Source organism: Burkholderia sp. BC1, assembly GCF_052683555.1.
In genome coordinates, this window is sequence record NZ_JBQYLP010000048.1 from 1 (window position 1) to 46,640 (window position 46,640).

Here is a 46,640-nt window from a genome sequence, read left to right on the forward strand (position 1 = left end):
CTCGCCTGCAACTTCGGAAGTTGGTCCATTGATCAGCGTTTCCCTAGGCTTCGTATGGGGACTTCTCGTGACGGGCGCATCGTTCTATGTTTTCAACCGCCTGGACTGGGCCAAGCCGTCACGCCCTGCAGTCGGTTGCGGCGAGTCCTGCGCATCTCACGCTGGCTTGGTCGCGACGATGCTCTTCATTCTTCTATGGCCATCGATCGCGTGTGTAGTGCTCAATGCTATTGCCTACAGACGTTGGTCATTACGCAAATGGTGCATCGCGTTCGTCGTCGTGACCCTGTTGGCGATTCTGTTTCATCTCGCCACCCACGTGACCTGACCGATCAGTCCCACCGATAACGGATGAAATACCCCCGCGATCGTTATGCCAGGTTTCGCATGAATCACCGCACCGCCAACACCGGCGCCGTCTTCACCTCGACAGGCAGATCGTTGTCCGCCGCGAACTGCATCGCGAACTCGAATGCATCCGCGCACACGGCGCGCAGCTCGCCCGACACGAACAGGCATTTGACACCACCGTCGACGACCGGCATCGCCAGCCGCGTCAGCGCGCATGGATAACCGGGCCGCCGCTCGCCGACGAACAACGTGATCACGCCGGCGAGGCGCTCGGGCCAGTCGCTGGGCCGGAAGGTTTTCTGCGCGTGCGTGATGCCGCGGATCAGGAAGCCGTCGAGGCGGCCGTGTTCGGTGATGTCGATGCGATCCATGCCGGTGCGTGTCCTCGTTCGCGTCATTCGCCGCCGTCAGGCGCCGTGTCTCCGCGCGCGGGAATCCGCAGGTGGCGCAGCTTGTGGTACAGCGTTTTCTTCGGCATCCCGAGCGCGATGCTCGCGTCCGCGACGTTGCCGTGGTGACGCCGCAGCATGTCCTCGATCAGCATCCGCTCGAAATACGCGAGCTGTTCGGCGAGCGTGCCGCTCGTCGGGCGCGGGCCGTCGCCCGACAGCAGGCTGTCGCCGGTCAGCCCGAGCACGAAGCGGTCTGCCACGTTCTGCAGTTCGCGTACGTTCCCGGGCCACGCATGTGTCATCAGTTCGGACACCTGAGCCGCCGATACGACAGGCGCCGGCTGTCCGAAGCGCCGCGCGGCGGCGAGTACGAAATGCTCGAACAGCAGCGGCACGTCCTCGCGCCGCTCGCGCAGCGGCGGCAGCTCGATCTGCGCGACGTTCAGCCGGTACAGCAGATCGGCGCGGAACCGTCCGTCCGCGGCGAGTTCGGCGAGATCGGCCTTCGACGCGGCGATCACGCGGCAGTCGACCGGAATCAGCTCGTTCGCACCGAGCCGCTCGACGACGCGCTCCTGCAGCACGCGCAGCATCTTGATCTGCAACGCAATCGGCATCGTCTCGATCTCGTCGAGAAACAGCGTGCCGCCCTGCGCCCATTCGATCTTGCCGATGCGCTTCTTGATTGCGCCCGTGAACGCGCCGGCCTCGTGGCCGAACAGTTCGCTCTCGAAGATCTGTTCGGGCAGCCCGCCGCAGTTCAGCGCGACGAAATGCGCATCGCGCCGGCCGCCGAAGTCGTGCAGGCTGCGCGCGATCAGCTCCTTGCCGGTGCCGGTCTCGCCGGTGATCAGCACCGACACCGACGTATCGGCGAGGCGCAGGATTTTCTTGCGCACGTCGGCCATCGCGGGCGACTTGCCGAGCACGAGCGCTTCGATTCCCTGCCAGTTGTGCAGCGCCGCGCGCAGCCCTTGCACTTCGAGCGTGAGCCGGCGCTTCTCGACCGCGCGCGCGACGCGGCCCGCGATCAGGTCCGACGAAAACGGCTTCTCGATGAAGTCGTACGCGCCGTCGTGCATCGCGCCGACGGCCGTCGAGATGTCGGCGTGACCGCTGATCAGCACGACCGGAATCTGCGAATCGACGGCCATCACGCGTTCGAGCAGCTGCAGCCCGTCGATGCCGGGCATCCGCACGTCGGACACGATGACGACCGGCGCGCCGGGCGCGACGTGCGCGAGCGCGTCGGCTGCCGACGCGAACGCCTGCACCGGAAACCCGGCGAGCGCAACAGCCTGCTCGACGCCGATCCGGACGTTTTCATCGTCCTCGACGACCAGCACGCGAATCTCATCTTCCATGCTCTGTCCTTTGCGGCGTGGCCGCCGCGAATTCGATGGTGAACTGCGCACCGCCGCCGTCACGATTCGTCGCGGCGATCTTCGCGCCGAATCCCTCGACGATCCGCGACGTGATCGCAAGCCCGAGCCCGAGGCCCTGGCCGCGCGGCTTCGTCGTGACGAACGGCTCGAACAAATGCGGCAGCACGTCGGGTGCGATGCCGGCGCCGGAATCCGTCACGGTGAAGCGCACGCGCCCGTGCGCATCGGGCGCGTCGGCGGCGATCGCGATGCGGCGCACCGGCGCGTCGTGAACGGCATCGAGCGCGTTGCCGAGCAGGTTCACGATCACCTGCTGCAACTGGCTCGATTCGGCCGACACGGTCGTGCCGGGCGCGATGTTCACGTCGAGCTGCACACCTTCGTCGCGCAGCCGCGCATCGTAGATCAGCCGTGCATGCGCGACGGCTTCGTTCAGCGACACCGCGACGCGTTCCACGTCGGGCTTGCGCGCGAACGTCTTCAGTTCGCCGGTGAGCACGGCCATCCCGTCGACGAGCTTGCCGATCCGTTCGAGATTCGCAAACGCCTGCGCCGGCTGATCGCGCTCGAAGAACGTGCGCGCGTTGTCGCACAGCGTGCGGATCGCGACGAGCGGCTGGTTCAGCTCGTGCGTGAGGCCGGCCGCCATCTGTCCGAGCACGGCGAGCTTGCCGGCGTGCACGACTTCCTGCTGCGAATCGCGCAGCCGCTGTTCGGTGCGCTCGCGCTCGACGATTTCGCGCTGCATCCTTTCGTTCGCCTCGGTGAGCGCCGCGGTGCGCTGCGCGACGGTCAGCTCGAGCCGATCGTTCGCGCGGCGCAGCGCGTCCTGTGCGCTCAGCCGCGCGGCGATCGCCCGGCGCCGCTGGATCGCATAGCCGACCAGCAGCGCGACGATCAGGAACGCGCCCGTCACGAACACGAATGCCGTCTGCTGCTGGCGGCGCGCGCCGGCGGTGTCGAGCAGCACCATCAGCGAATCGCCGGCCTGCGGCGCGGGACGCGACATCACGAGATAGCGCATGGTGCGGCCCGCGCGATGCGGATCGGGAAACGTGCCGAACCACGCGGCCGCGCTGTGCTCGCCGATGCGGCGGTACGGCAGCGCGTCGACGGTGCGGCCCGCGTACTGGCGCGACGCCTGGATGTCGCGCTGCTGCTGCGCGGTGATCGGGCGCAGCGCGGTGAATTTCCATGCGGGTTCGGTCGAGATCACGACGACGCCGTTGCCGTCCACGACCATCGCCGCGACACCGGGCGCGCGCCACGCGGATTCGAGCGGATCGACGCTGATCTTCGCGGCCGCGACGCCGATCGGCGTGCCGTCGTCGCGTACCGCGCTCGCGAAATAGACGCCCGGCACGCCGGTGTTCGTGCCGATCCCGAAGAAGCGGCCGCTGCCGCGCGCGAGCGCGTCCTTGAAATACGGCCGGTACGACACGTTCGTGCCGACGAAGCTGACCGGCTCGTTCCAGTTGCTCGCGGCGATCACGTCGCCGTGCAGATCGATTACGTCGACCGCGCCGCTGCCTGCGTCGCGGTTCACGGCTTCGAGATAGACGTCGACCGGATGCAGCAGGTCCCGCGCCTGTTGCGGCGACGCCTTCAGCAACGCACGCACGCTGTCCTGCCGCGCGACCAGTGCGGGCAGGATCTCGAAGCGGCCGAGCTCGCTCTTCAGGCTCGATGCGTACAGGTCGAGCCGATGCGCGCCGGCTTCCTCGAGCGCGTCGATCGCGCGTTCCCACGCGAAATCGACGACCGCGCCCGCGACGCCGACATACAGCACGGCCGCCGACGCCCAGCCCCACCACGGGATTCCCTTGAAGCTCTTCTGCACGTTCGCCCTCATCGAAGCCCGCAATCGGTTGCCGCGTCGGCCGTCCAACTGGCCGTCCAACTGGCCGTCCTCAACGACACGCGCCGCGCGCCGGTCGACCCGGCGGCGGCGCGTGCGACGCGGCGTGCGCGACGATGCGCGCGGCCGTGCGTCATCCGAAGTGCGCGAGCAGGATCAGCGTGACCGTGACGACGATCGCGCCGCCGATGCGCGTCGCGATCTGCGCGAACGGCATCAGCTGCATCCGGTTCGCGGCGGTCAGGATCGCGACGTCGCCGGTGCCGCCTTGCCCGCTGTGGCAGGCGTTCACGATTGCGGTGTCGATAGGGTACATCTTCAACAGGCGGCCGACCACGAAACCGGTGCCCATCAGCGTCGCGACGGTCGCGACGATCGTCACGACGTTGACGAGCGTGAACGCGGCGGTCAGCTTGTCCCACGGCGTCATCGCGACGCCGATCGCGAACAGCAGCGGATACGTGACGGCGGTCGAGAAGAACTTGTAGACGACGAACGCGCCTTCCTGCAGCGGCGGCGACACGGCACGCGCGAGCTTCACGAGCACCGCGAGGAACAGCATCGCGACCGGCGCCGGCAGCCCGAACAGCTTGTGCGCCATCAGCCCGACGAGGTACAGCGTGATCGCGGTGATGCCGGCGCCCGCGATATGCGTCACGTCGACCAGGCCGCGCTTTTCCTCGTGTTCCGGCGTCATGTCGCCGGTTTCGCCGACCTGCAGGCGGCCGTTGCCGGTCAGATGCGGCAGGCGCTTGCCAAGCATGTCGAGCGCGCCCGACAGGATGATCGCGGTCAGGCTGCCGAGCATCACCGACGGCAGCACCATCGCGAACATCTCGCCTTGCGGCAGATGCAGGATTTCCGAATAGCCGATCGACAGCGGGATCGCGCCTTCGCCGACGCCGCCGGCCATGATCGGCACGACGATGTACAGCAGCGTGTGGCGCGCGCCGAGGCCGAGCGCGGTGCCGACGGCCGTGCCGACGATCGCCGCGGCGACCGAGCCGAGCGCGAGCGGCACGAAGATCTTCAGGAAGCCCTGGATCAGCACGCGGCGATCCATGCTCAGGATGCTGCCGACGATGATCGATGCGATGAACAGGTACAGGAAGTTCGTCGACTTCGTGAATTCGACGGTCAGGTTCAGCACCGGCTTCGGCAGCACGTGATAGTAGGTGAGCGCCGACGGCACGAAGGTCGCGAAGATCGCGGCCGCGCCGATATTGCGCAGCAGCGGCAGACGCTTGCCGAGTTCCGCGCAGGTGAAGCCGAAGAACGCGAGCACCGCGATCGCCATCGAGATTTCGCCGGGCACCTTGCCCGTCACCGCGAAGCCGACGATCAGCGCGAACAGGATGAGGTAGACCGGCAGCGGAATGATGCCGATGCGGATTTCCATCAGCTTCCACCAGCCTTCGGGCCAGAAGCGCGTGCGCGCGGTCGAACCGGCTTCGACGACCGATTCCGGATGGGACGGGGTAGGGATTGAGGTCTGCAAGACGTGTCTCCTGATGTTGGCAGGCCGGCGCTGGTGCGCGGCATCGTGTGCGCTCTATTACGCAACGGCCGTGCCAGGATTGCGTCGCTTGAGGCGCGCGTAACGCATTGATTTAAAAGGCGTTAGTTTCGTCTGCGGAAAGCCGCCTCGAAGGGCCGTTCCGAGATTTCGGAAAAGGCGCCGGCGGCAGGCCGAGATTTCGGCCAGGTGCGCCGCCGCTCGCGCCGCGCGCCGGTTCGCGCGCCATATCGCCGGATGCGATTTTCTTCGCACAATCGCTTCGTAGACCGTCCCCGTGCCGCTCTCTATCATCGGCTGATCCTTTTCCGATACCGCGACTGTCCGGAGAACGCCTGCGCGTTCGCCGCGGCGGCGCGCATTCGTCGATTCCTCGTTGCACAGGAGAGTGGTTCCCATGCCGCATGCCGTTTTGTCCGTCCGCTTCGTCGCGGCGCGCCTCGCGCGCACCGCCCGGCTGTTCGCGACTGCGCTGTTCGCCGCGTCGCTCGGCATCGCGCTGTCGAACGGCGCGCACGCCGAGTCCGCGCCGCTGAAGGTCGGCATCGCGACGAGTCCGCAGATCGATGCGCTGAAGGTCGCCGCGAAGGAGGCGAAGGCGCAGGGCCTCGACGTGAAGATCATCGAATTCACCGACTGGAATACGCCGAACGCGGCACTCGCGAACAAGGACATCGACGTCAACTACTTCCAGCACATCCCGTTTCTCGAGAACGCGAAGAAGCAGGGCGGCTACGACTTCGTCGCGATCGCGCCCGGCACGATCATGAAGATCGGCCTCTATTCGAAGAAGGTGAAAAGCTTCGGCGAGCTCAAGGACGGCGCGAAGGTCGCGATCGCGAACGATCCGGTCAACGGCGGCCGCGGCTTGCTGCTGCTGCAGCGCGCGGGGCTCATCACGCTGAAGCCGGGCGTCGACTATCGCGCGACCACGCGCGACATCGTCGCGAACCCGAAACATCTGAAGATCGTGCAGCTGGAGGCGTCGCAGCTCGCGCGGTCGCTCGACGACGTCGATCTCGCACAGGGCTATCCGAGCTTCATCAAGCTCGCCGGCACGACCGACCCGAACAGCGCGCTGCTGTTCGACGGCACCGAGAACAAGAACTTCGCGATCCAGTGGGTCGTGCGCCCCGACAGCGTGAACGATCCGCGCATCCGCAAGTTCATCGCGATCTACCAGCATTCGCCGGCGGTGCGCAAGGCGCTCGACAACGCGTTCGGCTCGCTGTACGCGGTCGCATGGTGACGGAGGCGCGTATGGCCAATCGCAAGAAGATCCTGCTTAATGCGTTCAACATGAACTGCGTCGGGCACATCAATCACGGGCTGTGGACGCATCCGCGCGACCGCTCCGCGCATTACACCGATCTCGACTACTGGACCGATCTCGCGAAGACGCTCGAGCGCGGCAAGTTCGACGGCATCTTTCTCGCGGACATCGTCGGCGTGTACGACGTGTTCGGCGGCGGCCCCGAGGTCGCGCTGCGCGAATCGGTGCAGGTGCCGGTCAACGATCCGCTGCTGCTCGTGCCGGCGATGGCGCAGGTCACGCGGCATCTCGGCTTCGGCGTGACCGCGAATCTCACGTACGAGCCGCCTTATCTGTTCGCGCGCCGGATGTCGACGCTCGATCATCTGACCAAAGGCCGCATCGGCTGGAACATCGTGACCGGTTATCTCGACAGCGCCGCGCGCGGGATGGGGCTTGCGCGACAGATCGGCCACGACGATCGCTACGAGCGTGCAGACGATTATATGGACGTCGTCTACAAGCTGTGGGAGCAGAGCTGGGACGACGATGCGGTGATCCGCGACGCGCGCGCACGCGTGTTCGCGCGGCCCGACAAGGTGCGGCGCGTGAAGCACGACGGGCCGTTCTATTCGATCGACGCGATCCATCTGAGCGAGCCGTCGCCGCAGCGCACGCCGGTGCTGTATCAGGCCGGATCGTCCGCGCGCGGCGTCGAGTTCGCAGGCCGTCATGCGGAGTGCGTGTTCGTGAACGGCCAGAGCAAGGCCGCGGCGCGCGCAGCGGCGCTCGACATTCGTGCGGCGGCTGCGCGGCAGGGCCGCGATCCGGCATCGATCCGCATCTTCGCGGGCGTGAGCGTCGTCACGGCCGAGACCGAACGGCTCGCGCGCGAGAAGTTCGACGAGTACCGGCGCTATGCGAGCCCGGAAGCGGGGCTCGCGCATTTCGCGAGCTCGACCGGCATCGACTTCGCAAAGTACGGCCTCGACGAACCGATCTCGTATGTGAAGACCGACTCGATCCAGTCGGCCGTCGACGCGATCTCGCGCAAGAGCACGAGCGGCGCGTGGACCGTGCGCCGCATGCTCGAACAGATGTCGCTCGGCGGCCGCTATGCGCCGATCGTCGGTTCGCCGTCGCAGGTCGCCGACGAGCTGCAGTCGTGGATCGACGAGACCGGTATCGACGGCTTCAACCTGACGCGCACGGTGATGCCCGAATCGTTCGAGGATTTCGTCGACTGGGTCGTGCCCGAGCTGCAGAACCGCGGCGTCTACAAGGAAGACTACGATCCCGCGCCGACGCTGCGCGAAAAGCTGTTCGGCGCGGGCGCGCGGCTGCCGGCCTGGCATACGGGTGCGCAGCACCGGCCGAGCGCCGCGCGCGAATCCGCGCATGCATGACGATCACGGGAGCAAGCGATGACGCATTGGTTCGATACGCTGGGATTCATCGATGCAGCGGCCGCGCAGGCCGGCCCGCACGCCCGGCCGCACGTGCAGCCGGCCGTGGAGACGGGCGGCGCGGCCGTCTCGCTCGAGCACGTCGGCAAGGTGTTTGCGTCGCCGCGCGGGCAGGCCGCCGCGCTGCGCGACGTGACGCTCGACGTGCGGCGCGGCGAGGTGTTCGGCATCATCGGCCGGAGCGGTGCCGGCAAATCGACGCTGCTGCGGCTGATGAACGGGCTCGAACGGCCGAGCTCGGGCCGCGTGCGCGTGCAGGGCGTCGACGTCGGCACGCTCGACGAGGACGGGCTCGTCGCGCTGCGCCGCCGGACCGGGATGGTGTTTCAGCACTTCAACCTGCTGTCGGCGAAGACGGTATTCGAGAACGTCGCGCTGCCGCTGAAGATCGCCGGCGTGCCGAAGGCCGAGCGCACGCGCAAGGCCGAAGCGCTGCTCGAACTGGTCGGGCTTGCCGCGAAGCGCGACGCCTATCCGGCGAGCCTGTCGGGCGGCCAGAAGCAGCGCGTCGGCATTGCGCGCGCGCTGGTGCACGACCCCGAGGTGCTGCTGTGCGACGAAGCGACGTCGGCCCTCGATCCGGAAACCACGCAGTCGATTCTCGCGCTGCTGGCGGACATCAACCGCCGCCTCGGGCTGACGATCGTGCTGATCACGCATGAAATGGAAGTGATCCGCGCGGTGTGCGACACGGTCGCGGTGATCGAGCAGGGCGAAGTCGTCGAGACGGGCCCCGTGTGGCGCGTATTCGGCGATCCGCGGCACGGCGCGACACGCGCGCTGCTCAGCACGCTCGTGCACGACCTGCCGGCCGAGCTCGCGGCGCGCGTGCAGCCGCTGCACGACGAGGCCGCGCTGCCCGACGGCGCGCAGATCGTGCTCGACGTCCGCTATACGGGCGAGAGCGGCGGCGAGCCGGACGTCGGCGCGCTCGCGGCGGCGCTCGGCGGTTCCGTGCGGTTCCTGCACGGCGGAATCGAACGCATCCAGGGCCATGCGCAGGGGCGTCTCGTGATCGCGGCCGCGCCGCACGCGGACGAAGCGGGCGGCACGCGCGGCCACCGTGCGGTTGCGGCGCTGCTCGAACGCGCGCGCCGGCATGCGAATCACGCGGAGGTGCTCGGCTATGTTTGAACTGTGGTGGCCCGAGCTGCTCGACGCGATCCGCGACACGCTGTCGATGGTCGCCGCGTCGGCCGCGATCGCCGCGCTGCTCGGCATTCCGCTCGCGGTGGTCCTCGTGACGACCGCGCCCGGCGGCATCTACGAACGGCGCGCCGTCAACGCCGTACTCGGCGCGCTCGTGAACGTGTTCCGCTCGACGCCGTTCATCATCCTGCTCGTCGCGTTGCTGCCGTTTACGCGCGTGCTGATCGGCACGACGATCGGCGTGTGGGCGGCCGTCGTGCCGCTGTCGATCGCCGCGATTCCGTTCTTCGCGCGGATCGCCGAAGTGAGCCTGCGCGAAGTCGATCGCGGGCTCATCGAAGCCGCGCTCGCGATGGGCGCGAAGCGGCGTCACATCGTGTGGCACGTGCTGTTGCCCGAAGCGCTGCCCGGCATGCTCGGCGGCTTCACGATCACCGTCGTCGCGCTGATCGGTTCGACCGCGATGGCCGGCGCCGTCGGCGCGGGCGGGCTCGGCGATCTCGCGATCCGCTATGGCTACCAGCGTTTCGACACCGCCGTGATGGCGACCGTGATCGTGATCCTGATCGCGCTCGTCTCGGCCGTGCAATTCACGGGCGACCGCCTGGTCCGACGCGTGACCCGGCGCGCTTGAACGGCGCCGCGCGCGCCTGCCCGCTTCATCAACGATCCTGAGAGACCGAATCATCATGACTTTGCCCATCGGCGCACCGCGCGAATGGAACGGACAATTCGAGGAAGCGCTATTCGTCGACGTCGCGCGACGTCATCGTCCCGACTTCCCGGACAAGCTCGCGGCGCCGCCGCGCGAACCGCGCACCGCGGACGAGTTGGCCGCCGTCGCCGACTACTACACGAAGATGGCGTCGCACGACCTGTTCATCGTGCAGGTCGTCGCGAAGGCGATCGATACGCTGTTTCGCGACGATCCGCACTTTCAGCTGATCCTGTCGCGTCAGCTCGGCGACGACGGCGCGCATGCAGCGATCGGCCGCGAACGCGTGACGGAGCTGACCGGCCGCGATCCGCTGCCCGACGTCGACCGGCTCGTCGCCGCGCACTGGGCGCGCATCGGCGATCTCGCGGTGCGCGACCTCGCCGGCTTTCTCGCCTTCGAATGGCATTACGAGCTGCACATCCTCGCGAAGCTGTGGATTCAGCGCAAGACCGGCCGCATCGCGGACGGCGCGATGCGCGAGCATGGCGAGAACCGGATCCGGCCGGACGAGGAATGGCATCGCGTACAGATCGTCAACTGGTGGTTCGCGACGCTGGCCGCGCTGCCTGCGGCGGAGCGCGATGCGCTGATCGATCGCGTGATCGCGGCGGACGAGGAAATGCAGGCGCGCCTCGACGGCTATCTGCACGACGAATATGCGCACACCGCGCACGTGTTCGGCGCGGACATCGCCGACTATCGCGCGATCTACGACGACTGGCGGCGCGAAATGCTGTCGCGGCTGACGGGCCGTCGTCTCGACACGCTCGTGCCGTTGTCGCGCGATAGCGTCGGTCGGGAACACGATCGGGAAGTCGTCGCATGAACGATCCACGCGGCCCGGCGACGCTTGCGCGCGACGACGATTCGCCGGCGATCGACCGCGATGCGCTCGCGCGGACGATCGACGCGCTGCGCGACACGGCGGCCGTACGCGACCGCGCGGGCGGGCATGCGGCGCGCGAGAAGCAATGGCTCGCCGACGCAGGCTTGCTGACGCTCGCGGTGCCGCGCGCATTCGGCGGGCGCGGCGCCGAGTGGCCGGCGATCTACGAGGCGATTCGGCAGATCGCGCGTGTCGACAGCGCGCTCGCGCATCTGGTCGGGTTCCAGTGCCTGCAGGTCGTCAGCATCGACGTGTGGGGCAACGCCGCGCAGCGCGAACGCTATCTGCGCGGCACGGTCGAGCATCGCTGGTGGTGGGGCAATGCGGTCAATCCGCTCGACACGCGGCTCGTCGCGACCGCGACGGCCGACGGCGGCTACCGGCTCGACGGCGTGAAGGGGTTTTGCTCGGGCACGCGCGGCTCGCAGCGGATGACGGTGTCCGCGCACGATCGCGATACCGGGCGCACCGTGTTCGGCGTCGTGCCGACCGATCGCGACGGCATCACCGTCAACGACGATTGGGATCCGATCGGGCAGCGTCAGACCGACAGCGGCAGCGTGCGCTTCGACGCGGTGACGCTCGCGCCCGACGAAGTGCTGCACCGCTCGGAGTCGCCGCCGACGCCGCGTGCGACGCTGCGCACGCTGGTGTCGCAACTCGTGCTGACGAACCTGTTCGTCGGGCTCGCCGAAGGCGCGCTCGAGGCCGCACGCGATTACGTGCTGCAGCATGGGCGGCCGTGGATTCACGCGGACGTCGCGAACGCGAGCGACGATCCGTATACGCTGCAGCGTTTCGGCGACATGCGTGTGCAGGCGGTGGCTGCAGCATCGCTTGCCGACCGCGCGGCACACGCCCTTCAACATGCATGGGTGCAGCACGACGCGCTGAGTGCCGATGCGCGTGCGGAAGTCGCGCTCGCCGTATCGGAAGCGAAGATCGTCGCGCAGCGCGCGGCGCTCGCGAACGGCGAAGCGCTATTCGACGCATGCGGCGCACGCGCGACGGGCGCGTCGCTCGCGCTCGACCGCTTCTGGCGCAACGCGCGCACGCATACGCTGCACGATCCGCTCGACTATCGGCTGCGGGACGTCGGCCGGTTCGCGCTGACGGGCGCGTTGCCGCAGGCGTCGCTCTATACGTGACGACGCGAGCGGCGCCGTCGCGCGCGCGTCAGGCCGCGGGCAAGGCCTCGGCCAGCGCGCGCATCGCGTCGGCCGTCTGCGCATTTGCCGGAAAGAACGCCTCGATTGCGAGTTCCGACAGCGTCACGTCGACCGGCGTACCGAACACGGTCGTCGTGCTGAAGAACGTCAGCTCGCCGGCCGCGGTGCGCAGGCGCAGCGGCACCGCGATATCGGCATAGTCGGTGCGCGTGTGCGTCTCGTCGGGCTGGCCGGGCGGCGCCGGATACGCGGCGAGTTCGTCGCGCAGCGTATGCAGCGTGCGGTCGCCGCTCGCGTCGATCTGCCGTTGCAGACGATGCAGGATGTGCGCGCGCCATTCCTGCCAATTGACGATCTGCGACGCGAGACCATCCGGATGAAGACTCAGCCGCAGGACATTGACGGGCGGCTGCAGCAATGCCGGATCGGCCTGCGCGACCAGCGCGCCGAGCATGCGATTCGCGGCCAGCAGCGTCCAGTGACGATCGACTGCGAGCGCCGGATACGGCTCGTGACCGCGCAGCACCGCTTCGACCGCATGGCGTGCGGCGTCGAGCTGCGGATCGGAGAACGGCCGCTCGCGAAAGAGCGGCGCGTAGCCGGCCGCGACGAGCAGCGCATTGCGTTCGCGCAGCGGCACGTCGAGACGCTCGGCCAGATGCAGCACCATTTCTCGGCTCGGCTGCGCGCGGCCCGATTCGACGAAGCTCAGATGGCGCGCGGACACGTCGGCTTCGAGCGCGAGCGCCATCTGGCTCAGGCGTCGCCGTTGACGCCACGTGCGCAGCAGCGGGCCGACGCCGGACGCACGGCCGGCGGACGGGGGGATCGAGTGGAGGGCGGCGGTCGGGTTCATGCACCGGATGATAAGCAATCCGGTGCGCGGCGGGCATTACCTGCGAGGTAAGCGTCGCGGTGCAGGGCAGGCGGTGCGGTGGCGTACGGGCGACGGCCGAGTGATGGTTTAGCGCCGGCCGGCCCGCCGCCTGGCGCGACGCGCGCTCAGGCCGCCCGATGGCGCAGTTCGACGCGCCGGATGTCCTTCACGATCACGAGATAGCTGAACACGGTGACGAGCGCGTTCAGGCCGACGAACACGAGCGCGCCGTTGAACGAGCCGCTCGCGCCGACGAGGTAGCCGATCGCGATCGGCGCGACGATGCCGGCCGTGTTGCCGAACATGTTGAACAGGCTGCCCGACAGCCCGATCGCCTCTTTCGGCGCGGTGTCCGCGACGACCGCCCAGCCGAGCGAGCCGATCCCCTTGCCGAAGAACGACACGGCCATCAGCACGATCACGAGCGCTTCGCTGTCGACGTAGTTGCAGCCGATGATCACCATCGACAGCAGCATCCCGCCGACGATCGGAATCTTGCGCGCGAGCGTCAGCGACACGCCGCGGCGAATCAGCGCGTCCGACAGCATCCCGCCGAGCACGCCGCCGAGGAAGCCGCAGACGGCCGGCAGCGACGTCATGAAGCCGGCCTTCAGCAGCGACATCCCGCGCGCCTGCACGAGGTAGATCGGAAACCACGTGAGGAAGAAGTAGGTCAGCACGTTCACGCAGTACTGACCGATATAGACGCCGATCAGCATCCGGTTCGACAGCAGCTGGCGCACGTAGTACCAGCCGGCGACGCGCGAGCCTTCGGTGCGCGTGCCGTCGCGGCGCGCGGCCGCGCGTACGACGCCGCCGCCCTGCTCGATATGCTCGAGCTCCGCGCGGTTCACGGCCGGATGGTCGGCCGGGTCCTTCACGACGCGCAGCCACAGCAGCGCGAGCGCGATGCCGGCGAGGCCGAGCCACAGATAGACGTGATGCCAGCCGTACGCGTGCGTGAGCCACGCCATCAGCGGCGAGAACACGACGGCCGCGAAATACTGCGCGGCGTTGAAGATCGCCGACGCGGTGCCGCGCTCGGCGGTCGGGAACCAGCTCGCGACGACCTTCGCGTTCGCCGGAAACGCGGGCGCCTCCGCGATGCCGACCGCGAAGCGCATCGCGAACAGCGCGGCGACGGCGAACGCCGCGCTGCCGCCGAGGCCGATCGTGCTCTGCAGCAGCGTGAACGCCGACCACAGGAAGATGCTGGCCGCATATACGCGCCGTGCGCCGAAGCGGTCGAGCAGCCAGCCGCTCGGCAATTGCGCGAGCACGTACGCCCAGCTGAACGCGGAGAAGATGTAGCCCATCGTCACCGGATCGATGCCGAACGCCTGACGGATCGGCGTGCCGGTGATCGACAGCGTCGCGCGGTCCGCATAGTTCAGCGTCGTGACGACGAACAGCATCGCCAGGATCCAGTAGCGCACCGCGGTTCGGCGTTCGGTGCGCGCGAGGTCGATCGGGAGGTCGCGAGAGGGAGTCTGATTCGTCACTTTGAATGTACGTCATCGTATGACATGGCGACCAGTGTAGGGGCCGCATGCTGGCGTGCAAAGTTCGGGTTTCCCCTTGGTTATCCGGCTGCTAGTCATCGTATCTCCTTGGTGCGCGCCATGCGAACGCGTGCAGCGCGCCTGTCGCAGGCCGGCTTCGGACGACAAGGAAAGCGCGCCGGCGTCGGCAGACATCGTATCTGTTGCGCTACAATGTTCGATCCCACCCGAACCCACGGAGCACACCCATGCAACTGACAGGAGAGATGCTGATCGGCGCCGACGCGGTGGTCGGCTCGGCCGGCACCTTGTACGCATTCGACCCGTCGAAGGGCGCGCCGATCGACGTGCCGGCCTTCGGCATCGCGACGCAGGCCGACGTCGATCGCGCGTGCGAACTCGCGCGCGGCGCGTTCGACGCCTATCGCGCGCAGCCGCTCGCGGCGCGCGCGGCGTTTCTCGAGGCGATCGCCGACGAGATCGTCGCGCTCGGCGACGCGCTGATCGAGCGCGCGCACGCGGAAACGGGCCTGCCCGCCGCGCGGCTGCAGGGCGAACGCGCGCGCACCGTCGGCCAGCTTCGTCTGTTTGCGCGCGTCGTGCGCGACGGCCGCTTTCTGGCTGCGTCGATCGATCCCGCGCAGCCGACGCGCACGCCGCTGCCGCGCTCGGACCTGCGGCTGCAGAAGATTCCGCTCGGCCCCGTCGCGGTGTTCGGCGCGAGCAATTTCCCGCTCGCGTTTTCGGTCGCGGGCGGCGACACCGCCTCGGCGCTGGCCGCCGGCTGCCCGGTGATCGTGAAGGGGCACGAGGCGCACCTCGGCACGTCGGAGCTCGTCGGGCGCGCGATCCGCGCGGCGGTCGAGAAGTGCGCGATGCCGGCCGGCGTGTTTTCGCTGCTGGTCGGGCCGGGCCGCGTGGTCGGCACGGCGCTCGTCAACCATCCGGCGATTCAGGCGGTCGGCTTCACCGGCTCGCGGCAGGGCGGCATGGCGCTCGTGCAGCTCGCGAACGCGCGGCCGCAGCCGATCCCCGTCTACGCGGAAATGAGCAGCATCAACCCGGTCGTGCTGTTCCCGGCCGCGCTCGCCGCACGCGGCGACGCGATCGCGACCGGCTTCGTCGAATCGCTGACGCTCGGCGTCGGCCAGTTCTGTACGAACCCGGGCCTCGTGCTCGCGATCGACGGCCCCGAGCTCGACCGCTTCGAGGCGGCCGCCGCGCAGGCGCTCGCGAAGAAGCCGGCCGGCGTGATGCTGACGCGCGGCATCGCCGACGCGTATCGCAACGGCCGCGGCACGCTCGCCGAACTGCCGGGCGTGCGCGAGATCGGCGCGGGCGAACCGGCGCAGACCGAATGCCAGGCCGGCGGCGCGCTGTACGACGTCGCCGCGCAGGCATTCCTGTCCGAGCCGGCGTTCGGTCACGAGGTGTTCGGGCCGTCGTCGCTGATCGTGCGCTGCCGCGACTTCGACGAGGTCGCGCGCGTGCTCGACGCGCTCGAAGGCCAGCTCACGGCGACGTTGCAGATGGACGCCGACGACAAGCCGCTCGCGCGCCGGCTGCTGCCGATCCTCGAACGCAAGGCCGGTCGTCTGCTCGTGAACGGTTTCCCGACCGGCGTCGAGGTGTGCGACGCGATGGTGCACGGCGGCCCGTTCCCGGCGACGTCGAACGCGGCGTTCACGTCGGTCGGCGCGACCGCGATCGACCGCTTCCTGCGGCCGGTGTGCTACCAGGACTTCCCGGACGATCTGTTGCCCGAAGCGCTGCAGCAGGACAATCCGCTTTCGATTCCGCGGCTGCGGGACGGGAAGGCGGAGTGATGGGCTGAACGCGTCGTTTCGGCGGGCGGTCGGCCGCCGGGATGACGACGGGAAATGACGAGGCGGAATCGGCCCGGTGGTCGGTTCCGCTTTTTTATCGTCGAGAGCGGCGCGTTGCGCGAGTTCGGCGGGGTGGCCGGCGTTGGCCGTGCGGCGATTGACGGCCAGCCGATTTCCGAGCGAAACGGCACGTTCGCAAAATGTACGATGCGTCGCCGATCATCCGATTCCGCGAACCGCTTCAGCCGATCACGGCTCGGCGAACCTTGTGCAAAGCATCGCCGAGCGCATCGAGCGACAGCGAACCGAGCGCCAGGCGAAGGGCATGACGCGTATTCGGCGTGGTCGAGAACGGCTCGGCCGTGGTCACGAGTACGCCGTCACGTTCGAGATCGGCCGCGACACGATCGGCGCGCAGGTCGTCGGGCAATTCAAGCCACACGTAGTACGAGCTTGGGTGCGCGACGATCGCGCCGCCGCGCAGGATGCGGCGCGCGAGCGACTGTCTGCGCCGCGCGTCCTTGCGCTTTTGGTCCTCGAGCGTATCGACGATTCCGCTTTCGATCCACTGACACGCCAACGCGACCGTGAGCGACGGCGTGTTCCATGTCGATACGCGGATCGCACGCTCGAGCGCCGGTATCAGATGTTCGGGCGCCGCGACGAAGCCCACCCTCAATCCCGATGCGACGCTTTTCGACAGCCCCGATACGTAGACCGTCCGCGCGGGCGCGTACGTGAAGACGGGCTTCGGCGCGGGCTCGGCGAGGAACGCGTAGGCGCCGTCCTCGATGATGAGAAAGTCGTGACGTTCGGCGAGTTCGGCGAGGCGAATCCGGTCCGGCTCGCTCATCACCCAGCCGAGCGGATTGTGCAGCGTGGGCATCGTATAGAGCGCGCGCACGGGGCGTCGCCGGCAGAGTGCGTCGAGCCGATCCAGATCCGGGCCGCCTCCCGCGCATGACGGCAGCGGCGCGAGGTCGAGCCGGTGCAGTTGCGCCAGTGCTTTCATGCCGGGGTAGGTCAGCGCGTCGATGGCCAGAATGTCGCCGGGCTGCAGTAGCGCCATGACCGTCACGGCGAGCCCCTGCTGCGCGCCGTTGACGATCAGCACCTGTTCGCCGGGCACGCGGATGTCGCGATTGCGCAGATGTTTCGCGACGGTTTGCCGTTCATGCCTGCGCCCGCCTTGCGGCGCGGAATGCAGCAGCGCATCGAGATCGCCCGACGCGGCGAGCGTGCGCAACCCCGTGCGCAGCAACTCGACCTGCCCGGGCAGCGACGGATAGTTGAAGGTCAGATCGATCGCGCCGGAGCGCGCGGGATTTTGCTCGAGCCCGAGTCCGCGCGGCAACGACGTATCGCGCACGAAGGTGCCTCTTCCCACTTCGCCGACTACGAGCCCCATCGCTTCGAGTTCGCCGTACACACGCGACGCGGTCGCCAGCGCGACGCCGTGCTGCTTCATCAGTGCGCGGATCGTGGGGAGCTGCGTGCCGGGCGGCAGCGTGCCGGCACGTATGTGGCCGACCAGATCGTCGACGATGGATTTGTAGCGAGGTTCGGCCATCGATGTATCTAGAACAATTTTTTGTTTGTATCGCCTGCAGAGATTACGCTGGGATCTTCACTCACGCAAACGGCCGCCGGCATGATCGACACCTCGACCTTATTGATCTTCTCCGGCGCGGTGATGGCGCTGCTTTTGTCTCCGGGGCCGAACATGGCGTTCGTGATGGCGCACGGCATGGCCTACGGGCTCGGCGGCGGCGCGGCCGCGGCGCTCGGCATCGGCCTGGCCGATCTGATCCTCACGCTGCTGACGGCGACCGGCGTGACGGCGATGGTCGCCGCCTGGCCGCCGTCGTTCGACGTGATCCGCTATGCCGGTGCGGCTTATCTGCTGTGGATGGCGTACAAGGCGATGCGTCGGCCGGGCGAACTGGGTCGTGTCGCCGCGTCGCAGGCGACGCTGCGTTCGGTGTTCGTGCGCGCCGCGCTGAATAGCTTGCTGAATCCGAAGGCGCTGCTGTTCTTCATGGTTTTTCTGCCGCAGTTCGCGGATCCCGGCAAAGGCGCGGTGGGGCACCAGTTGATCGTGCTCGGCTGTGTGCTGACGGCGATCAGTACGGTGTTTCACACGCTGCTCGGCAGTGTCGGCGGCTCGGTGCGCCGCTTCCTCGGCCGCCATGCGCGCGCGGCGAAGCTGCAGTCTCGCGGATTGGCGGCCTTGCTCGTGCTGCTCGCCGTGCGGCTGGCGGTGATGTCTCGTCCCGTCTGAGCGGCAGACGGCGTGTCGTACTCGCAACGTATGGAGAATCCTCGATGTACATCGCAGCGTTCATCTACAAGCCCGGTGAAGTCGACGAGGAGTTCCACCGGCTGAGCGCCATCATCGATGGCATCGCGGCGGGTTTGCCGGGCTTCGTCGGCGCGGAATCCTGGCGATCGGCCGACGGGCGGCTCGTGAATGCCAGCTACTACTGGCGTGACGAAGCGTCGCTGAAGGCATTTGCGTCCGCGCCGCAGCATCTCGATGCGAAACGACAATTCCGCAAGTGGTACGGCGGGTATCACGTCGTCATATCGAAAGTCGAGCGGGCGTATGGAGACGGGACGGTCGAGCACTTTGTGCCGGACTCGCGGAGGTCGGGAGGGCGGTGATGGGTGGGGCGGCGCCATCGTTGAGGCGCCGCGTTTATCCTCGGGGTGCGCACTTTGGAAGAGGGGCGGCTGCGTGATGCGGGGGCAAATGGGCAGATTGAAAAAGCGATGTTTGCGCGCGATCTGGCGAGCGGCCGGGGAAAGCCGGCGCAGCTAGCGTTTCGGGAGTTGACGCTGGCGGCCTTCGGCGAAAAGTGAACGTTCGCAATCTGTGCCGGCGCGTTAGTGATTGCGCATCAGTTCCACCACGAAGTCCAGAAAAGCGCGCGTCTTTGCCGGCACGTGGTGCCGGGATGCGTAGTAGACGTATAACGGATACCGTTCGTCTACCCATTCGGGAAAGAGATTGATCAACCGCCCGTCGGCAATCAGGGGCTCGGCGCCGAGCAGCAACATCTGCGCAATCCCGGAACCGGCGAGACATGCGTTAAGCAGAGCGCCCGGGTCGTTGACCGTAAGTCGTCCCTGAGTGTTCACCACAATGCGTTTTCGTTTGCGATGGAATTCCCACTGGAACGGCTTGCCAGTCTCCGGGTTTCGAAATTCGAGGCATCTGTGGCGTCGACCTTCCAGGTCCTCGGGTTTTGCCGGCCGTCCCCAACGTGCAACGTACGACGGTGCTGCAACTGTCACGATGCGGGAGTCGAGCAGCTTTCTCGCGATCAGGGTAGAGGCTTTCGGTTCGCCGAATCTGACGGCGAGGTCGAAGCCGTCCATGACGAGGTCGCCAAGACTGTCCCGCGCGATGAACTCGATTTCGAGTTCCGGGTGTGTGTCCATGAACGCATCGAGTTCCTGCCCGAGAACGGTTCGGTAGACGACAGGATCCAGATTGATTCTCAGCTTTCCACGCACGGCGGACGCGCCACCCGCCGCAGCGGCGGCCGCTTCCTCGAGCCCGGCCAGATGGGGCATGACCTGCTCGTAAAAGCGGCGGCCCTCTTCAGTCAGGGAGACAGAGCGCGTTGTCCGGTTGAAAAGCCGGATGTTCAACCTCTTTTCCAGCCGCGCAATCGCGCGACTGACGCCCGGCGGCGTCATTCCTATCACCTCCGCAGCGCCCACAAAGGTCCCCGCATCCACTACGGCGGCGAACACGCTAATGCTGCCGGAAAGTTTCTCGCTACTGGATCTCATGGTCGCTCAAGTTAATACGGTTGGCGGAGCGCGATCGAGCGCGTGAAGGCGAACGCTGCGCCGCGCAGCAGTGCTGGCGGGGTCCGTCGATCATGCCAAATTGATGATCCATTGTCACTTATCTGATGACATCCATGTCATTTTGTTTCGTATGGTGCTTGCCCAGAATACGTCTCGCCGACGCATTCGTTGGACATCGACGCAAACCGGTCGCGGCCCGGCTTTTCGCGATCGCCAAGCACTGCAATGCCGCGATTCATTCATTCGGGAAGAAACCAGAATGGCAGTTCAAACAGATCGATTGACCGTCGGCACGCCAACACTGGATCAACCGATATCACCACACACGGAGAACGAGCAATGTATGCAATCACAGGAATCACCGGCAAGGTGGGCGGTGCACTGGCCCGCGAGCTGCTGGCTGCCGGTCAGCCGGTGCGCGCCGTCGTGCGCGATGCGGCACGGGCAGAGGCGTGGGCAGAGCGAGGGTGCGAAATCGCGACGGCTTTCATGGAAGACTCTTCGTCGCTCGCCGCCGCGTTCGAAGGCGCGACCGGCGTTTTCATCCTGCCGCCTTCGGAGTTCGATCCGGAGCCCGGGTTTCCCGAAGCGCGCACAGTGATTGACGCTGTGTCCGCCGCACTCCTGAAGGCGCGACCCGGTAAGGTCGTCTGCCTCTCGACGATCGGCGCGCAGGCCGACGAGGTCAACCTGCTCACTCAACGCACGCTGATGGAGCAGGCGCTGCGCGAGATGCCGATGCCCGTGACGTTCCTGCGCCCAGGCTGGTTCATGGAGAACGCCGCATGGGATGTTGCGTCTGCAAGCGACGATGGCGTGATTGCCAGTTACCTGCAGCCGCTCGACAAGCCGGTGCCGATGGTCGCCACTGCGGACGTAGGCCGGGTTGCTGCCGACCTGCTTCGGCAAACTTGGTACGGCGTGCGCGTCGTCGAGCTTGAAGGTCCACGCCGGGTAAGTCCTAACGATCTCGCAGCGGCTTTCGCCAATGTGTTGCATCGTCAGGTACGCGCGGAAGTCGTCGAACGGCACACGTGGGAAGCGCTGTTCCGCACGCAGGGCATGAAGCATCCTCTACCTCGCATGCGCATGCTGGACGGCTTCAACGAAGGCTGGATCTGTTTCGAAAGTAATTCTGACGAAATCTTGCGCGGGCACGTCGAACTGGAGACCGTTGTCGGCGAGCTTGTGTCGCGTCGAATCTGACCGGAGCCGGTAGCGACGCGTGGACTCAGAGTCTCACTCTACCGAAGCACCAGGTTCTCGTTGATACAAGGAGTACACGATGGAATACGGCACGCTGGGCAGAACTGGTCTACGCGTTTCACGGTTGAGCCTCGGCGCAATGACGTTCGGTGCTGGCTCAGGCATCTGGGGCGATATTGCAGGCTTGGACCGCGATCAGGGCACCCGGCTTGTCGCGATGGCCGTGGAACGTGACGTCAACCTGATCGACACGGCGGACGTCTATACGACCAACGCGATCGAGTCGCTGCACATGCAGCTTCGGAAGATCATCAAGGCGCGCGGCCACTTTTGGAAGCGCGCCATGACTCAGTTCGCGCTGCTTTACCCGGAACGATTCAACATTGGAATCTGAATCTCAACCCGCCTCACACACGGAATTCCGGATACCTCCGAGGGCGGCAGCTTTCGGCCGCGATCGGTCGTTGGACAGTCACTGACGAATCGCTGACAATCTAGCCACCCTGCAATGACTGCCCGCGGCTACCGGAAGCGTATATGCGCTCAAACTCTCTGGTCTCCAATCGTACCGCCCAGTATCAAACGATCGCGCTGATCCTCATATCGATGTTCTGTTTCGCGATCGTCGACGCACTCGGCAAAGCCGTGGCGCTCGATTATCCGGCAAACGAAGTAACGTTCTTCCGCATGCTGTTCGGCATCGTGCCGGCCGTTCTCGTCAGTCTTCGTGGCGGGCCGTTGATCGCTCGCGTCAAGAATATCGACCTTCGCGGACAGACCACGCGCGCGCTGACGCTACTCGGCGCTTCCGGACTATTCTTCGCCGGCTTGCCTTACCTGCCGTTGAGCGAGGCCGTCGCAATCGTTTATTCGGAGGCGATCTTTGTCGTTATCCTTGCCCCGTTGCTCCTCGGGGAGCGCTTGATCGCGCGGAACGCAGTCGCAGCGTGCGTCGGCTTTATCGGCGTCGTTCTGGTTGTCCGTCCACACGGTAGCTTGTCGACTTTCATCGGCCCGTGTCTGCTGCTGTTGAGCGCTGTGTGCGGCGCGCTTTCGATGATTCAGATTCGCAGGCTCAAGGTGAGCGACGACTCGAGCCTCACCGTGCTTTTCTTTACCACTTTCGGGACCGTCGTGACCGGTATTTCCCTATTGTTTGCGTGGCGGACACCGACACTCAGGGACCTGTTCATCATGGCGCTGCTCGCGATATTCGCCACTGCGGGCCAGCTTCTCTTTACGGTCGCAGTGAGGCGCGAAAACGCGGCGACACTCGCCCCTTACACCTACACAAGCATCATCTGGGCAACGCTTTTCGGCTTCGTCGTATGGGGCGAGACGTTAGACCTCGTGCCGGTCCTCGGGATAATCGCAATCGTCGGAAGCTCGATCGCTGTTGCGATTCGGGAAGAGCCGCCTGAGGGGCCTGCGGTTTAGCCGATCGCCCAACTCACCTTCCCCCCACCCCCACTTTCCTCTACATTACCGAAGCCTCCCGGCCCCAAACCGCAAAGGCGAACCTGAGAGCTCACCCAACAACAACGAGGGACCCGAACGCATGAACATCAGCAAACGCGGCGACCACCTGTTCGCAACCGGCCTGCCGAAAACGATCGGCGACGTCGCCAAACTCGTCCGCGCGCAGATCGGCGAATACAGCGAAGGGCGCGTACTGGCCGACGAACTGTTCGCGATGCAGCGCGAACTCGGCGGCAACGAATTCGACCTGACGATCAATCGCGGCCGGCCCTTCTCGGGCCACGATACCCACTCGCTGATCTTCGGCACGATCGTCGACGGCTTCCGGCGCGACATGCAGGCCGTCGTGTTCGCGGTGAAGCATCGCCGCAGTATCGACGCACGCGACGGCGCACAGCGCAGCGAAGCGCTCACGCAGGCGAACGCGCATCTCGCGACCGCGAAGCAGTATGCGGCGTTCACGGTCGGGCGACTGTTCGATGCGGTCGTCGACCGCGACGTGCTGAAACAGATTCTGGACGCGATGTCGACCACGCGCGGGCGCGCGCCGGCCGAACAAAAGGGAATCGAGGAGGCGAAGCGCAAGCTGAGCGACGCGCGTTACCGGATCCTCGGTGCCATCGCGCGGATGTGACGGCTGCGTCGCGCTTCGAGCCGCGCGGCCGTGTCGATGCGAGCGGGCCGGCCGCTGCGCCGCGATGGCGCCGCCGCCGGCCGCGTCGTTTTTACTGCGGGCCCATCTTCTTGATCAGCACATCGAGCTGCGCGACTTCTTCTTCGGTCAGATCGACGAGCGGCGCGCGCACCGGGCCCGCATCGTGGCCGACCAGCTTCGCGCCGGCCTTCACGATGCTGACCGCATAGCCCGCGCGGCGGTTGCGGATCTTCAGATACGGCAGGAAGAACTCGTCGATCAGGCGGCCGACGGTCGCGTGATCGTCCTTCGCGATCGCTTCGTAGAACGTCATCGCCGTCTTCGGGATGAAGTTGAACACGGCCGACGAATACACCGGCACGCCGAGCGCCTTGTACGCGGCCGCATAGACTTCGGCCGTCGGCAGGCCGCCGAGATACGCGAAGCGCTCGCCGAGGCGGCGCCGGATCGTGACCATGCTTTCGATGTCGCCGACGCCGTCCTTGAAGCCGATCAGGTTCGGGCAGCGATCGGCGAGGCGCTCGAGCATGTCCGCATTGAGCTTCGAATTCGCGCGGTTGTACACGACGACGCCGATCTTCAGCGCGCGGCACACCTGCTCGACGTGCTCGGCAATCCCTTCCTGGCTCGCTTCGGTCAGATAGTGCGGCATCAGCAGCACGCCGCTCGCGCCGAGGCGCTCGGCTTCCTGCGCATATTCGATCGCGACGCGCGTCGCGCCGCCCGCACCGGCGAGGATCGGCACCTTGCCCTTGCAGGTTTCGGTCGCGACGCGGATCACGTCCGAATATTCGCGCTGCGTGAGCGAGAAGAATTCGCCGGTGCCGCCGGCGGCGAACAGCGCGCTCGCGCCATACGGCGCAAGCCATTCCAGACGCTCGGCGTACGTGGTCGGGCGGAAGCTGCCGTCGGCGTCGAAGTCCGTCAGCGGAAACGACAGCAGGCCGTGGGAAATGATCTGTTTGAGTTCTTGAGGTGAAGTCATGGTTGGGTCGTCCGTCTAGCGCGAGTGCTGGGTTCGTCGGGAACGGCATACGAGCCATAGTGGCGATGTCGTTGTATGTCATCGTACAACGCAAGAACAGGCCGCGCAAGCGGTTTGCTCGCCGGGGAATAGTAGGGTCTTTCCGGATAAGGGTTTACGAACTATGCGCGATCGGTGTTCAATGTCGTATGATGACTAACGATATGACTTGCCGCTTTCAGGAATTCCGATGACTGCATCCCCGCTCTACATCCGTGTGCATCCGGACGACAACGTCGCGATCGTCGTCAACGACGGCGGTCTGCCGGAGGGCGCGACGTTCGCCGACGGGCTGACGCTGCGCGAAGGCGTCCCGCAGGGCCACAAGGTCGCGCTGACCGATCTCGCGGCCGGCGATCCGATCGTGCGCTACAACGTCGTGATCGGCTACGCGCTGACCGACCTGCGGCGCGGCAGCTGGGTCAACGAGCGCACGATGCGCATGCCGGAGCCGCCGGGCCTCGACAACCTGCCGCTCGCGACGCGCCGCGCGCCGCCGCTGGCGCCGCTCGAGGGCTATACGTTCGAGGGCTTCCGCAATCCGGACGGCTCGGTCGGCACGCGCAACATCCTCGCGATCACGACGACGGTGCAGTGCGTGGCAGGCGTCGTCGAGCATGCGGTGAAGCGGATCAAGGCCGAACTGCTGCCGCGCTATCCGAACGTCGACGACGTTGTCGGGCTCGAGCACACGTACGGCTGCGGCGTCGCGATCGACGCACCCGATGCCGACATCCCGATCCGCACGCTGCGCAACATCAGCCTGAATCCGAACTTCGGCGGCGAAGTGATGACGGTCAGCCTCGGTTGCGAGAAGCTGCAGCCGGACCGCCTGCTGCCGCCGGGCGCGATTCCGGTCGTCGCGGCAGAAGGCGAGCCCGACAACGGCGGCGTCGTGTGTCTGCAGGATGCCGCGCATGTCGGCTTCCAGTCGATGATCGATTCGATCATGACGATGGCCGAATCGCATCTCGAGCGGCTCAACCGCCGGCGTCGCGAGACGTGTCCGGCGTCGGATCTCGTCGTCGGCGTGCAGTGCGGCGGCAGCGATGCGTTCTCGGGGCTGACGGCCAATCCGGCGGTCGGCTTCGCGGCTGACCTGCTCGTGCGCGCCGGTGCGACGATCATGTTCTCCGAAGTGACCGAAGTGCGCGACGGCGTCGCGCAGCTGACGTCGCGCGCGGCGAACGAGGACGTCGCGCGCGAGATCATCCGCGAGATGGACTGGTACGACCGCTATCTGCAGCGCGGCCGCGTCGACCGCAGCGCGAACACGACGCCGGGCAACAAGAAGGGCGGCCTGTCGAACATCGTCGAGAAGGCGATGGGCTCGATCGTGAAATCGGGCAGCGCGCCGATCGCAGGCGTCGTGCGACCGGGCGAGCGTGCCCGGCAAAAGGGGCTGCTCTACACGGCGACGCCCGCGAGCGACTTCATTTGCGGCACGCTGCAGCTCGCGGCCGGCATGAACCTGCACGTGTTCACGACGGGCCGCGGCACGCCGTACGGGCTCGCGCAGGTGCCGGTGATCAAGGTCGCGACGCGCAGCGATCTCGCGCGCCGCTGGCACGACCTGATGGATCTCGACGCGGGGCGCATCGCGACCGGCGCGGCGACGATCGAGGACGTCGGCTGGGAGCTGTTCCACATGATGCTCGACGTCGCGAGCGGCAAGCGCCGCACGTGGGCCGAGCAATGGAAGCTCGCGAATGCGCTCGTGCTGTTCAATCCGGCGCCGGTGACCTGACGCGCGGCTATCTCGGTCGAACGATGCGGGCGCCTTCGGGCGCCCGTTGTCGTTTTGGGCGCCGCGTCGTTCGTCGCGCGCCGCGTGCGCGCATCGCGAATCGCTTACCTCGCACGTAATCGACGGCCCGCGTGGCGCCGGCGACGATAGCGACACGCGGACACGAAACGTTCGCGACATCGTCTCCCATCCATCCGACCAGGAGTCTCGCATGAACACCACTGCCCAATCCGTCCATACCGACCTGATCGACCGCTACTTCGACGCGTGGAACGAGCCCGACGTCGCGCGCCGCCGCGCGCTGATCGACGCGACGTACGCGAGCGATGCCGCCTATCGCGATCCGCTGATGGCCGGCGACGGTCACGCGGGCATCGACACGATGATCGCGGCCGTGCAGGAGCGCTTTCCGGCATACCGCTTTCGCCGCACCACCGACGTCGACGGTTTCGGCCAGCACCTGCGCTTCTCGTGGGCGCTCGAGGCGCCGGACGGTACCGCGATCGTGAAGGGTTCCGATTTCGGCACGGTCGACGCATCGGGCCGCCTGAAGTCGGTCACCGGGTTCATCGACGAAATGCCGGCTGCGGCGGCGTAACGCGCATCGCGGCATGCGCAGCGGGCGCCGGGATCGGGTAACGTTATGCGGTTCGTTCCCGCTCCCGGAGCTCCCGACATGCTGAAGAACCTCGATCCGCTGTTGCACGCCGACATCCTCCACACGCTGCGGGCGATGGGCCACGGCGACGAAGTGGCGATCTGCGATGCGAATTTTCCGGCCGAATCGGTCGCACAGCATACGGTCGTCGGCCGCGCGCTGCGGATCGACGGCGCCGATTCCGCGCGTGTCGTGCGCGCGGTGCTGTCCGTGTTGCCGCTCGACACGTTCGTCGAGACGGCCGCGTGGCGCATGGAAGTCGTCGGCGATCCGGCCGCGCTGCCGCCCGTGCAGCGCGAGGTGCAGGCCGAGATCGATCGCGCGGAAAGACGCGCGGTGCCGCTCGCCGGCATCGACCGCTTCGCGTTCTACGAACGTGCGCAGCATGCGTACGCGGTGATCGTCACCGGCGAACTGCGCGGCTACGGCTGCTTCCTGTTCAAGAAAGGCGTGTTGTTGAGCGACGCCGGCTAAACACGCGGCGGGCCGCATCGCGCGCCGCCATGTAAAGTTTTGCTACAACTCTTGGACGACGCGCACGGACGCTCTATGCTGGCCCATTTGCCGCGCGCGCCGCAGCGCGCGGTGCCGAGCGGCCCGGCCGCGCTCGCGCGACCGGACGTACTGCATACGAGGAGAGAGGCATGACGCGTTCCGTCGATTCCGGCGTCATTTTTTTCGCACGCCTGGCGCTGGCGGCGTTGTTTCTGTGGGGCGGCGTGATGAAGCTGCTCGGTTACGGCGATTTCGTCGGCTATCTGCGCGGACTGAACGTGCCGTATCCGCAATTCGTCGCGCCGATCGTCGTCGCGATCGAAGCGCTCGGCGGCCTGCTGCTGATCGTCGGCTACCGCGTGAAGCCGCTCGCGCTGCTGATGGCGATCTACACCGTCGCGACCGCAATGGTCGGCCACAACTTCTGGGACGCGACCGATGCGGCGGTTCAGCACGACATGGTGATCCACTTCTGGAAAAACATCGCGATCGCGGGCGGCTTCCTGCTGCTGTTCGTGACGGGTGCGGGCGGCGCAAGCATCGACGGTTTGCGACGGCCGAGCTCGTCGTACGGCGGGCTGCGCTGATCCGCTCGCGCGGCGCGCCGGGTGCGGCGCGCTGCGTGCTGCATGCAGTACCACCGTGCCACCGCACCATCGCGCCGCTGCGCCGGCGCAAAAACGAAAGGGCCGAATTCCGCCGCGTGCGGAATTCGGCCCTTCGTTCGTCGGGCGCCCGGGCGCGCGCTCAGCGCGCGGCCGTCACGTCCTTTGCATCCTTCGCGAACTGCACGGCGATTGCGCCGAGCACGCAGATCGCCGCGACATAGACGACCGGCGCCATCGGGTTCCACTTCATCATCAGCGACACGATCACCGGCGTCAGGCCGCCGAAGATCGCATACGCGACGTTGTACGAGAACGAGATGCCCGAGAAGCGCACGACCGGCGGGAAGCTCTTCACCATCACGAACGGCACGGCGCCGATCGTGCCGACCGTGAAGCCCGCGATCCCGTAGTACAGCGGCAGCGTCGACGCGTCGGCGGCGACCTGCGCGAACAGCAGGTAGTAGCACGCGGCGAGCACGAGGCCGCCGATGCCGAGCACGCGCTTCGCGCCGAACCAGCCGGCGAGCGAGCCGGCGCTGATGCAGCCGGCCGTCAGGCACAGCGTCGCGACGCTGTTCGCGAACAGCGTGGTCGCGGGCGTCAGGTGGAACTGCTTCTGCAGCAGCGCGGGCGTCATCAGGATCACGACGACGATCGCCGCGGACAGCATCCACGTGAGCAGCATCGACACGATCACCGCGCGGCCGTGATCGCGCAGCACGGCCTTCAGCGGAATCTCGGCGGCAAGCGCCTTCTTCGCCTTCATCTCGGCGAACACCGGCGTTTCGTGCAGCCAGCGGCGCAGATACACGGAGAACAGCCCGAACACACCGCCGAGCAGGAACGGAATGCGCCACGCGAACGCGGCGACTTCGGCGGTCGAATAGCGGCTGTTCACGCCGGCGGCGACGAGCGAGCCGAGCAGGATGCCGGCCGTCAGCCCGGCAGTCAGCGTGCCGCACGCATAGCCGATGTGCCGCGACGGCACATGCTCGGACACGAACACCCACGCGCCCGGCACTTCGCCGCCGACGGCGGCGCCCTGCAGGATGCGGAACAGCAGCAGGAGCACCGGCGCGAGGATGCCGATCATGTCGTAGGTCGGCAGCAGGCCCATCAGCAGCGTCGGCACCGACATCAGCAGCACACTGAGCGTAAACATCCGCTTGCGGCCGACGAGGTCGCCGAAGTGCGCCATGATCACGCCGCCGAGCGGGCGCGCGAGATAGCCGGCCGCGAAGATGCCGAACGTCTGCAACTGGCGCAGCCAGTCGGGAATGTCGTGCGGGAAGAACAGCTGGCCGATCGCGGGCGCGAAGAACACGAAGATGATGAAGTCGTAGAACTCGAGCGCGCCGCCGAGCGCGGCGAGGCCAAGGGTTTTGTAGTCGCTGCGCGTGAGCGCGCGTTCGGCGGCGCGAGGCACGCCGCTCAGTTCGGAAGCTTGCATGGTCAGGACGATCGGTTTTCGAATGTAGTTGTCGGTGCTGCGTCTCCAGGGCCCGCTGTTGGCGTGAACAGGCGCACGGCCGCGGCCCGCGTCGTCGGAAGGTGTGCTGAGCGCCGGGTAGAGCACGGAACACGCGCCGCCGCACCGGGATGGGGCGCGGCGGGGACGATGCGTCAAACTGAGTGGGGGATTCTACAGGAGCGCGAAATGCGCGAGGACGGCGCGGTTCGAGAGCGGCTTCGAGTGCGCCCGCGATGCCGCGCCGGGCGCGCGCGGCGCGCGCGACGGGCCTGCCGTGCGCGCGCCGTGACGACGGATGGCGTCCGCTTGCGTCAGTTGCCGGCGATCGTGTCGACCGGCTTGAACGCGCCGTGTTCGACGCGATAGATCGTGACGGGCGCATCCTTCAGGTCGCCCTTCGCGTCGTACGCGATGCGATCGGCCGACACGCCCTTGATCGACACCTTGCCGAGATACGGCGTGTAGACCTTCGGATCGGTCGAGTTCGCGTTCTTCATCGCGGTCAGCAGCGCCATCGTGCCGTCGTACGAGTAGGGCGAGTAGGTGATCACGTCTTCGTTGAACCGTGCCTTGTAGCGCGCCGCGTAGCCGGCGAAGCCCGGCATCTTTTCCTTCGGCAGCCCGCCCATGTAGACGATCGCGCCTTCGGCCGCGTCGCCGCCGACTTTCAGGAACGTCGGCGAGCGCGACATTTCGCCCGTCACGAACGCCGACTTCATCCCGAGCTGACGCATCTTGCGGATCATCGGCGACGATTGCGCGTCGCCGCCGCCATAGAACACCGCGTCCGGATTGATGCCCTTCAGGTTCGTCAGGATCGCGGAGAAATCGAGCGCCTTGTCGTTCGTGAAGTCGCGCTTCACGATCGTGCCGCCCGCGGCCTGCACGGCCTTCGCGAATTCGTCGGCGATGCCCTGGCCGTATGCGGTGCGGTCGTCGATGATCGCGATGCGCTTGAAGTGCAGGTTCTTCACGGCGTACGTGCCGACGATGCGGCCCGCCTGCGCGTCGCTCGTCAGCAGCCGGTACGTGGTCTTGTAGCCGCGCGCCGTGTATTGCGGCGACGTCGCCATCGAGATCTGCGGCAGGCCCGCGCGATCGTAGAGATCCGACGCCGGAATGCTCGTGCCCGAGTTGAAGTGGCCGATGATGCCGCGCACGTTGTTGTCGATCAGGCGCTGCGCGACGGTCGTGCCGGTGCGCGGGTCGGCCTGGTCGTCCTGCGAGTCGAGCTGGAACGTGACGGGCTTGCCGCCGATCGTCGGATTGGTCGCGTTGAAGTCGGCGATCGCGAGCTGCACGCCTTTCTGCATGTCGGTGCCGTAGTTCGACTGCGGGCCGGTCAGCGGCGCGGCGAAACCGATCTTGACGACGTCGGCGGCGATGGCCTGCGCGCCGGACAATGCGCAGGCGGCAGCCAGCGCGACGTGCGATACCTTCAGCTTCACTTTCACTTCCCCTTGATGGCGTGGTTGGGCCGCCGCCGGCCGTCTGGCCTGCGGCGGTCAGCCGGCGCGGGACGCGGGCGGCCGGACTGGCCGGAAGCCGCGCGCGCGTCGCGCACCGGATGTCGCGAGTGTCGACCGCTATGCCGGAATCGGCGTGCCGGGCTTTCCGTGCGGGCGTACCGGACGGCGCGCCGCGGCGGCGACCGGTTGTCGTCTCGTGACTGTGCAGCGAAGTCTAGGTAGCGAAAATGCGCACGTCTTGCGCGTTCGGTGCGCGGGCCGCGACGATTTCGGCATATCGTCGATTACCCTGATATATGCGCAAATCGTCATCCGGCGTGCGTAATCCGGCCAAGACGCGGCGCGCCGGGCTTTCTACGATGGCGGCCTGTCGCGGCGCGGCACGCGTCGGCACTGTCGTAGCCGCATGCGTCGAATGCCGCGGCGGGTTGCGGGCGCCGCGCGCGGCGTCCCGCGCCGACCGTCGTGCGCCACCGTGCGCGCACGCGTGCCCGCGGCTCGCGATGCATTACGCCGCGCACTTCTATAATCGTCGCCATCGCCTACTTGTTTCACGGATGCCGGGATGACGCCCACGCTTGCCGTACCGCCTCACAGCCTGTCCGATACGTTGCGGTATCGGACCGACAACGCCGATCTCGGCGCGATGCTCGCGCACTTTCGCCTGCTCGAGCCGGTGTTCGACGCGCTGCCCGATGTCGCTTTCTTCGTGAAGGACGCCAACGGCCGCTACGCGCTCGTCAATCGCACGCTGGCGCTGCGCTGCGGCTACAAGGACAAGCGCGACCTGCTCGGCAAGACGACCGACGAAGTCTTTCCGCGCCGTTTCGGGCGCAGCTATTTCGAGCAGGACATGGCGACGATCAACGCGGGCCAGCAGTTGACCGATCAGCTCGAGCTGCATCTGTATCCGGGGCGTCAGCCCGGCTGGTGCCTGACCTGCAAGGAGCCGCTGCGCGATGCGTCGGGCAAGGTCGTCGGCCTCGCCGGCATTTCGCGCGACCTGAAGGCGCACGAAGGTTCGCATCCGGCCTACAGCAAGCTCGCGGACGTCGTCCAGCACATCCAGGATCACTACGTGCAGCCGCTGAACCTGAAGCAGCTCGCGCAGATGGCGGGGATGTCGGTCGCGCAGCTCGAGCGCTATTTCCACAAGGTGTTTCACCTGACGCCGCGTCAGGTGCTGTTGAAGACGCGCCTCGATGCGGCCACGGCGCTGCTGGTCACGCACGACAAGGTGACCGACGTCGCGGCGTTATGCGGGTATACGGATCACAGCGCGTTTACGCGCCAGTTCAAGGCGACCGTCGGCGTGACGCCGACGGAGTACCGGATGATGCTGCAGGATCGGGCGGGGGAACGGAGCGCGCGCGGCAGCGCGGCGGAGGCGGCGGCTCAGCGGTAGCCGAGCCCCTTGAGGACGGCCGTGCCGTCTTTCGTCAGGCGGAAGCTCGGCGCGGCATCGGCGTCGAGCTTGACCATCTCGACGAGGCCCGCTTCCTGCAGCGCGGGCAATTCCGGTTTCGCGTTCGCGCCGATCGGCGCGTGCAGCAGCACGAGCAGCGTCGCGATTTCGTGATGGCTGAGCAGGCGGCGCAGCATCGTCTTCTTGGCAGGGGGCGCGGCCGGGCGGCCCGCGGGTGCTTCTACGGCGCTCATCGCTGTCCTCCTTTTTTGAGAAATTCTTCAGGGCTGGATGCGGATGGTGCCGGCCGAGACTTAAGCGATTCTTAAAACGGCACCGCGCGACGTGCGATCGCACCAGCATCGCGTTACCGCATGTAACGCCGCCGGCCCGGTGTGTGGTGCGATGCCGCGCGCTACTTGCGCCGCTGCGCCTGCGCGGCGAGCCGCACGGCCGCATTGGCGGCGCCGTAACCGTCGTATCCGCCGCGCCGCTCGACGAGCTCGAACGAAAAGCGGTTGTCGACCAGCTCCGTATACGCGTGCAGGAATTCGCCGCCCCGTTCGTCGCGGTCGTAGAGCAGATGGTGCGTGCTGAGCGTGTCGATCATCTCGTCCGACAATCCGTAGCGCGCCGCGAGATCGTCGTAGTAATTGGCCGGAATGCGCAGGAACGACACGCCATCGGCGGCGAACGCCGCGATCGCCTTCACGATGTCGTCGGTGCGGAACGCGACATGATTCAGCCCCGTCCCGTGGTAGCGGTTCAGCGATTCGGCGACGGCCGTGTGCCGGTCGACCGACGCGTTCAGCGCGATCCGCACGGAGCCGTCCGCGCTGCGCACCGCGCGGCTGCGCACGAGCCCGTACGGGTCGGGCACGAGCCAGCTGCGCTCGGCCTCGAACCCGAACGCGGTCTTGAAGAACAGGATCCATGTATCCAGCGCGTCGGCCGGCAGCGCGAGACAGACGTGGTCGATGCCGGTCAGCGGGCCGACTTCGGTCGGGCCGTCGATGTCGGTCAGCACGAAGTCGGATTCGTACAGCGTCGGCCCGTTCGGCGCTTCGTCGACGAAATAGTCGAGGCTGCCGTCCGGCGCCTTCACGCTCGGCAACACGCGCTCGTTCGGCCCGACGCGGCCGGAAAACGGCGCATATCCGAAGCCTGCCGCGCGTTCGAACGCGACTTTCGCATCGTCGACGCGGAACGCCGACGCGCAGAGCGACAGCCCGTGCTGCTGGAAGAACGCATCGGCGAACGAGTCGCGCTCGGCGTTCAGCACGATCGACGCGGCGCCGTGCTGAAACAGCGTGACGTCCTTCGAGCGGTGGCGGCCGGCGAGCCGGAAGCGCATCCGGCGCAGCCAGTCGCCGACGGTGGCCGCGGCCTGCGCGTCGACCGCGAATTCGATGAACTGGAACTCGACGTGCGCGGGCGGCGCCGGCGGCGCGAACAGCGGCTGATCGGCCGCCGGCGCGCGGCCGTCGGCGGCGAGCTGCGCACGCGTGAGCTCTTCGAGATACAGCAGCGAGCGATGGCCGTCGGCGGCCGTGATTGCGGTCGGCGCCGCGCGAAAGCCGTCGTTGAAGATCTCGAGCGACAGCGGCCCCGTATAGCCCGATTCGATCACGCGCGCGGTGAAGCGCGCGAGGTCGAAGTCGCCCTGGCCGGGAAACGAGCGGTAATGGCGGCTCCATTCGAGCACGTCCATCGCGAGCTTCGGCGCGTCGGCGATCTGCACGAACGCGATGCGCTCGCCGGGAATGTCGGCGATCGCATCGGGCGAATCGTCGAGCGACAGCGTGTGGAAGCTGTCGAGCGCGAGGCCGAGATGCGGGCTGTTCACGGCGTTCACGAGCTGCCACGCATGCCCGTAGCGCTTCACGACGCGGCCCCACGCCAGCGCCTCGTACGCGACGACGACGCCCGCTTCGCGCGCGGCTTCCGCGAGCGCGCCGAGCTGGTCGACGAGCAGCGCGTCGTCGGCGATGGTGTCGGGCGACACGTTGCTGCAGACCAGAATGCGGTCGGTGCCGAGCGCATGCATCACGTCGAACTTGCGGCGCACGCGGTCGAGATTGCGCGCGAGCTGCGCGGCGCTTACGCCCTCGAAATCGCGAAACGGCTGGAACAGCACGATGTCGAGGCCGAGATCGGCCGCCATGCGCCGGACGTCGGCCGGCGATCCGTCGAAGTAGACGAGATCGTTCTCGAAGATTTCGACGCCGTCGAAGCCCGCGGCCTGAATGGCGGCGAGCTTTTCGGCGAGCGTGCCGGACAGGGAAACGGTGGCGATCGAGCGCTGCATGGGCGGATCCTGCGGAGAACGGGCGGCGCCGCCCGAACCGACCCTGAATGAACCAGTCGTTGAATTCGACGCGCGCGCCATATCCCGAGTTTACTGGGGGAGTGTAGCGAATTATACAAACTAACTAGATGGTACAAATAAGCGAAAACCCGAAAAGACAACCGGCATGTGCGAGCGCACACTAGCGTCCATTCCTGATGTCGCGGGGCGGTCGCCGCAACGGTCCGCCCCGATTTTTGGAGCAGAATCCTGATGAGCAAGCACAAGGTCCTGGTGCTGAACGGGCCGAACCTCAATCTGCTGGGCACCCGCGAGCCCCATATCTACGGCGCCGAAACGCTGGCCGACGTCGAGCAGCGCTGTCGCGCCGAGGCCGAGTCGCTCGGGCTCGATCTCGACTTCCGTCAGTCGAACGCCGAACACGAGCTGATCGACTGGCTGCATGCCGCGCGCCACGACACGCACGGCATCGTGATCAACCCCGCCGCCTATACGCACACGTCGGTCGCGCTGGCCGATGCGCTGTCCGCGATCGCGAAGCCCGTGATCGAAGTGCATATTTCGAACGTGCACCGCCGCGAGGCATTCCGCCACCATTCGTACGTGGCGGCGCTCGCCGAAGCCGTGATCTGCGGCTGCGGCACCGACGGCTACATCTTCGCGCTGCAGCGCATGGCGACGCTTCTTGGGCGGGGAGCCGCGCGATGAATCGTCCGTCGTTTCTGATCGGCCTGATCGGCCAGGGCATCGGCGGATCGCTGTCGCCCGCGATGCATGAAGAAGAAGGATTCCGGCAGGGTTTCGGCTACGTGTACCGACGCATCGACCTCGACGCGCTCGGGCTGAGCGTCGACGCACTGCCCGTGCTGCTCGATGCCGCGCAGCGCATGGGATACAACGGCCTGAACATCACGCATCCGTGCAAGCAGCGCGTGATCGAGCACCTCGACGAACTGTCCGACGATGCGCGTGCGCTCGGCGCGGTCAACACGGTGCTGTTCCGCGACGGCCGCCGGATCGGCCACAACACCGACTGGTCCGGTTTCGCGAAATCGTTCCGGCGCGGGCTGCCGGGCGCGTCGCTCGAGCGCGTCGTGCAGCTCGGCGCGGGCGGCGCGGGCGCGGCCGTCACGCATGCGGCGCTGCAGATGGGCGCGGCCGAACTGACGTTGTTCGACGTCGACGCCACGCGCGCCGCCTCGCTCGCCGGCGAACTGCAGCAGCGTTTCGCGGCTGCGCGCGTCGTGGCGGGCGGCACGCCGTCCGGCGATGCGCTGGCGGCCGCGATGCGCGCGGCGACCGGCCTGATCCACGCGACGCCGACCGGCATGATCAAGCATCCCGGCCTGCCGCTGCCCGCCGAACTGCTGCACGTCGGCATGTGGGTGGCCGACATCGTGTATTTCCCGCTCGAAACCGAACTGATCCGCGCGGCACGCGCGGCGGGCTGCGCGACGCTGCCCGGCGGCGGCATGGCCGTCTACCAGGCGGTCGATGCGTTCGAACTCTTCACCGGACGCACGCCCGACGCCGAGCGGATGTTCGAGCACTTTCAGTCGCTCGTCGCGCGCTGACCCATCGACATAAAGAGAGACCAGGAGACGACCATGCAGCACTCCACCCGTACGAGCGCCGCGCCGGCGCAGGCCGCCGCCGGCGCGGCCCGGCGCACGTCGGCGCGCTACAAGATCCTCGCGCTGCTCGCGATCGGCACGATGATCAACTATCTCGACCGCACCGTGCTCGGCGTGGCGGCGCCGCAGCTGACGAAGGAGCTCGGCATCAACGCGGCAGTAATGGGCATCATGTTCTCGGCGTTCTCGTGGACGTACGTGGTCGCGCAGGTGCCGGGCGGTCTCGTTCTCGACCGCTTCGGCAGCAAGGTCACCTATTACTGGTCGATGACGCTGTGGTCGCTCTGCACGTTCCTGCAGGGCTTCGTGCCGGGCGTCGCGACGCTGCTCGCATGCCGGCTCGGCCTCGGCCTCAGCGAGGCGCCGTGCTTTCCGACCAACAGCCGCGTGGTCGCGACGTGGTTCCCGCAGAACGAGCGCGCGATGGCGACCGGCACTTACACGGTCGGCGAATACATCGGCCTCGCGTTCTTCAGCCCCGTGCTGTTCGCGCTGATGGGCGCATTCGGCTGGCGTTCGCTGTTCTGGGTCGTCGGTGCGGCCGGCATCCTGTTCGGGCTCGTCTGGTGGAAGTTCTATCACGAGCCGCGCAATCATCCGGGCGCGAACGCCGCGGAGCTCGCCTATATCGAGGCGGGCGGCGGTCTCGTGCACGGCGTGCGCAAGAACGACAAGCCGGCGCAGAAGGCGTTCAGCTGGGCGATGGCCGGCCGGCTGCTCAAGAAGCGCCAGCTCGCGGGCATCTGCCTCGGCCAGTTCGCCGGCAACTCGACGCTCGTGTTCTTCCTGACCTGGTTCCCGACCTATCTTGCGACCGAGCGCCATATGGGCTGGCTGAAGATCGGCTTCTTCGCGGTGATGCCGTTCATCGCTGCATCGGTCGGCGTGATGTTCGGCGGGATCTTCTCCGACTGGCTGCTGCGTCGCGGCAAGTCCGCGAACCTCGCGCGCAAGCTGCCGATCATCGCCGGCCTGCTGCTCGCATCGACGATCATTCTCGCGAACTACGTGCAGAGCAACGAGGCCGTGATCGCCATCATGTCGGTCGCGTTCTTCGCGCAGGGGATGGCCGCGCTCGGCTGGACGCTCGTGTCCGACATCGCGCCGGACGGCCTGCTCGGCGTGACGGGCGGCATCTTCAACCTCGCGGCGAACCTCGCGGGCATCGTCACGCCGCTCGTCGTCGGCTTCATCGTCGCCTCGACCGGTTCGTTCGTCGGTGCGCTCGTGTTCATCGGCGCGATCGCGCTGATCGGCGCGCTGTCGTACATCTTCGTCGTCGGCGACATCAAGCGGATCGAACTCTAAGCATCGGCTCCACGCAGCAGTCGTGCATTCGCCCGGCGGCCTCCCAGGCCGCCGGGCTTTTTTATAGCTTCACGCCGGTTGCAGCGCGATGCCGAGCGACTCGATCGCACGCGCGATGGCGGCCACTGCGCGGCGGATATCGGCGGCGTCGATCGCACCGATGCAGCCGACGCGGAAGGTCTCGACGCGCGTGAGCTTGCCCGGATAGAGGATGAAACCCGCATCGCGTACGGCATCGTAGAACGGGCGGAACGCATACGCGCGATCGGCCGGTGCATGGAACGTGACGATTACGGGCGCCTGAATGCCCGCATCGAGAAACGGCACGAAGCCGAGCGCTCGCATCGATTCGATCAGCGTGCGGCAGTTCTCGCGGTAGCGCGCGCCACGCGCAGGCTGCCCGCCTTCCGCCCGATACTGATCGAGTGCGGCGCGCAACGCGGCGACCACGTGCGTCGGCGGCGTGAAGCGCCACTGGCCGGTCCTCCGCAGATACGCGTACTGATCGTGCAGATCCAGCGCGAGCGAGCGCGCGTGGCCGGCGCACGCGTCGAGCGCGTCGCGCCGCACGATCGCGAATCCCATGCCGGGCACGCCTTCGAGGCATTTGCCGCTGGCCGAGATCAAGGCGTCGATGCCGCTGCCCGCAAGCGCGATCGGCAGTGCGCCGAACGAGCTCATCGCGTCGACGATCAGTCGCTTGCCATGCCGCCGGCAGACGGCGGCGATCGCGTCGAGCGGGTTCAGGATGCCGGCGCTCGTTTCCAGATGCACGAGCGCGACGTGCGTGATGCGCGGCTCGCGCGCGAGCATCGCGTCGACCGCGGCCGCGTCGACCGCCGCATCCTCGCCGAACGGCAGCGCGATCGCGGTGACGCCCAGCCGTTCGAGGATCGTCAGGATGCGCGTGCAATACGCGCCGTTTTCCGGCACCAGCACGACGCCGTCGCGCGGCACGAGCGTGCCGAGCGCGGCCTCGACCGCGAACGTGCCGCTGCCCTGCATCGGGACGCAGACGTATTCGTCGCCGCCGTGCGCGATCTCGACGAGGTCCGCGCAGACGCTCGCCGTCAGCCGGTTGAACGCGGCATCCCACGAGCCCCAGTCATGTTGCATTGCGTGGCGAGTTGTGGCGGACGTCGTGAGCGGGCCGGGCGTCAGCAGGATCGGGTCGGACATGGTTTTCTCCAGCAAGGATCGGACGAAACGCCGGGCGGCATTTCTGAGTGACTTGCAGGATATTGGCAAAATGTGTCATTTTGTGGAAATTGTGGCGCGCGTCACGGGTTTGTCATCGAACGCTGTGATCCTTCGGGTGCCGCGCACGAGCGCCGTGCGCGGCGGCGACGCGGGCCGATCGGCCGGCTCGCCCCGATCGACAACCGCTCGGGCCGGAACCGCCGCATGGCGCGCGGCCGGCCCGCAGCGCAGAGCCGGACGTGCCCCGGCCGTTTGGTGTACCGCCTACGGAGAAGTGAGATGACACTGCAGAATTCCACGCGCGCCGCTGCCGGCGCGTTCCGCAAGCTGGCGCTGGCCGCGTGCGCGGCGGGCCTGCTGCAAGGCGCGGCGCTGCCCGCGCATGCGGCGAACGCGGTCGTGCTGTATACGGCCGACGGCCTCGAGAACCTGTATCGCGACGTGCTGCCCGCCTTCGAGAAGAAGGAAGGCGTGCGCGTGAACATCGTGACGGCCGGCAGCGGCGAGGTCGTGAACCGCGCGAACATCGAGAAGAATTCGCCGAAGGCCGACGTGATCGTCACGCTGCCGCCGTTCATCCAGCAGGCGCGCCAGATGGGGCTGCTGCAGGCATATCAGAGCGTGAACTACAAGAACGTGCCGGCGATCGCGAAGGCCGAGGACGGCACGTGGGCGACGTTCGTGAACAACTACTTCTCGTTCGCGATCAACCCGGAAGTCGTGAAGAACCAGCCGAAGACGTTTGCCGATCTGCTGTCGCCGAGCTATGCGGGCAAGGTCGCGTACTCGAACCCGGCGACGGCCGGCGACGGGATGGCGGTGCTGATCCTGACGACGTCGCTGATGGGCGAGGACAAGGCGTTCGACTATCTCGCGAAGCTGTCGCAGAGCGTGAAATTCCACACGAAGGGCACGGGCTACCTGAACGTGCTGCTGTCGCGCAACGAGATCGCGGTCGCGAACGGCGATCTGCAGATGGATCTCGACGACGCCGAGCACGGCGCGCTGTCGGTCAAGCCGATCTTTCTCGCGGCGAAGGAAGGCGACCAGCCGACGACGTTCCAGCTCCCGTACGGCATCGGTCTGATCAAGGGCGGCCCGAACCAGGACGCCGGCAAGAAGCTGATCGACTATCTGATGTCGACCGACGTGCAGTCGAAGGTGCCGGACATGTATGGCATTCCGGGTCGCACCGACGTGCCGCTGACCGGCAAGAACGGCGAGGCGGTGAAAAAGGCGATTGCGGGCGTGAAGCTGATTCCGGTCGACTGGAACCAGGTGATGGCGAAGAAGCCGGTGTGGCTCGAGCGCTGGAAGAAGGATGTGATCGGCAGCTCGGGCAAGCCGCTCGACGTCGTGAAGCCGAAGTGAGCGGCGCGCGCTGCCCGTTCCCGTGAGCAAGAGGATGACCCTGGTGGATACCGCCCTGACCCATCCCGGCGCATTCGGCGCCGCCGAGCCGCGCACGACGCTGCGGTCCGGCGCGCCGGGCGGCGTGCAGATCGAGCATCTGAGCGTGCGCTACGGCGCGCGCACGGTGCTCGAGGATCTGTCGCTGTCGATCGGCGCCGGCGAATTTCTGACCGTGCTCGGCAAGAGCGGCTGCGGCAAGACGACGCTGCTGCGCTTCATCGCCGGGTTCGTGAAGGCCGACGGCCTGACCGGCACGTTGACCGTTGCCGGCCGCGATCTGACCGATGCGCCGCCGCACAAGCGCAATCTCGGTCTGCTGTTCCAGAATTACGCGCTGTTTCCGCACCTGTCAGTGTTCGAGAACGTCGCATTCGGCCTGCGCGCGCGCCGCATGGCGTCGCCCGAGGTCACGCGGCGCGTCGCCGACGCGCTGAAGCTCGTGCAGCTCGGCGATGCCGGTCATCATCTGCCGGCGCAGCTGTCGGGCGGGATGCAGCAGCGCGTCGCGCTGGCGCGCGCGCTCGTGATCGAGCCCGACGTGCTGCTGCTCGACGAGCCGCTGTCCGCACTCGATGCGAACCTGCGCGCGTCGGTGCGCAGCGAACTGAAGGCGCTGCACGAGCGGCTGCCGAATCTGACCGTCGTTTGCGTGACGCACGACCGCGACGATGCGCTCGTGCTGTCCGATCGCGCGCTGCTGCTGCGCGACGGACGCATCGCGCAGCTCGGCACGCCGCAGCAGCTGTACGACGCGCCGAACGACGGCTACGTCGCGCGCTATCTCGGCCCGGCGAACCTGCTGCCGCCGCACGTGATTTTCCCGCTCGGCGATCCGCGCCACGACGTGCGCGACAAGGTCGCCTGCGTACGGCCCGAGCGCCTGACCGTGATGCCGCTCGCGGCGGGCGGGCTGCACGGCACCGTGGCGTCGGTCGAATGGCAGGGCGCGGACCTGTCGATCGCGGTCGTGCTCGACGCGGCGCCGGACGAACCGGTGCGCGTGACGATGCAACGCGGCCGCGCGGCGGCGCCGGCGCGCGGCGCGCGCGTTTCCCTGCATTGCGAGGCAGACGATGTCGTCCTTATCGAGCCCTGAAGCCGGCCTGCCGCCGCAAGTGCGCGCGTCGGCCGCCGCGCACGCGGCCGCCGCGAAGCGCCGCAAGCGCATCGCCGATTTCCATCTGCTCGCGCTCGCGATCGTCGTGCTCGGCCCGCTCGTCGTCTATCCGCTGGTGCGGCTCGTGCTGCTGAGCCTGTCCGGCGATCACGGGCTGAGTTTCGCCGCGTACCGGACTTTCTTCGGCAACCCCGACACGCGCCAGGTGCTGCTGACGACGCTCGGCGTGCTGTTCGCGAGCGCCGGCACCGCGTCGCTGCTCGGCGTGATGTTGGCCGCGCTGCTGTTTTTCAGGCCGTTCCCCGGCGCGGCGCTCGTGACGCGGTTCCTGGAGTTGTATGTCGCGTTCCCGTCGTTCCTCGTCGCGTTCACGCTGATCTTCCTGTACGGCTCGCAGGGCTCGGTCAGCATCGCGCTGCAGCAGCTGTTCCATCTCGAGTCGCCGCCGCTCGATTTCCTGTTCGGCATCGGCGGCGTGATCCTCGCGCAGACGGTGTTCTATACGCCGTTCGTCGTACGTCCGACGCTCGCGTCGTTCGCGACGCTCGACCTGCGGCTGATCGAAGCGGCGCGCAGCCTCGGCGCGTCAGGATGGATGCTCGCGCGTCGCGTCGTGCTGCCGATCGCGTGGCCCGGCATCGCGGCCGGCACCGTGCTGTGCTTCCTGCTGACGCTGAACGAATTCGGGATTCTGCTCGTGCTCGGCAGCGCAAGGCTCGTTACGCTGCCGGTCGCGATCTACAGCAGTGCGACCGTCGATCTCGACCTGCCGACCGCGTCGGCCGGCGCGGTCGCGATGCTCGCGTTGTCGCTCGCGCTGTATGCCGTTTATCGCCGCGTGAACCGTCGTGCGACGGGAGGAAACGATGTCCGCTGAAATTCACGTCGCGCACGCGGTGCCACGGCGCCGCGCCGACTGGCGCGATGCGCTGCTCAAACATGCCGCGCGCGCCGCGCTCGCGCTCGCTGCGTTCGCGTGCTTCTGGCTGTTCGTGCTGCCGGTGATCGTCGTCGCGCTGTCGAGCGTGGCGACGCAGTGGTCCGGCACGATCCTGCCGGCCGGCTACAGCCTGCGCTGGTTCGCGCGGCTCGGGTCGCCGGAATACGATGCGCTGCTGACGAGCCTCGAGATCGGATTCGGCGTAGCGGCGCTCGGCACGCTGCTCGGGCTGTGGCTTGCGCTCGCGCTGGAAGGGCGCGACCGGCGCGGGATCGGCGCGGTCGTCGATGCGCTCGTGATGGTGCCGAACGGCGTACCGAGCGTCGTGCTCGGGCTCGCGGTGCTGATCGCCTATCACCAGAAGCCCGTCGATCTGTCGAGCTCGGCGGCGATCGTCGTGCTCGTGCAGCTCGCGCTGATTCTGCCGTTCTGTTATCGCTGCGCGGCTGCGGCGCTGCGTCCTGAGCTGACCGTGCTGCGCGAAGCCGCCGCGAGTCTCGGCGCACCGCCCGCGATGGTGCTGCGCCGCGTGCTGCTGCCGCAGCTCGTGCCGGCGCTGCGCGCGAGCCTCGCGCTCGGCTTCGCGCTGTCGCTCGGCGAGCTCGGTGCGACGCTGACCGTCTATCCGCCCGGCTTCGCGACCGTGCCGATCGTCGTGATCGGTCAGGTCGAGCGCGGCTATTACCTGCCTGCGTCGGCGCTGTCGCTGCTGATGCTCGGTGCGTCGCTCGCGGCGCTGCTGCTGATCGCCGCGCGCGTGCCGCGCGGCACGCGGGGCGCCGCATGAACGCCGCGTTCGCGGTGCGCGCACCGGGCGCGGCGCCTGCCTCGCGCGGCGCGCCGGCGAATCTCGCCGATCGGTTCGTCGACGTCAACGGCCGTCGCTACCGCCTGCCGTCCGAGCCGACGGCGGTCGTCTGCATCGACGGCTGCGGGTACGACGATCTGGCGCGCGCGGTGGACGCCGGCGTCGCGCCGTTCATCGGCCGGATGCTCGCCGAAGGCAGCGCATGGCGCGCCGACTGCGTCGTGCCGACCTTCACGAACCCGAACAACGTATCGATCGTCTGCGGCGTGCCGCCGTCGGTACACGGGATCTGCGGCAACTATTTCTGGGATCCGGACGCCGACGGCGGGCGCGGCGCCGAGGTCATGATGAACGACCCGGCCTATCTGCGCGCGGGCACGCTGCTCGCGGCCGCATCGGACGCCGGTGCGCGCGTGGCCGTCGTCACCGCGAAGGACAAGCTGCGCCGGCTGCTCGGCTGGCAACTGAACGGCGTGTGCTTTTCGGCGGAGAAGGCCGCGCAGGCGAATCTCGCGGAAAACGGCATTGCGGACGTGCTCGACTGGGTCGGGCTGCCGTCGCCGGACGTCTATAGCGCCGCACTGTCCGAATTCGTGTTCGCCGCCGGCGTGCGGCTCGCGCAGACGCGCCAGATCGATCTGATGTATCTGTCGACGACCGACTACGTGCAGCACAAGTGCGCGCCCGGCAGTGTCGGCGCGAATGCGTTCTATGCGATGACCGACCGCTATCTCGCGCAACTCGACGCGCTCGGCTGGGCGATCGGCATCACGGCCGATCACGGGATGAACGCGAAGCACGATCCGGCGACGGGCCGGCCGAACGTCGTCTATCTGCAGGACGCGCTCGACGGCTGGCTCGGCGCGCGCGCCGCACGCGTGATCCTGCCGATCACCGATCCGTATGTCGTGCATCACGGCGCGCTCGGCTCGTTCGCGACCGTCTATCTCGCGCCTGCCATCGATCGCACCGACGCGATGTGGCGTGTCGGCGGCCTGGACGGCGTCGAATGCGTACTCGACAACGCGGAAGCCGCCGCACGCTTCTCGCTGCCGGCCGACCGGATCGGCGACCTCGTCGTGATCGCGCGCCGCGACACGACGCTCGGCACGCGTGAGCGCGACCACGATCTGTCGGGACTGACCGTGCCGCTGCGTTCGCACGGCGGTGTGTCGGAGCAGGAAGTGCCGCTGCTATTCAACCGCCGGATCGAGCGGCGCGACGTCGAGCGCCGTCCGCGAAATTTCGACGTGTTCGATTTCGTGCTGAACCGGGTCGCGCGATGATGGCCCATCCGCGACAGGACCACCCCGCGTTTCGCGCCGAGGCGCTGCGCTGGTGCGGCACGCGTGCGGCGCGTGAACGCACGTTCGACGTGACGGATCCGTATACCGGCACGCGTGTCGGCACCGCGCCGCTCGCGAGCGTCGACGACGTGCGCGCCGCGTTCGACTATGCCGCCGCTTACCGACCGACGCTCACGCGCTACGAACGCTCGCAGATTCTCGAGCGGGCGGCCGCGCTGCTGCGCGAACGTGCGGAAGAGGCGTCCGATCTGATCACGCTGGAGTCGGGCCTGTCGAAGCAGGATTCGCGCTACGAGATCGGCCGCGTCGCCGACGTGCTGAAGTTCGCGGCGGTCGAGGCGCTGCGCGACGACGCGCAGAGCTTCTCGTGCGATCTGACGCCGCACGGCAAGGCGCGGCGCGTGTTCTCGCAGCGACAGCCGCTCGAGGGCGTCATCGTCGCGATCACGCCGTTCAATCACCCGATGAATCAGGTCGCGCACAAGATCGCGCCGGCAATCGCGACCAACAACCGCGTGATCGTGAAGCCGTCGGAGAAGGTGCCGCTGTCGGCGTTCTATCTGGCGGACCTGCTGTACGAAGCCGGGTTGCCCGAACCGATGCTGCAGGTGCTGACCGGCGATCCGCGCGAGATTGCCGGCGAACTCGTCACGCACGCGCAGGCCTCGCTGATCACGTTTACGGGTGGCGTGGCGATCGGCAAGGCGATCGTGGCGAAGGCTGGCTACCGGCGCGTCGTGCTCGAGCTCGGCGGCAACGATCCGCTGATCGTGCTCGACGATGCCGATCCCGAACGCGCGGCGTCGCTCGCCGCGCTCGGCTCGTACCGGAATTCGGGGCAGCGCTGTACGGCGGTCAAGCGCATTCTCGTGCAGCGCTCGATCGCGCCGGCGTTTACCGAGGCGCTCGTCGAGAAGACGCGCGCGTGGCGGTATGGCGATCCGTTCGATCCGACCAACGAAATGGGCACGGTGATCGACGATGCGGCGGCGCGGCTGTTCGAAGCGCGCGTCGCCGACGCGCTCGCGCATGGCGCGCGCCTGCTCACCGGCAACGTTCGCCGCGGCGCGCTGTATGCGCCGACCGTGCTCGACCGCGTCGATCCGTCGATGACGCTCGTTCGCGAGGAGACGTTCGGCCCCGTGTCGCCGGTGATCGCGTTCGACACGATCGACGACGCGATCCGGATCAGCAACGGCACCGCGTTCGGGCTGTCGTCGGGTGTGTGCACCGACAGTACGGCGGCGGTCGTGCGATTCGTGAACGAGCTGAACGTGGGGACGGTGAACGTATGGGAAGTGCCTGGATACCGGATCGAGCTGACGCCGTTCGGCGGGATCAAGGATTCGGGGCTCGGTTACAAGGAAGGCGTTCAGGAAGCGATGAAGAGCTTCACGAACCTGAAGACCTTCTCGTTGCCTTGGGAGTGACGCAATGGCGCTGACAGTGGAAGACATCGATCGGTTGTATCGCGAGCACGGCCATGTCGCGTATAGCGGCGAGCCGGTGACGCAGCTCGAGCATGCGCTGCAGAGCGGACTGCTGGCGGAAGAGGCCGGCGCCGACGAGGCGCTCGTCGCGGCTGCGTTTCTGCACGACCTCGGGCATTTGCTGAATCGCCAGGGCGAGACACCGAGCGCGCGCGGGATCGACGATCTGCATCAGTATTTCGTGCTGCCGTTTCTGCGGCCGCTGTTTTCGGACGCGGTGCTCGAGCCGATCCGGCTGCACGTCGACGCGAAGCGCTGCCTGTGCCGGACGGACGCCGGCTATCTCGAGAGTCTGTCGCCGGACTCGGTGCGCAGCCTCGCGCTGCAGGGCGGCGTGTTCGGCGAAGAGGAGGCGGCGACGTTCATGCGGCGTCCGTATGCGGAGGACGCGCTGCGTCTGCGCCGCTGGGACGATACGGCCAAGGCCGAGGGCAAGCCGACGCCGGATCTCGATCACTATATGGAGATCGTCGCGCGGCAGGTACGCGCGGCCTGAGCGTTCCGGCGTGTCGATCCAGGGCCCCGCGCGCGACAGCGTGCGGGACCCTGGATTTTTTTCGCGAAACCCCTTGCGCGTTGGGCGCGGGCTGCATAGAATCACGCCTCTTTCGCGCTAACGGAAACGCGGCGCGAGAGGGGAAGCGGAGTCGGACGTGTGCTGCAGCATAGAGCGCCCGCCCGACGAAGGAAGAAGAACCCCGCAGTCGCAACGATGTAGTGAAAAAAGTT

General features: G+C 67.4%; 44 protein-coding genes. 29 read left to right on the forward strand and 15 right to left on the reverse strand.

Annotated elements, in window-relative coordinates:
• The first annotated feature begins 67 nt into the window (after nt 1-67).
• Nucleotides 68-328, forward strand: a complete 261-nt coding sequence (locus ACSHSS_RS21345) for a hypothetical protein (RefSeq protein WP_080560086.1) — start codon at nt 68-70, stop codon at nt 326-328.
• Between the two features lie 64 nt (nt 329-392).
• Here the strand turns inward: ACSHSS_RS21345 and ACSHSS_RS21350 are convergent, their stop codons facing one another.
• The 5 genes from ACSHSS_RS21350 to ACSHSS_RS21370 form a co-directional block, all read right to left on the reverse strand.
• A complete protein-coding gene (locus ACSHSS_RS21350) occupies nt 393-722 on the reverse strand; it encodes a DUF3579 domain-containing protein (protein WP_006397249.1) in 330 nt (109 codons plus the stop codon).
• A 23-nt stretch (nt 723-745) separates the two neighbouring features.
• On the reverse strand, nt 746-2,107 hold the full coding sequence (locus tag ACSHSS_RS21355; protein ID WP_006397248.1) for a sigma-54-dependent transcriptional regulator: 1,362 nt from the start codon (nt 2,105-2,107) through the stop codon (nt 746-748).
• On the reverse strand, nt 2,097-3,980 hold the full coding sequence (locus ACSHSS_RS21360) for a sensor histidine kinase (protein WP_006397247.1): 1,884 nt from the start codon (nt 3,978-3,980) through the stop codon (nt 2,097-2,099). The genes ACSHSS_RS21355 and ACSHSS_RS21360 overlap by 11 nt, the downstream gene beginning before the upstream one ends.
• Before the next feature lie 139 nt (nt 3,981-4,119).
• On the reverse strand, nt 4,120-5,484 hold the full coding sequence (locus ACSHSS_RS21365) for a 2-hydroxycarboxylate transporter family protein (protein WP_006412995.1): 1,365 nt from the start codon (nt 5,482-5,484) through the stop codon (nt 4,120-4,122).
• A 57-nt stretch (nt 5,485-5,541) separates the two neighbouring features.
• A complete protein-coding gene (locus tag ACSHSS_RS21370; RefSeq protein ID WP_445545520.1) occupies nt 5,542-5,901 on the reverse strand; it encodes a hypothetical protein in 360 nt (119 codons plus the stop codon).
• Here ACSHSS_RS21370 and ACSHSS_RS21375 point away from each other — a divergent pair.
• The 6 genes from ACSHSS_RS21375 to ACSHSS_RS21400 are packed head-to-tail and all read left to right on the forward strand — an operon-like array spanning nt 5,900 to nt 12,121.
• Nucleotides 5,900-6,751, forward strand: a complete 852-nt coding sequence (locus ACSHSS_RS21375; protein ID WP_217087603.1) for a MetQ/NlpA family ABC transporter substrate-binding protein — start codon at nt 5,900-5,902, stop codon at nt 6,749-6,751. The two genes, ACSHSS_RS21370 and ACSHSS_RS21375, sit on opposite strands and share 2 nt — an antisense overlap.
• An 11-nt stretch (nt 6,752-6,762) precedes the next feature.
• Nucleotides 6,763-8,160 (forward strand): LLM class flavin-dependent oxidoreductase, encoded by a 1,398-nt coding sequence (locus ACSHSS_RS21380; protein ID WP_006412965.1) that lies wholly within the window; start codon nt 6,763-6,765, stop codon nt 8,158-8,160.
• An 18-nt stretch (nt 8,161-8,178) separates the two neighbouring features.
• Nucleotides 8,179-9,354, forward strand: coding sequence for a methionine ABC transporter ATP-binding protein (locus ACSHSS_RS21385; RefSeq protein WP_445545521.1), 1,176 nt, complete (start codon nt 8,179-8,181; stop codon nt 9,352-9,354).
• Nucleotides 9,347-10,003, forward strand: a complete 657-nt coding sequence (locus tag ACSHSS_RS21390) for a methionine ABC transporter permease (protein WP_012216357.1) — start codon at nt 9,347-9,349, stop codon at nt 10,001-10,003. The genes ACSHSS_RS21385 and ACSHSS_RS21390 overlap by 8 nt, the downstream gene beginning before the upstream one ends.
• A 55-nt stretch (nt 10,004-10,058) precedes the next feature.
• The gene (locus ACSHSS_RS21395; protein WP_445545522.1) at nt 10,059-10,913 is read left to right on the forward strand and encodes a hypothetical protein; all 855 of its coding nucleotides are present in this window, start codon (nt 10,059-10,061) and stop codon (nt 10,911-10,913) included.
• On the forward strand, nt 10,910-12,121 hold the full coding sequence (locus ACSHSS_RS21400; RefSeq protein ID WP_445545523.1) for an acyl-CoA dehydrogenase family protein: 1,212 nt from the start codon (nt 10,910-10,912) through the stop codon (nt 12,119-12,121). Before ACSHSS_RS21395 ends, ACSHSS_RS21400 begins: the two co-directional genes overlap by 4 nt.
• Before the next feature lie 28 nt (nt 12,122-12,149).
• Here the strand turns inward: ACSHSS_RS21400 and ACSHSS_RS21405 are convergent, their stop codons facing one another.
• The gene (locus ACSHSS_RS21405) at nt 12,150-12,998 is read right to left on the reverse strand and encodes a helix-turn-helix domain-containing protein (protein ID WP_445545524.1); all 849 of its coding nucleotides are present in this window, start codon (nt 12,996-12,998) and stop codon (nt 12,150-12,152) included.
• Between the two features lie 146 nt (nt 12,999-13,144).
• On the reverse strand, nt 13,145-14,521 hold the full coding sequence (locus ACSHSS_RS21410; RefSeq protein ID WP_060042963.1) for an MFS transporter: 1,377 nt from the start codon (nt 14,519-14,521) through the stop codon (nt 13,145-13,147).
• A gap of 248 nt (nt 14,522-14,769) precedes the next feature.
• On the opposite strand from ACSHSS_RS21410, the gene ACSHSS_RS21415 reads away from it, so the two are divergent.
• Nucleotides 14,770-16,347 (forward strand): aldehyde dehydrogenase (NADP(+)), encoded by a 1,578-nt coding sequence (locus ACSHSS_RS21415; protein WP_006397235.1) that lies wholly within the window; start codon nt 14,770-14,772, stop codon nt 16,345-16,347.
• A 241-nt stretch (nt 16,348-16,588) separates the two neighbouring features.
• Here the strand turns inward: ACSHSS_RS21415 and ACSHSS_RS21420 are convergent, their stop codons facing one another.
• The gene (locus ACSHSS_RS21420; RefSeq protein WP_445545525.1) at nt 16,589-17,917 is read right to left on the reverse strand and encodes an aminotransferase-like domain-containing protein; all 1,329 of its coding nucleotides are present in this window, start codon (nt 17,915-17,917) and stop codon (nt 16,589-16,591) included.
• 81 nt (nt 17,918-17,998) lie between these two features.
• Between ACSHSS_RS21420 and ACSHSS_RS21425 the strand changes: the two genes are divergently transcribed.
• Nucleotides 17,999-18,628, forward strand: a complete 630-nt coding sequence (locus ACSHSS_RS21425; RefSeq protein ID WP_035955686.1) for a LysE family translocator — start codon at nt 17,999-18,001, stop codon at nt 18,626-18,628.
• A gap of 44 nt (nt 18,629-18,672) precedes the next feature.
• Nucleotides 18,673-19,011: an antibiotic biosynthesis monooxygenase family protein gene (locus tag ACSHSS_RS21430; protein WP_060042971.1), complete on the forward strand. Its 339-nt coding sequence runs from the start codon at nt 18,673-18,675 to the stop codon at nt 19,009-19,011.
• 222 nt (nt 19,012-19,233) lie between these two features.
• Here the strand turns inward: ACSHSS_RS21430 and ACSHSS_RS21435 are convergent, their stop codons facing one another.
• Entirely contained in the window at nt 19,234-20,148 is a 915-nt protein-coding gene (locus ACSHSS_RS21435) for a LysR family transcriptional regulator (RefSeq protein ID WP_105843357.1), read from the reverse strand.
• 360 nt (nt 20,149-20,508) lie between these two features.
• Here ACSHSS_RS21435 and ACSHSS_RS21440 point away from each other — a divergent pair, with 360 nt between their 5' ends.
• The 4 genes from ACSHSS_RS21440 to ACSHSS_RS21455 all read left to right on the forward strand — a co-directional run bounded on the left by ACSHSS_RS21440 (nt 20,509) and on the right by ACSHSS_RS21455 (nt 23,488).
• Nucleotides 20,509-21,375 carry an NmrA family NAD(P)-binding protein gene (locus ACSHSS_RS21440; RefSeq protein ID WP_105846409.1) on the forward strand — a complete coding sequence of 289 codons (867 nt, stop codon included), beginning with the start codon at nt 20,509-20,511 and terminating at the stop codon, nt 21,373-21,375.
• 79 nt (nt 21,376-21,454) lie between these two features.
• Nucleotides 21,455-21,769 carry an aldo/keto reductase gene (locus ACSHSS_RS21445; RefSeq protein WP_105756830.1) on the forward strand — a complete coding sequence of 105 codons (315 nt, stop codon included), beginning with the start codon at nt 21,455-21,457 and terminating at the stop codon, nt 21,767-21,769.
• Between the two features lie 143 nt (nt 21,770-21,912).
• Nucleotides 21,913-22,812, forward strand: a complete 900-nt coding sequence (locus ACSHSS_RS21450; protein WP_105825400.1) for a DMT family transporter — start codon at nt 21,913-21,915, stop codon at nt 22,810-22,812.
• Nucleotides 22,813-22,933: 121 nt separating this feature from the next.
• Nucleotides 22,934-23,488, forward strand: a complete 555-nt coding sequence (locus ACSHSS_RS21455; RefSeq protein ID WP_039222398.1) for a hypothetical protein — start codon at nt 22,934-22,936, stop codon at nt 23,486-23,488.
• A gap of 91 nt (nt 23,489-23,579) precedes the next feature.
• Here ACSHSS_RS21455 and kdgD read toward each other — a convergent pair whose 3' ends face one another.
• Nucleotides 23,580-24,494 (reverse strand): 5-dehydro-4-deoxyglucarate dehydratase, encoded by a 915-nt coding sequence (gene kdgD, locus ACSHSS_RS21460; RefSeq protein ID WP_006397225.1) that lies wholly within the window; start codon nt 24,492-24,494, stop codon nt 23,580-23,582.
• 229 nt (nt 24,495-24,723) lie between these two features.
• Here kdgD and garD point away from each other — a divergent pair, with 229 nt between their 5' ends.
• From garD to ACSHSS_RS21480, 4 genes are all read left to right on the forward strand, one after another.
• Entirely contained in the window at nt 24,724-26,280 is a 1,557-nt protein-coding gene (garD, locus tag ACSHSS_RS21465; RefSeq protein WP_006412986.1) for a galactarate dehydratase, read from the forward strand.
• A gap of 211 nt (nt 26,281-26,491) precedes the next feature.
• Nucleotides 26,492-26,878, forward strand: a complete 387-nt coding sequence (locus ACSHSS_RS21470; RefSeq protein ID WP_006397223.1) for a nuclear transport factor 2 family protein — start codon at nt 26,492-26,494, stop codon at nt 26,876-26,878.
• A 78-nt stretch (nt 26,879-26,956) separates the two neighbouring features.
• Complete coding sequence (locus ACSHSS_RS21475; protein WP_445545526.1) at nt 26,957-27,412, forward strand: RbsD/FucU family protein; 456 nt, start codon at nt 26,957-26,959, stop codon at nt 27,410-27,412.
• A 170-nt stretch (nt 27,413-27,582) separates the two neighbouring features.
• Nucleotides 27,583-28,020, forward strand: a complete 438-nt coding sequence (locus ACSHSS_RS21480; protein WP_006397221.1) for a DoxX family protein — start codon at nt 27,583-27,585, stop codon at nt 28,018-28,020.
• Nucleotides 28,021-28,180: 160 nt separating this feature from the next.
• On the opposite strand, the gene ACSHSS_RS21485 is transcribed toward ACSHSS_RS21480, so the two are convergent.
• Together ACSHSS_RS21485 and ACSHSS_RS21490 are read right to left on the reverse strand one after the other, a co-directional pair.
• Nucleotides 28,181-29,491 carry an MFS transporter gene (locus ACSHSS_RS21485; RefSeq protein ID WP_177321364.1) on the reverse strand — a complete coding sequence of 437 codons (1,311 nt, stop codon included), beginning with the start codon at nt 29,489-29,491 and terminating at the stop codon, nt 28,181-28,183.
• 332 nt (nt 29,492-29,823) lie between these two features.
• Nucleotides 29,824-30,960 (reverse strand): branched-chain amino acid ABC transporter substrate-binding protein, encoded by a 1,137-nt coding sequence (locus tag ACSHSS_RS21490; protein ID WP_105756834.1) that lies wholly within the window; start codon nt 30,958-30,960, stop codon nt 29,824-29,826.
• Nucleotides 30,961-31,546: 586 nt separating this feature from the next.
• Between ACSHSS_RS21490 and ACSHSS_RS21495 the strand changes: the two genes are divergently transcribed.
• A complete protein-coding gene (locus tag ACSHSS_RS21495) occupies nt 31,547-32,386 on the forward strand; it encodes an AraC family transcriptional regulator (RefSeq protein ID WP_060114755.1) in 840 nt (279 codons plus the stop codon).
• On the opposite strand, the gene ACSHSS_RS21500 is transcribed toward ACSHSS_RS21495, so the two are convergent.
• Both ACSHSS_RS21500 and ACSHSS_RS21505 read right to left on the reverse strand, forming a co-directional pair.
• Entirely contained in the window at nt 32,377-32,640 is a 264-nt protein-coding gene (locus ACSHSS_RS21500) for a hypothetical protein (protein WP_006397215.1), read from the reverse strand. The genes ACSHSS_RS21495 and ACSHSS_RS21500 overlap by 10 nt on opposite strands.
• A gap of 161 nt (nt 32,641-32,801) precedes the next feature.
• Entirely contained in the window at nt 32,802-34,694 is a 1,893-nt protein-coding gene (locus ACSHSS_RS21505; RefSeq protein ID WP_445545527.1) for a bifunctional sugar phosphate isomerase/epimerase/4-hydroxyphenylpyruvate dioxygenase family protein, read from the reverse strand.
• A gap of 252 nt (nt 34,695-34,946) precedes the next feature.
• On the opposite strand from ACSHSS_RS21505, the gene aroQ reads away from it, so the two are divergent.
• Genes aroQ through ACSHSS_RS21520 form a run of 3 tightly spaced genes read left to right on the forward strand, consistent with a single transcriptional unit; the run spans nt 34,947 to nt 37,636 of the window.
• Nucleotides 34,947-35,402, forward strand: a complete 456-nt coding sequence (gene aroQ, locus ACSHSS_RS21510) for a type II 3-dehydroquinate dehydratase (protein ID WP_445545528.1) — start codon at nt 34,947-34,949, stop codon at nt 35,400-35,402.
• Nucleotides 35,399-36,268 carry a shikimate dehydrogenase gene (locus tag ACSHSS_RS21515; RefSeq protein WP_445545529.1) on the forward strand — a complete coding sequence of 290 codons (870 nt, stop codon included), beginning with the start codon at nt 35,399-35,401 and terminating at the stop codon, nt 36,266-36,268. The genes aroQ and ACSHSS_RS21515 overlap by 4 nt, the downstream gene beginning before the upstream one ends.
• A gap of 33 nt (nt 36,269-36,301) precedes the next feature.
• The gene (locus ACSHSS_RS21520) at nt 36,302-37,636 is read left to right on the forward strand and encodes an MFS transporter (protein ID WP_445545530.1); all 1,335 of its coding nucleotides are present in this window, start codon (nt 36,302-36,304) and stop codon (nt 37,634-37,636) included.
• A gap of 69 nt (nt 37,637-37,705) precedes the next feature.
• Here the strand turns inward: ACSHSS_RS21520 and ACSHSS_RS21525 are convergent, their stop codons facing one another.
• Complete coding sequence (locus ACSHSS_RS21525) at nt 37,706-38,815, reverse strand: 2-aminoethylphosphonate--pyruvate transaminase (RefSeq protein ID WP_217044193.1); 1,110 nt, start codon at nt 38,813-38,815, stop codon at nt 37,706-37,708.
• 300 nt (nt 38,816-39,115) lie between these two features.
• Between ACSHSS_RS21525 and phnS the strand changes: the two genes are divergently transcribed.
• From phnS to ACSHSS_RS21560, 7 genes are read left to right on the forward strand one after another with little or no spacing between them, the layout of a single operon-like run.
• On the forward strand, nt 39,116-40,207 hold the full coding sequence (gene phnS / locus ACSHSS_RS21530; protein WP_445545531.1) for a 2-aminoethylphosphonate ABC transporter substrate-binding protein: 1,092 nt from the start codon (nt 39,116-39,118) through the stop codon (nt 40,205-40,207).
• A gap of 34 nt (nt 40,208-40,241) precedes the next feature.
• The gene (phnT, locus tag ACSHSS_RS21535) at nt 40,242-41,345 is read left to right on the forward strand and encodes a 2-aminoethylphosphonate ABC transport system ATP-binding subunit PhnT (RefSeq protein WP_012216381.1); all 1,104 of its coding nucleotides are present in this window, start codon (nt 40,242-40,244) and stop codon (nt 41,343-41,345) included.
• Nucleotides 41,323-42,243, forward strand: a complete 921-nt coding sequence (phnU, locus tag ACSHSS_RS21540; RefSeq protein ID WP_060114737.1) for a 2-aminoethylphosphonate ABC transporter permease subunit — start codon at nt 41,323-41,325, stop codon at nt 42,241-42,243. Before phnT ends, phnU begins: the two co-directional genes overlap by 23 nt.
• Nucleotides 42,233-43,093 (forward strand): 2-aminoethylphosphonate ABC transport system, membrane component PhnV, encoded by an 861-nt coding sequence (gene phnV, locus ACSHSS_RS21545; protein ID WP_035955661.1) that lies wholly within the window; start codon nt 42,233-42,235, stop codon nt 43,091-43,093. The genes phnU and phnV overlap by 11 nt, the downstream gene beginning before the upstream one ends.
• Entirely contained in the window at nt 43,090-44,400 is a 1,311-nt protein-coding gene (gene phnA, locus ACSHSS_RS21550; RefSeq protein WP_445545532.1) for a phosphonoacetate hydrolase, read from the forward strand. Before phnV ends, phnA begins: the two co-directional genes overlap by 4 nt.
• The gene (gene phnY, locus ACSHSS_RS21555; RefSeq protein ID WP_445545533.1) at nt 44,397-45,851 is read left to right on the forward strand and encodes a phosphonoacetaldehyde dehydrogenase; all 1,455 of its coding nucleotides are present in this window, start codon (nt 44,397-44,399) and stop codon (nt 45,849-45,851) included. Before phnA ends, phnY begins: the two co-directional genes overlap by 4 nt.
• Before the next feature lie 4 nt (nt 45,852-45,855).
• A complete protein-coding gene (locus ACSHSS_RS21560) occupies nt 45,856-46,407 on the forward strand; it encodes a phosphonate degradation HD-domain oxygenase (RefSeq protein WP_059786961.1) in 552 nt (183 codons plus the stop codon).
• Nucleotides 46,408-46,640: the final 233 nt, after the last annotated feature.

Coding starts and splice junctions, on each gene's coding strand:
- kdgD (WP_006397225.1), bottom strand. CDS start 24,494: ATGACTTCACCTCAAGAACTCAAACAGATCATTTCCCACGGCCTGCTG.
- aroQ (WP_445545528.1), top strand. CDS start 34,947: ATGAGCAAGCACAAGGTCCTGGTGCTGAACGGGCCGAACCTCAATCTG.
- ACSHSS_RS21485 (WP_177321364.1), bottom strand. CDS start 29,491: ATGCAAGCTTCCGAACTGAGCGGCGTGCCTCGCGCCGCCGAACGCGCG.
- phnU (WP_060114737.1), top strand. CDS start 41,323: ATGTCGTCCTTATCGAGCCCTGAAGCCGGCCTGCCGCCGCAAGTGCGC.
- ACSHSS_RS21370 (WP_445545520.1), bottom strand. CDS start 5,901: ATGGGAACCACTCTCCTGTGCAACGAGGAATCGACGAATGCGCGCCGC.
- ACSHSS_RS21355 (WP_006397248.1), bottom strand. CDS start 2,107: ATGGAAGATGAGATTCGCGTGCTGGTCGTCGAGGACGATGAAAACGTC.
- phnV (WP_035955661.1), top strand. CDS start 42,233: ATGTCCGCTGAAATTCACGTCGCGCACGCGGTGCCACGGCGCCGCGCC.
- ACSHSS_RS21385 (WP_445545521.1), top strand. CDS start 8,179: ATGACGCATTGGTTCGATACGCTGGGATTCATCGATGCAGCGGCCGCG.
- ACSHSS_RS21435 (WP_105843357.1), bottom strand. CDS start 20,148: ATGAGATCCAGTAGCGAGAAACTTTCCGGCAGCATTAGCGTGTTCGCC.
- ACSHSS_RS21505 (WP_445545527.1), bottom strand. CDS start 34,694: ATGCAGCGCTCGATCGCCACCGTTTCCCTGTCCGGCACGCTCGCCGAA.
- ACSHSS_RS21475 (WP_445545526.1), top strand. CDS start 26,957: ATGCTGAAGAACCTCGATCCGCTGTTGCACGCCGACATCCTCCACACG.
- ACSHSS_RS21350 (WP_006397249.1), bottom strand. CDS start 722: ATGGATCGCATCGACATCACCGAACACGGCCGCCTCGACGGCTTCCTG.
- ACSHSS_RS21495 (WP_060114755.1), top strand. CDS start 31,547: ATGACGCCCACGCTTGCCGTACCGCCTCACAGCCTGTCCGATACGTTG.
- ACSHSS_RS21445 (WP_105756830.1), top strand. CDS start 21,455: ATGGAATACGGCACGCTGGGCAGAACTGGTCTACGCGTTTCACGGTTG.
- ACSHSS_RS21400 (WP_445545523.1), top strand. CDS start 10,910: ATGAACGATCCACGCGGCCCGGCGACGCTTGCGCGCGACGACGATTCG.
- ACSHSS_RS21375 (WP_217087603.1), top strand. CDS start 5,900: ATGCCGCATGCCGTTTTGTCCGTCCGCTTCGTCGCGGCGCGCCTCGCG.
- phnY (WP_445545533.1), top strand. CDS start 44,397: ATGATGGCCCATCCGCGACAGGACCACCCCGCGTTTCGCGCCGAGGCG.
- phnT (WP_012216381.1), top strand. CDS start 40,242: ATGACCCTGGTGGATACCGCCCTGACCCATCCCGGCGCATTCGGCGCC.
- ACSHSS_RS21440 (WP_105846409.1), top strand. CDS start 20,509: ATGTATGCAATCACAGGAATCACCGGCAAGGTGGGCGGTGCACTGGCC.
- ACSHSS_RS21560 (WP_059786961.1), top strand. CDS start 45,856: ATGGCGCTGACAGTGGAAGACATCGATCGGTTGTATCGCGAGCACGGC.
- ACSHSS_RS21520 (WP_445545530.1), top strand. CDS start 36,302: ATGCAGCACTCCACCCGTACGAGCGCCGCGCCGGCGCAGGCCGCCGCC.
- ACSHSS_RS21470 (WP_006397223.1), top strand. CDS start 26,492: ATGAACACCACTGCCCAATCCGTCCATACCGACCTGATCGACCGCTAC.
- ACSHSS_RS21480 (WP_006397221.1), top strand. CDS start 27,583: ATGACGCGTTCCGTCGATTCCGGCGTCATTTTTTTCGCACGCCTGGCG.
- ACSHSS_RS21515 (WP_445545529.1), top strand. CDS start 35,399: ATGAATCGTCCGTCGTTTCTGATCGGCCTGATCGGCCAGGGCATCGGC.
- garD (WP_006412986.1), top strand. CDS start 24,724: ATGACTGCATCCCCGCTCTACATCCGTGTGCATCCGGACGACAACGTC.
- ACSHSS_RS21450 (WP_105825400.1), top strand. CDS start 21,913: ATGCGCTCAAACTCTCTGGTCTCCAATCGTACCGCCCAGTATCAAACG.
- ACSHSS_RS21425 (WP_035955686.1), top strand. CDS start 17,999: ATGATCGACACCTCGACCTTATTGATCTTCTCCGGCGCGGTGATGGCG.
- ACSHSS_RS21360 (WP_006397247.1), bottom strand. CDS start 3,980: ATGAGGGCGAACGTGCAGAAGAGCTTCAAGGGAATCCCGTGGTGGGGC.
- ACSHSS_RS21405 (WP_445545524.1), bottom strand. CDS start 12,998: ATGAACCCGACCGCCGCCCTCCACTCGATCCCCCCGTCCGCCGGCCGT.
- ACSHSS_RS21390 (WP_012216357.1), top strand. CDS start 9,347: ATGTTTGAACTGTGGTGGCCCGAGCTGCTCGACGCGATCCGCGACACG.
- ACSHSS_RS21430 (WP_060042971.1), top strand. CDS start 18,673: ATGTACATCGCAGCGTTCATCTACAAGCCCGGTGAAGTCGACGAGGAG.
- ACSHSS_RS21415 (WP_006397235.1), top strand. CDS start 14,770: ATGCAACTGACAGGAGAGATGCTGATCGGCGCCGACGCGGTGGTCGGC.
- ACSHSS_RS21380 (WP_006412965.1), top strand. CDS start 6,763: ATGGCCAATCGCAAGAAGATCCTGCTTAATGCGTTCAACATGAACTGC.
- phnS (WP_445545531.1), top strand. CDS start 39,116: ATGACACTGCAGAATTCCACGCGCGCCGCTGCCGGCGCGTTCCGCAAG.
- ACSHSS_RS21500 (WP_006397215.1), bottom strand. CDS start 32,640: ATGAGCGCCGTAGAAGCACCCGCGGGCCGCCCGGCCGCGCCCCCTGCC.
- ACSHSS_RS21455 (WP_039222398.1), top strand. CDS start 22,934: ATGAACATCAGCAAACGCGGCGACCACCTGTTCGCAACCGGCCTGCCG.
- ACSHSS_RS21420 (WP_445545525.1), bottom strand. CDS start 17,917: ATGGCCGAACCTCGCTACAAATCCATCGTCGACGATCTGGTCGGCCAC.
- phnA (WP_445545532.1), top strand. CDS start 43,090: ATGAACGCCGCGTTCGCGGTGCGCGCACCGGGCGCGGCGCCTGCCTCG.
- ACSHSS_RS21525 (WP_217044193.1), bottom strand. CDS start 38,815: ATGTCCGACCCGATCCTGCTGACGCCCGGCCCGCTCACGACGTCCGCC.
- ACSHSS_RS21395 (WP_445545522.1), top strand. CDS start 10,059: ATGACTTTGCCCATCGGCGCACCGCGCGAATGGAACGGACAATTCGAG.